This window comes from Parapusillimonas sp. JC17 (assembly GCF_052180245.1).
Taxonomy (GTDB): domain Bacteria; phylum Pseudomonadota; class Gammaproteobacteria; order Burkholderiales; family Burkholderiaceae_B; genus Parapusillimonas.
Genome location: NZ_CP197474.1, coordinates 1,917,575 through 1,974,187 on the forward strand (window position 1 = coordinate 1,917,575; position 56,613 = coordinate 1,974,187).

The window sequence follows — 56,613 nt, forward strand, 5'->3', positions numbered from 1 at the left end:
GGCCCAAGGCAAGATGCTGGAGCCCATCGTCGGCCACGATGATGTCGACATTCGGAAAGTCGCGCCGCAACCGTCTTGCCGCTTCGGTCCGGTCCGGATGCACGCTGACGGGAACGCCGGCCGTTCGCGCGATCAGGGCGGGCTCGTCGCCGAATTGGCCGGCATCGAGATCGCCTTGGCCCGTCCTGGCTCGATCGCCGACCTTGACGCCGTATCCGCGGCTGACGACGCCCGGGTGCCAGCCTTTGGACTGCAAGGCCCGGAGAAGAGCAATCACGACGGGTGTCTTGCCCGTGCCTCCCACATAGATGTTCCCGACGACGACGACGGGAATACGGCAGTGGTGGACGAGCGCGGGCTTGTGTTCGAATTGCGAGCGCTTGCGCGCGACCGCCGCGGCGGCGATCCAGGACAACGGCAGCAGAAGCGTGCTGAGCCATCCCTTCTTGCGCCAGGCCGAATGCAGTCCGCGAACCAGCGCGGCAGGCGCTTTCATTGCGGGCTGCGGGTCGCGAAATTGACTCGCGAAATTCCCGCTTGCCGGGCGGCCTCCATGACCCGAAGCACGGATTCATGGGTGCTGTGCGCGTCTGCATTGATGATCAGGACCGCGTCGGGCCTGTCGTGCGCGGCGGTGGCGAGCGCCTGCGCGATGTCGCCCGCCGTGGTGCCGGGCAGAAGCTGCCCGTCCAGAGCGTACAAGCCTTCCTGGCTGATGGCGATGTTCAGCGCTTCGGATTCCACGGGTGCGTCCGCTCGGGCCTCCGGCAGGGACACCTTCATTTGCTGGAAGCGAGTGAAAGAAGTCGTGGCGGCCAGGAAGATCAGGATCACCAGCAGCACATCGATGAGCGGGATCAGATTGATCTCCAGATCGTCATCCGATCGGCGCTGGCGGAAATTCATTCGGCCTCCCGGCTGATCAGCCGGTTCAGCGAGCTGGCTTCGCGTTCCATCATATGCAGGAAGTGGTCTACCCGGGAGCGGAAATACCGGTGAAGGATCAAGGCGGGAATGGCGATGATGATCCCGAATCCGGTGTTGTAGAGGGCAATGGATATGCCTCGGGCGAGCTGGGCGGGGTCGCCGCCGGCGGGCGTGTACGAGGCAAAGATCTCGATCATGCCGACGACGGTGCCGAACAGGCCCATGAGCGGCGCGACGACCGCGACGGTGCCCAGCGCCGGCAGGTGGCGGTTCAGTCTGTGGGCCACATCCTTGCCCGCATCCTCGACCGCCGCCAGCCGGTAATGGCGGCTTTCATGCCGATTGATCAGGACCTCGGCCAGGATGCGGCCCAGCGGCGAATTGCCGGCCAGCCGGATGACGGCTTCCGGGTTGTCGTTCTTCTGGCGCAGCAGTTCAAGAACCTGTCCTGGAAGCCGCGACGGGAATATTTTGCTTGCACGCAAGGAAAGAAAACGCTCGATGATGAGCGCAAGCCCGATGACGGAGGTCGCGATGAGCAGCCAGATGGGCCACCCGGCGGCATGGATGATTTCAAGCAAGATGGTCTCCACTCGGGGTAAAGTGTGGTCCGGCAAACCGGCATTTTACAATCGAGTGCGCAGCATGGGGCTCTTCAATGGCACTTGGCCGAAAAGCGGCATCGGGTGGGCCATTTGGCGGAACGCCTGCTGGAAAGTATTGAGAAGCATTGCTTACGCAGATCGCGCCATCCGGCAACGGCGTGGAATGTCGGATTCGGCAGCGCCTACGCCGGAAAGGCATGTCTGATCCGGAAATTGGCATCGAAAACGGCTTGTTTGCTGGCTTTGCGGAGGGTATCCACAAAAACTGTGGATAATTCTGTGCACAAGTTGCCGGACAGGCGCGATTTACTAGCTCTCGAGGTTCGTTGGTCAATTTGCGATCAATTGCTGTATTTTTGAAAAATCTATTTAAATCAAATAGTTATGATCTTGAATTAAAGCGAAATTTGAGCTGACCGCCAAATCGGATTGATATTTCGCCGATTTGACAAATCAAAATTCTCTGTGGACAGCACAGAAGAAAACTAGGAGTTTCGATGAGTTTCTTGGAGGCGACAGCCGCGTCCGACGCGGTTCTGACGGTCAGCCAGCTGAATCGGCAGGTCGGAGAATTGCTGCAAGGGCATTTTTCCCGCATCTGGGTGCGCGGAGAGATTTCGAACTTCACGCAAGCCGCGTCGGGCCATTGGTATTTTTCCATCAAGGATGAAAGGGCGAGCGTCAAGGCGGTGATGTTCCGCGGGCGTTGCCAAGCGGTGGGATTCGTGCCGAAGCCCGGCGAAAAATTCGAGTTCCGTGCGGCAGTAACGCTCTACGAGCCTCGTGGAGACTACCAATTACAGGTCGAGAGCATGCGCCGCGCGGGACGCGGCGACCTGCACGAGGCTTTTCTCGCGCTCAAGGAGAAGCTGGCACAGGAGGGGCTGTTCGACCCTGCGCGCAAGCGGCCCATTCCGTCCATGCCGGCCACCATCGGCGTGGTGACGTCTCTGGCGGCGGCTGCTTTGCGCGATGTGCTGACGGCCATGGCGCGGCGCGCGCCGCATGTAAGGGTCATCGTGTATCCGGCGCCCGTGCAAGGGCTCGATGCCGCCAGCAAGCTGAACGCCGCCCTGAATCTGGCCATCGAGCGGGCCGAGACAGATGTCCTGCTGCTGGTGCGCGGCGGGGGAAGCCTGGAGGATCTCTGGAGCTTCAACGACGAGGCGCTGGCCCGCAGCGTCGCGGCCAGTCCCATCCCGGTCATCAGCGGGGTCGGCCACGAGACGGACTTCACCATTGCCGATTTTGTGGCGGATCTGCGTGCGCCGACGCCAACTGCGGCCGCCGAACTCTGCTGCCATAGCCGCGAAGCCTGCATGCGCGCCGTCCGCGTTGCCTATGCCTCGCTTTGCACCCAGCAGCAACGGCTGCACGAGCGCGCATCCCTGCGGCTGGACCGGGCGGCTGCCTTGCTGGTGTCGCCACAGCAACGGCTGAGCCAGCAGGCGCTTCGCCTGCAGGGCTTGAACCAGCGGCTTTCCCGCGCGGCGGCGCAGGCTTCGGCTCGCCATGTCGCCAGGCTGGATGCGGTCCGTGCCCGGCTGGCGCGTGCCCAGCCGCGGCCACAGGGCTTGCGCGCCGAGCTCGACTACCGCCGCCAGGCATTGGCGGATGCGGCGCGGCGGCTGCTCGAACACCGCCGCCAGCGGCTGCTGGCGCTGGCCCAGACGCTCGAGGCGCTGGGCCCTCGCAGTATTCTGGACCGCGGCTATGCCATCGTCCGGAAAGAGAACGGGGAGATCGTGAAAAATGCGTTAGACTTGAGTGTTGGCGAGCAGCTCGGTGTGGAGCTTGGCCGCGGCAGCGTGCGCGTAGACGTCGTTCAGGTGCATGGCTTGCTGTAGAGCGCTGCCACGGCGGCACCTTGGGCGTGCTTGCTTTATTGGCATTCTGACTGGTTTTTTATGAAGGAAATCGACCATGGCTTTTACGCTTCCCCCTCTTCCCTACGCGCTTGATGCCCTTGCCCCCACCATTTCCAAGGAAACCCTGGAATTCCACCATGGCAAGCACCATCAGGCTTACGTCACGAACCTGAATAACCTGATTGCCGGCACCGAATTCGAAAACGCCAGCCTCGAAGACATCATCAAGAAGTCCTCCGGCGGCGTATTCAACAATGCAGCGCAGGTCTGGAACCACACCTTCTACTGGAACAGCATGTCGCCCAACGGCGGTGGCGAACCCACCGGCGCGCTGCTGGAAGGCATCAAGTCCAAGTGGGGCAGTGTCGAAGGCTTCAAGGACGCATTCAACAAGTCCGCCGCCGGCAACTTTGGCTCGGGCTGGACCTGGCTGGTCAAGAAGTCCGACGGCTCGCTGGATATCGTCAACACCAGCAACGCCGCCACGCCCCTGACCACCTCCGACGCTCCGCTGCTCACCTGTGATGTCTGGGAACACGCGTACTATATCGACTACCGTAACGCGCGTCCCAAGTACCTGGAAAGCTTCTGGAATCTGGTCAACTGGGAATTCGCAGCGTCGAACCTGGGCTAAGCTTCCGGCATTGGGGTCAGACCCCGTACGGGGTCTGACCCCCTTCCCATGCCGGGGTCAGACCCTATAGGGTCTGATCCCTTCTTGTGTGTGACCCGTTCCGGCGTGGGGGTCAGATCCCCTCCGTGGTCTGGCCCAGCAACACCTGCATCAAGTGACCACGGCGCGGACGAAAACCGGTTTTTTTCGTTGATCGATCAACGAATGCGCTAAGATCGGTCCATTCAGCGGACGGCGCGCCTTCCAAGGCGCAACCGCCGCGACCGGGTTTATTTTTGCTATTGCAGGCTAACAGATGACGACTCAAGCTTTTATTTGCGACGGCGTGCGCACGCCTTTCGGCCGTTACGGCGGCTCACTGGCCTCGGTCCGGGCTGACGACCTGGCCGCTGCTCCCATCAAGGCGCTGATGCAGCGCAATCCCGATATCGACTGGAAGCTCCTGGACGACACGCTGTTCGGCTGCGCCAACCAGGCCGGCGAGGACAACCGCAACGTCGCCCACATGGCAACCTTGCTGGCCGGCATGCCGGTCGAGGTCGCCGGCGCTACGATTAACCGGCTCTGCGGTTCAGGTCTCGATGCCGTCGGCTCGGCGGCGCGGGCGATCCGCGCAGGCGATGCGCATTTCATGTTGGCGGGCGGCGTTGAAAGCATGAGCCGCGCCCCCTTTGTGATGGGCAAGGCCGAGTCCGCATTTTCACGCAGCGCCGCCATTTTCGACACCACCATCGGCTGGCGCTTCGTCAACAAGCTCATGAAGGCGCAGTACGGTGTGGATTCCATGCCGGAAACCGCAGAGAACGTGGCCGACCAGTTCAAGGTCAGCCGCGAGGACCAGGACGCATTCGCCCTGGCCAGCCAAGCCAAGACCGCAGCGGCGCAGAAGGCCGGCGTCTTCGATGCCGAAATCACGCCTGTTCACATTCCCCAGCGCAAGGGCGATCCATTGGTGGTCGATACGGATGAGCATCCACGCGAAACCACGCTCGAAGCGCTGGCCAAGCTCAAGCCCATCGTACGTCCCGACGGCACCATCACCGCAGGCAACGCATCCGGCGTCAACGACGGCGCCTGCGCAATGCTGGTGGCGTCCGAGGCCGCTGCACGCGACCATGGCCTGACGCCCCGCGCGCGCATCGTTGCCATGGCGACGGCCGGCGTCGAGCCACGCATCATGGGCATCGGGCCCGCGCCTGCGACGCAAAAGGCGCTGGCACTGGCCGGGCTGTCGCTGGACCAGATCGATGTCATCGAGCTGAACGAAGCCTTCGCGGCCCAGGGCCTGGCCGTCATGCGGCTGCTGGGTATCGCCGACAACGATCCGCGTGTCAATCCGAACGGCGGCGCCATTTCGCTCGGCCATCCATTGGGCGCCAGCGGTGCGCGCCTTGCGCTGACGGCGGTCAATCAGCTGCATCGCAGCGGTGGCCGCTATGCCTTGTGCACCATGTGCATTGGCGTGGGTCAGGGTATTGCGGTAGTGCTCGAGCGCGTCTGACGCGTTCCCGGCGGGCGGCGCAGCCGCCGGCACGGGCCAGCCGGTCGCCGCGCTGCCATCAGGGCAGCGGCCCAACCCGTGCGCCGGGCCCGATCCCGTTTTTCTTGAACCAGCCTTGCTCCATTTCCAGCGCATACCGGAAGGGCGCGACGGGGCAGTGACTGGTCTCGTCGAAAGGACGCATGTCCGCCAGATTGAGAATAGTGCCGTTGCCGTCGATGAAGGCGATCGACAGGGGCAGAGGCGTATTCTTCATCCAGAAGCAGGTCGCCGTTGGCGCGTCGAATACGAACAGCATGCCGTGATCGGGCATGAGCGACTGCCGGCCCATCAGCCCCCGCGAACGGCTTGCATCGTTGGCGGCGACTTCGGCATGTACTTTGTGCGAGCCCACGCGCAGTTCGGTGGTGGGCAGCAGCATTCCTTGTGCGGCTGCGCCGCCCGCCATCAGGCAGGCGCCCAGCGCAAGGGCGAAAAGCCCAAAAAAAACAGGGCTTGTCAGCCCCGTAGATCGATACAATTTATACATTGTTATTGATACTGAATGCTTGCCTTTCACAATGGTGTATCAGGCGGCGGTAATATTGAGTGCTTGCTTGCCCTTGGGTCCCTGTGCGATCTCGAAGGCGACTTTCTGACCTTCTTTCAGGGTCTTGAAGCCGTTCATTTGGATAGAAGAAAAATGTGCGAAAAGGTCTTCGCCCCCATTATCGGGGGTAATGAATCCGAAACCTTTCGCATCATTGAACCATTTGACGGTTCCGGTCAGCTTTTGCGTATCCCCAGGCGTGGAGGTTGCGGTTGAATCAGACATGCGGACTGCCTCTCGACTATAGTGTTAAATTGAAACTCGACTACAAAGGGGTTACCTTTAGCCTTTAGATTCTGGCATGCAACGGACTTCCAGGCACTCAGAATAATACGATGATGCGCAATTTACCCTAACATAGTCAACTATGGAAACCACTAGTATTTCACATGGCTACTCAAATCGAAAACCAACGCGATACGGTTCTTGATCGCCAGTCTTCCAAGCTCGCGCCTCCACCGTTTTACCAGGTGGTGCTTTTGAACGACGACTACACGCCCATGGAGTTCGTTGTCGCAGTATTGCAGCGTATTTTTGGTAAAAACGAAGAAGAAGCCTCCCGCATCATGCTGAAGGTGCACCACGAAGGGCGAGGAGTCTGTGGTGTGTACCCGCGGGACATCGCCGCAACCCGGGTCGAAATGGTGCGTCAGATGGCCCTCGCGCGGCAGCATCCGCTGCAGTGCGTCATGGAACCCGCGCCCGACGCCTGAGCAGCGCCCCGATGGCCGGTGCAGACGCCGCGCAACGCCGTCCGAGTCCATGTATAGTAAGGGTTATGTTGTTTTAAATTAATGTTGATACGCAAGGTCGATTTAGTCATAGAATAGGATTTATCGAATTGTTTGTCCGCTCCGATAAGTAATGGAGGAAGCGTGATCTCCGAAGAACTTGAAGTCAGCCTGCACATGGCTTTTGTCGAAGCCCGCAGTGCGCGACACGAATTTATTACGGTAGAGCACTTGTTGCTCTCCCTGCTGGACAACGCCGCCGCGGCGGAAGTGCTGCGCGCCTGCTCCGCCAATATCGAAACCTTGCGCCAGGAACTGCGTAAATTCATCAATGAAAACACGCCGATCTTCCCCGGCGAGGACGAGGTCGACACGCAGCCCACGCTGGGCTTCCAGCGGGTGATACAGCGCGCCATCATGCACGTGTCGTCTGGAAATTCCAACAAGAACACGGTCACCGGCGCCAACGTGCTGGTCGCTATGTACGGCGAAAAGGATTCCCACGCGGTGTATTTCCTGCAGCAGCAGGGGGTCACGCGTCTGGACGTAGTCAATTATTTGTCGCACGGTATCACCAAGGCGGCCGAAGAACCGCCCGTCGAAGCCCCCAAGGCGCAGGCTGCCGACACCGACAGCAAATCCGACCAGCAGAAGTCGCCGCTCGAACTCTACGCCACCTTCCTCAATGCCGAAGCCCGCAGCGGGCGGATCGATCCGCTCATCGGGCGCGAGCATGAAGTCGAGCGCGTCATCCAGGTGCTTTGCCGGCGGCGCAAGAACAATCCATTGCTGGTGGGCGAAGCCGGCGTGGGCAAGACGGCCATCGCCGAAGGCCTGGCCTGGCGCATCACCAAAGGCGATGTCCCCGACATCCTGGCCGATGCCGAAGTCTATGCGCTCGACATGGGCGCCTTGCTGGCCGGCACCAAGTATCGCGGCGACTTCGAACAACGCCTCAAAGGGGTGCTCAAGAACCTGAAGGACAACCGCAATGCGGTGCTTTTCATCGATGAAATCCACACGTTGATCGGTGCCGGCTCGGCCTCCGGCGGCACGTTGGACGCCTCCAACCTGCTCAAGCCGGCCTTGTCCTCGGGGCAGCTCAAATGCCTGGGCGCCACCACGTACAACGAATACCGCGGCATCTTCGAAAAAGACCACGCCTTGTCGCGCCGCTTCCAGAAAATCGACGTCGCCGAACCCACGGTTCCGCAAACCATCGAAATCCTGCGCGGCCTGAAGGGGCACTTCGAAGCCCACCATGGGGTGCGTTATTCGGCTGCCGCCATCACGGCCGCCGCCGAGCTCTCCGCACGCCACATCAACGATCGCTTCCTGCCCGACAAGGCCATCGACGTCATCGACGAAGCCGGCGCGGCGCAGCGCCTGCTGCCCAAATCGCGCCAGAAGAAACTGATCGGCAAGGCCGAGATCCAAGCCACGGTGGCCAAGATCGCGCGTATTCCGCCGCAAAGCGTTTCCACGGATGACCGCAACAAGCTCGCCACCCTCGAGCGCGACCTCAAGACCGTGGTGTTTGGCCAGGACAAGGCCATCGAAGCCCTGGCCGCGGCCATCAAGATGTCGCGCTCCGGCCTGGGCAAACCCGACAAGCCCATCGGCTCCTTCCTGTTTTCCGGTCCCACTGGCGTGGGCAAGACCGAAGTCGCGCGCCAACTGGCCTTCGTGCTCGGTATCGAGCTCCTGCGCTTCGACATGTCGGAATACATGGAACGCCACACGGTGTCGCGACTCATCGGCGCGCCGCCCGGCTATGTCGGCTTCGACCAGGGCGGATTGCTTACCGAGGCCATCAGCAAGCAGCCGCATTGCGTCCTGCTTCTTGATGAAATCGAAAAAGCGCATCCCGACGTTTTCAATATCCTGCTTCAAGTCATGGATCACGGCACGCTCACCGACAACAACGGGCGTAAATCCGATTTCCGCAACGTGATCATCGTCATGACCACCAACGCGGGGGCCGAAACCCTCAATCGAAGCACCATCGGGTTCGCTGCGCCCGCGCGCACGGGCGACGAAATGGCCGACATCAAGCGCATGTTCACGCCTGAATTCCGCAATCGGCTCGACGCCATCATCGGCTTTACGCCGCTGTCGCATGAAGTCATCATGCGAGTGGTCGACAAGTTCCTCATGCAACTCGAAGACCAGCTCCATGAAAAACGCGTCGAAGTCGTCTTCACCGATGCGCTCAGGCTGCATCTGGGCAAAGAAGGCTTCGATCCGGCCATGGGCGCGCGTCCCATGCAGCGCCTCATCCAGGACACGATACGCCGCGCCCTGGCCGACGAGCTGCTGTTCGGACGCCTGGTGGATGGCGGGCATGTGGAAGTCGATGTCGACGAAGACGGCAAGGTGACATTGGTGTTCTCCGACAAGACAGGCAAGTCGGGCGGGCAGAAGCAGTCGTCGCCGTCGCATCCCGAACCCGAGCTCGTTGACTAATCCGCTGGTTGCATGCAGGCATTGCGGAACGCTGCATGAGCGCGTTCCCATCGAAAGAGGCGCAATGGCCTGCTGCAATCTATGCGGCTACGTGCTGTATCGCCAAAGCTATTTCACGCTGGACGGCTGGCTTAGCCTGGTGCTGACCACGCTGGTGGTGTTCGGCATCGCCAATTATTTTCCTATCGTCACCCTGAACGTTCAGGCCATGTCGGTGCATGCGACCCTGCCGCATGCATTGTTTCTGACTTGGCAATACGGCCACTACACCCTGGCGATCATGACGGGCATGTTTGCCTTCTGGCTGCCGCTGTCGCAGATTCTTTGCTGCCTTTGGGCCTTGATGGTCGTCCGTTCGGGACGGCTGCCTGCCGATTTCCCATACGGAATGCGCCTGCTCAGCTTCGCCGAGCCCTGGAGCATGGTGCCGGTGCTCATGCTGGCCATATTCGTTGCCTTGGTGAAGTTCGCAGGCTTTGCAACAATCAATCCCGGCCCGGCGATGCTGGCGTTCGGCGTGCTGACCTTGCTGCTGACGGCATTGAGCCGCCTGTCGGCTTTGCGCTTATGGCGGCATGCGGAAGACGCCGGCCTGGCGCCCTATACCACAGCGGAAGAACTCTCCGACGCGCCCCATGCCAGCTGCCTGACCTGCGGCATGGTGCAGCCCCTTCCCGCCAGCGACGAAGGCGTAGCCTGCGTGCGCTGCCGGTCGATCACGCACTTGCGCAAGCCCAGGCCTTTTTCGCGCGTATGGGCTCTGATCATTGCGGCATGGGTGGCCTATGTGCCCGCCAACGTGCTGCCCGTCATGCGGATCAAGACGGCCATCAGCGATACCGAGCACACGATATTGGGCGGGGTGATCGAGCTATGGCGCCTGGGTTCGCCGGACCTTGCCGTCATCGTCTTCATCGCGAGCGTGGTCGTCCCCATGACCAAGCTGATTGCCCTGATGGCGCTCATGCTGCAGAATCGGTGGCGCGGCCACCGGGCCCAGCGCCAGCGCACACGCCTGTATGAACTGGTCGAGTTCATCGGGCAATGGTCCATGCTGGATGTGTTCGTGGTGATCCTGATGACCTCGATGGCGAATTTTCCCGGCATCTCGCAAGTTATGGCGGGGCCCGCCGCGGTCAGCTTCGGGCTAGTGGTCATCATGACCATGCTGGCGGCGATGAGCTATGATCCGCGCCGGGGATGGGACGCAAGAAACCTGGGGTCAGACCCCATGCGGGGTCTGACCCCACAGGCTCAACACAACGCGGGGTCGGACCCCGTACGGGGTCCGACCCCTTCTTCAGCGCAACAGAGAAAGGCATGACCGAAGCCCAAGATCCACAGGCACCCAGCTCGCCGGCGAAAGTCCTGGCACCTACTGTGCATCCGCGCCGGGAAACCAGGATTTCCTGGATCTGGCTGGTGCCGCTGGTCGCCGCGTTGGTGGGTGTATCCCTGCTGGCCCGCAGTTGGCTCGCAATCGGGCCCACCATCACGATCAGTTTCGAAACCGCCGAGGGCCTCGAAGTCGGGCAGACGAAAGTGCGCTACAAGGATGTCGCCATCGGCACCGTGACGGGCATACGGGTGGCGAAGGATCGCAGCAAGGTGCTGGTCACGGCCGAGCTCGTGCGCGACGGCTCGGAATTCATCACGCGCGAGAACACCAGCTTCTGGGTGGTCAGGCCGCGGTTGGGGCTGAGCGGGGTCTCGGGCCTGGGCACCCTGGTTTCCGGCGCATATATTGCCGTGGATGCCGCGGAGTCTCCCGTCAAGAACGGTTCGACGCCGGTATATGAATTCGTCGGCCTGGAAAAACCGCCCGAGGTGACCAGTGGGCGGCCCGGAACACGCTACACCTTGCATGCCGACGACCTCGGGTCTCTCGAGATCGGTTCTCCGGTCTATTACCGGCGCATCCAGGTGGGCCGCATCATCGGCTACGACCTGGACGAATCCGGCAGATCGGTGAACATACATGTCTTCGTCGATGCGCCCAACGATAAATTCGTCACCAGCGACACGCGTTTCTGGAATGCGAGCGGAATCAACCTGTCACTGGACGCCGATGGCTTCAATGTGCAGACGGGTTCGCTGGTTTCAATGATCGCGGGCGGAGTCGCGTTCGCTTCCGCGAACGAAGCGAATACCCGGCCGGCGCCGGCGGGAAGCGACTTCAAGCTGGCGACCTCCCGGGCGGAGGCGCTGGCCGATCCCGACGGTCCGCCGTTCCATATCGAGTTCCACTTCCAGCAGTCGGTGCGCGGATTGAAGGTCGGCGCACCCGTGGACTTCCGTGGCCTGGAACTGGGCAAGGTCATCGATGTGGATCTGGAGTTCAACGAGGAAACCAAGCGCTTCTATGCGCTGGTGAAGGCGGAGCTCTATCCCTTGCGATTCGGCGCGGTGTACGACAACCTGATGGCGGAGCCGGGCGCCGAACAGTACCGCGGCGGCGCCCTGCTTGGGCCGCTGGTCGAGCACGGCCTGCGTGCGCAGATACGCCCGGCCAATATCCTTACCGGGCAGCAATACGTTGCGCTGGATTTCTTCCGGGATGCGGAGAAGGTGGAGTTCGACGCGCAGAAGGCCCCGCTGGTGTTGCCCACCATCGCCGGCAGCTTCGATCGGCTGCAACAGCAGATCAGCAGCATCGTCAGCAAGATCGATGCGGTTCCGTTCGACGAAATCGCCACTGACCTCCGCAGCAGCTTGAACGCGGTGACCAAGCTGCTTCAGCGCCTGGAAGGTGAACTCACGCCTCAGGCCACCGCTACGCTCAAGGCGGCCAGAAAGTCGCTCGGCGAGGTGGAGAAGCTGCTGTCCGAGAACTCACCCATGACGGGCAATGTCGAGCGCACATTGCGCGAATTGAACAATGCGGCCAAGTCCTTGCGTTCACTGGCCGATTATCTGCAGTCCCATCCGTCGTCCGTGATTCGCGGCAAGGGGCCCAATGCCATTACGGTGGTTCCTTAGGATCCAACCCAAGAAGGGAGAAATCTTCATGCGTGGTGCGAAGTTCTTGCTGATTCCTGCCCTGGCCGCCGTGCTCGCGGCCTGCGCCAGTACGCCGGCCAGCCATTACTACACCCTGATGCCGGCGGCCAAGCGCGGGGCCGCGCCGGAATCGGCCGCCGCCGGCGCGCCTGGCTATGTCATCAGCGTGCAGCCGGTCGGCGTGCCGGAACAGCTGGACCGGCTGCAAATCGTCATTACCGATCCGGCGTCGACCCAGGTCGCCATCCTGAACAGCTACCTGTGGGCTTCGCCCTTGTCTGAAGAGCTGCGCAATGCGCTGTCGGACGATTTGACGGAGCGGCTCGGCGCAATCGATGTGGCGGGGGCCGCGGGCAACGCGCCCGCCTGGCGGGTCGCCTTGACCTTGCAGCGGTTCGAGTCCGTTTATGGGCAGTACGCGTTGCAGGATGCAACATGGCAATTGACGCCCGTGAATCTGGAAGGCAAGCGCAAGACCGTCTGCCGGGCTTCGGCCCGGGTGGAGGTGCAGCAGGAAGGCGTGTCGGCGCTGGTTGCGGCCCATCAAGAGGCATTGCGGCGCGTTGGCGCCGCGATCGCCGGACAACTGCAGGGCGGCCGTCAAGCGGTGGCCGTCGAAGGCGTGGATCTGAAAGGCTGTTCGGTCCTGTAATCTGCTTCGGCGCCCATGGGGCGAAAGGGTTACGAGGGTTATTCAGAGTTCCGGCGCCGGCCCGGTGGTTGTACCTTTGTTCCTGGATTGCGGTCTCGATGTCCATTCCAGGAGAACATTATGCAGTCGATCAAAGGATACAAACTCTTGACGGCAAGCGCCGCCCTCATGGCGGGGCTGGCGTGCGCGGGCGCGCACGCCGCCGACGCCGCCGTCGTCAAGCTTGGTTTCGCGGCGCCCCTGACCGGGCCGCAGGCGCACTACGGCGAAGACATGAAGAACGGATTGACGCTGGCCCTCGAAGAGGCCAATCAACAGGCCATCGAACTGGACGGCAAGACCGTCCGTTTCGAACTCGTTACGCGCGACGACCAGGCGGATCCCCGGACAGCGGTGCAGGTCGCCCAGCAGATCGTGGACGAAGGCGTGCAAGGCGTGCTTGGGCATTTCAATTCGGGCACGACGATTCCCGCCTCCAGCGTGTATCACGATGCCGGGCTGCCCCAGATCGCCATGGCGACCTCGCCGCAGTATACGGAGCAGGGCTACGACACCACCTTCCGCATGATGACCAGCGACACCCAGCAAGGCGCCGCCGCAGGAGAGTTCGTCGTCAAGGATCTGGGTGCGAAAAACGTGGCGCTCATCGATGACCGCACCGCCTATGGGCAGGGCCTGGCCGATCAGGTCGCCAAGGCGGTCGAAGCACACGGCGGCAAGATCGTCGCGCGCGAATATACGACCGACAAGGCCAATGACTTCGCCGCCATTCTCACGAACATCAAGAACGTCAAACCCGATGCGATCTTTTTCGGGGGACTCGACGCGCAATCGGGCCCGATGCGCCGCCAGATGGTGACGCTGGGCATGCAGGCGCCTCTGGTGTCGGGTGAAATGACTCGCAGCGAAACCTTTCTGAAGCTGGCGGGCCCGGCGGCAAATGGCACCTATGCTTCGCTGGCCGGCGTGCCACTGGCGCAGATGGCGGCGGGCGAGCGCTTCCAGGAGGCCTACAAGACGCGGTTCAAGACGGATCCCGGCGTCTATGCGCCCTACGCCTACGATGGGGCCTGGAGCATGATCATCGCCATGAAGGAGGCGGGCTCCGCCAAGCCCGAAGCCTATCTGCCCAAGCTCGCCGCTCTGAAACGCGCGGGCGCCACCAGCCAGGAAATCGCCTACGACGACAAGGGCGACCTGAAAGAGATCTCGGTGACGATCTACGAGGTCAAGGATGGAAAGTGGGAAATGGTCAAAACCATGGTCAGCAAGGCCCCAAGCGGCTCTTGACCCCAGGATGGGTAGCCGGGCATGGATATTCTCCTGCAGCAACTGATCAACGGCGTCACCGTGGGCAGTGTCTACGCCCTGGTGGCGCTCGGGTACACCGTGGTCTATGGCATCATCGGCCTGATCAATTTTGCGCACGGCGACGTGGTCATGGTCGGCGCCATGGCGGCGACCACGGTGGCGGTCGCATTGGTCGGCGCCGATCCGGGCGGGGCGTCCGCCTGGGTCGCCGTCTTGGGCGCCTTGCTGCTGGCCATCCCCCTGTGCATGGCGCTGGGATGGACCGCCGAGCGCTTCGCCTACCGGCCCCTGAGGCGGGCGCCGCGGCTTGCGGCCCTGATCACCGCGATCGGGGTGTCGATCGTCATACAGAATATCGCCATGATGGTCTGGGGTCGCAATTACCTGAGTTTTCCGCACATCATTGAACCAAGGCTTTATCAGATCGGCGGGGCGCGCATCAGTCTGCTGCAGATCCTGATCATCATTTCAGCCGCCGCCATCATGGCAGGCCTGCTGCTGATCGTGCATCGGACCAGGCTCGGGACGGCCATGCGCGCGACCGCACAGAATCGCGAAGTGGCCGGCCTGATGGGCGTCAATATCAATGTCGTGATTTCGGCCGCCTTCGTGATCGGATCCGCACTGGCGGCGGTGGCGGGCGTCATGGTCACGACCTACTATGGCGTGGCCCAATACACCATGGGTTTCCTGCTGGGGCTGAAGGCCTTTACCGCGGCGGTCCTGGGCGGGATCGGCAACCTGGGCGGAGCCATGCTGGGCGGGCTGCTCCTGGGCATCATCGAGTCGCTTGGCGCAGGCTACATCGGCGCGCTGACCAACGGCGTTTTCGGCAGCAACTATCAAGACGTCTTTTCATTCATCGTGCTGATAGTCGTCCTCGTGTTCCGGCCTTCGGGCCTGCTTGGCGAGCGTGTCGGAGACCGCGCATGACGGGCGCCGCGGCCGGCCGGCGCGTGCAACCCCCCGCAAAGGTCTGGCTTGGGGCCGCCTTGTTCGCGCTGATACTGGCGGTGCTGCCGTTCGTGCTGGGCATGGCAGGCCAGGGCTGGGTACGCACGCTCAATTTTGCCTTGCTGTATGTAATGCTGGCGCTTGGCTTGAACATCGTCGTGGGCTTTGCGGGCCTGCTCGATCTCGGATACATCGCCTTCTATGCGGTCGGCGCCTATGCATGGGCGTTGCTGGCCTCGCCGCATTTCGGCCTGCATCTGCCTTTCTGGCTCGTCCTGCCCGCAGGGGTGCTGCTGGCGGCAATCGCCGGTGCGCTGCTGGGCGCGCCCACCCTGAAGCTGCGCGGCGACTATCTGGCCATCGTCACCTTGGGCTTCGGGGAAATCGTCCGCATATTCATCAACAATCTCGATGCACCCGTCAACATCACGAACGGTCCTCAGGGCATCAATCGCATCGATACGTTCAAGGTGGGAAGCTTTGCCTTCGGGCGAACACAAGAGCTCTTCGGCATACGCATCACCGGCCCCGAAAAATACTATTACCTGCTGCTTCTCCTGACGGTGCTCATCGTCGTCATGTGCGTGCGTCTTCAAAACTCCCGCATAGGCCGTGCCTGGGAAGCCGTGCGCGAAGACGAAGTCGCGGCCAAGGCCATGGGAATCAACACGCACAACGTCAAGCTCCTGGCCTTTGCCATGGGTGCAAGCTTCGGCGGGGTGGCCGGTGCGCTGTTCGCCTCCATGCAAGGCTTTGTCAGTCCTGAAAGCTTCAGCCTGACGGAGTCGATCCTGGTCCTTTGCATGGTGGTGCTGGGCGGCATGGGCCACATACCGGGCGCCATACTGGGCGCGCTGATCCTGTCCGTCTTTCCCGAGATGCTTCGGGCGCTGGTCATTCCGTTGCAGCAAGCCTTGTTCGGCGGCGTGGTCCTCGATCCCGACGGCATACGGATGCTGATGTTCGGTTTTGCGCTCATCCTCATCATGATCTTCCGGCCCGCCGGCCTCTGGCCTTCGGCCGTCCGGCGCCGCGAGCTCAATACGCGCAAGGGGGGCCAGGCATGAGCTATGCCGCGGTGAATGAATATGCGCGCTCGATGCCGGAGCTCCTGCTGGTGGCGAACAAGCTCAACAAGCGATTCGGGGGCTTGCAGGCTTTGTCCGATGTCAGCTTCTCCATCTGCAAAGGGGATATCTACGGTCTGATCGGCCCCAACGGTGCGGGGAAGACGACGCTTTTCAATTGCCTGACGAGCCTGTATGCGCCCGAGTCCGGCAACTGCAACTTCATGGGCCACCAACTGACGCGCCTGCAGCCCCATGAAATCGCCAAGGTCGGGCTGGCCCGCACCTTCCAGAACATCCGGCTGTTTGCGAGCCTGAGCGTCATCGAGAACGTGATGATAGGGCGTCACGTACGCAGCCGGGCCGGGGTGTTCGGCGCGATCACCCGCAACCGGGCGACCCGCGAGGAAGAGGCCGCGATCGAACGCAGGGCGCTTCAACTGCTGGATTATGTCGGTATCGCGGATCGCGCCAACGATGTCGCGGGTGCCTTGCCGTACGGAGACCAGCGACGTCTCGAGATTGCCCGGGCGCTGGCCACCGATCCGGTGCTGCTGGCCCTGGACGAGCCCGCGGCGGGGATGAACGCGTCCGAGACGCTGGGCCTGCGGCGCCTGATCGAGAAAATCCGTGATGACGGCGTGACGGTATTGTTGATCGAGCACGATATGAAGCTGGTGATGGGGCTATGCAACCGGGTCCTGGTGCTCGATTACGGCAAAGTGCTGGCGGAGGGCAGGCCGTCGGAAATTCAGCGCAACCCCAAAGTCATCGAGGCCTATCTGGGCGTGGGTGCGGCCGCAGCCTCCGGCGAAAACCCTGATGCGGCGATCACGCCGTCAGGACCCGGACCGAAGAGCGCGCCATGAGCGGCAGCCCGGGCCCTTTGCTCAAGCTACGTGGGCTGGAGGTTGCCTACGGCGGCATTCGCGCGCTGCGGGGCGTGGACCTGCAGGTCGAGCATGGAGAACTGGTCTGCCTGATCGGCGCAAACGGCGCCGGCAAAAGTACCACGCTGCGCGCGATATGCGGGCTCGTGCCCATTGCGGCGGGTGACGTTTTCTACGATGGCCAACGGGTTTCCGGCAGGCCTTCGTACCAGCTGGTCAGGCAGGGTCTGGTGATGGTTCCCGAGGGACGCGGCATCTTCGGCCGGCTGACCATAGAAGAGAACCTGTCGATGGGCGGCTATGCGCGTCGTGATACGGTCGGGATGCGGCAGGACATGGATGCCGTCTTCCAGTTGTTCCCCAGGCTGGCGGAGCGGCGGCGACAGGCGGCCGGCACGCTCTCGGGCGGCGAACAACAGATGCTGGCCATGGGTCGCGCGATGGTGTCCCGTCCGCGCCTGCTTCTGCTGGATGAGCCGTCCATGGGGCTGGCGCCACTGATGGTCGACCGCATTTTCGAGGTCATACGCAGGATTTCATCGGAAGGCGTCACCATTCTGCTGATCGAGCAGAATGCCCGGCTGGCCCTGGAAACCAGCTCCAGGGGCTACGTGATGGAATCAGGAAGCCTGGTCCTGGAAGGGTTGTCAAGCCGGCTGTTGAACGACCCCAAGGTCCGTGAGGCGTATCTGGGCGAAGAGATGTAGGGGTCAGACCCGAAGAGACGCAGGGGTCAGACCCTATAGGGTCTGACCCCCCACATGCTTCGGGGTCAGACCCCGCATGGGGTCTGACCCCTTGCTCGTCCCCTAGCCGCGCCCGGTGCTTCCGAATCCGCCGGCGCCCCGGTCGCTGCTTTCGAATTCATCCACGATGTCGAATTCGATTTGCTGCACGGGAACGACCACCAGCTGCGCCAGGCGCTCCATGGGTTCCAGGACGAAGTCCTGCTGGCCGCGGTTCCAGGCCGATACCATGAGCGGCCCTTGATAGTCCGAATCGATCAGCCCCACCAGGTTGCCCAGCACGATGCCGTGCTTGTGTCCCAGCCCGGAGCGGGGCAGGATGACGGCGGCATAGGCGGGATCGGCGATGTGTATCGCCAGCCCGGTGGGAACCAGCTCGGTGGCCCCTGGCTTTAGGGTGATGGGCTGGTCGATGCAGGCGCGCAGATCCAGTCCCGCCGACCCGCTGGTGGCATAGGCGGGCAGATAGTCGTTCATTCTGGGGTCCAGGATCTTCAGGCCGATTTTTCTCATGTGGGAATCAGATGGTGATTGTTGGATTGGATGGGCGTGGCGAGGGCAGGCGGCGGGCGATCTGCTCGATCAGCCGGCGCGCGGCGACGAGCTTGTCCGCGGGTGCCATAGACTGGCTGCCTGTTTCGTCGAACAGCATGAGCTCGGTATCGTCGGCGTTCATGGCCCGCTGGGCAAGATTGCCCACCAGCAAGGGCACGCCTTTGCGCCGGCGCTTGGCTTGCCCGTGCTCTTCCAGGTTTTCGGTTTCGGCGGCGAAACCGACGCACCAGGGACCTGACGGCAGGGACGCCACCTCGGCAAGGATATCCGGGTTGGGTTCGAACTCCAGGCTGGGCGCCTGGCCGTCGGGGCGTTTCTTGAGCTTGCTGTCGCTGGCGTTTGCGACACGCCAGTCGGCGACCGCCGCAACGGAGATGAATACGTCGCTGTGGCCGGCGTTGGCCATGACGGCGGCATGCATGTCGAGCGCGCTTTCCACCTCGATGCGCCGCACGCCATACGGGGCCGCGAGGGCGGTCGGGCCGGAGATCAGGATCACGTCCGCCCCCGCTTCACGGGCGGCTCGCGCGATGGCATAGCCCATCTTGCCGGAAGAGCGATTGGTGATCACACGCACCGGATCGATCTTTTCGGACGTGGGGCCAGCTGTGATCAGCACGCGGCGTCCCGCCAGGAGCTTGGGCTGAAAGAAGGCGATGAGCTCCGACAGCAGTTCGTGGGGCTCCAGCATGCGCCCGCTGCCGACTTCGCCGCAGGCCTGGTCGCCTTCGGCGGGCCCCAGCACGATGGCGCCGTCGGCCCGCAACTGCGCAACGTTGCGCTGTGTGGCAGGGTGCAGCCACATCTCGCGGTTCATGGCGGGCGCGATCAGGAGGGGGCACCCGCCCTTGGCCACGCACAGGGTCGACAGCAAGTCGTCGGCCATGCCGTGGGCCAGCTTGGCGATGAAATCGGTGCTTGCCGGTGCAATGACGATGGCGTCGGCGCCACGGCTCAGGTTGATGTGCGCCATGTTGTTGGGCATGCGCGCATCCCAGGCATCCTGGAAAACAGGGCGACCTGACAACGCCTGCATGGTCACCGCGGTGATGAAGTGCGTCGCGGCTTCGGTCATGACCACGTCGAAGGTGGCGCCTTCGTCCTGCGCGCGACGCAGGAATTCGGCCACCTTGTAGCAGGCGATACCGCCTGTCAGGCCGAGCACTATACGCTTGTTTTCAAGATCGAGCATGAGGGGGTCCGCCTTTTCAGCCTTGCGGCGACGAATCGGGTTGCTTCCTGCCACGACGCATGCGCAGGATCTCGTCCAGTATCAGCAGCGCGGCACCGCAACTGATGGCTACGTCGGCGACATTGAAGGCGGGGAAGAACCAGGATTCCCAATAAAACAGCAGGAAATCGATCACGTGCCCGTGTTGCACACGATCGATCAGGTTGCCGATCGCGCCGCCCAGTATGCAGGCAAGCGAGGCGCAAAAAAGTTTCTGCTCTGGGTTCTTGCGCAGAAGATAAAGGATCAGTCCCGTGGCGGCCAGAGCAATGGCCGTGAACAGCCACCTCTGCCAGCCATGGCCGTCGGCCAGAAAGCTGAATGCCGCGCCGGGGTTGTACAGCAGCGTGAAGTCGAAGAAGGGCAGCACGGCCCTACGTTCCCCGTATTGCAGCAGACTGTCGAAATGGACTTTGGTCTGCTGGTCGACGATGATGATGGCCGCTGCCGCCAGCAGCCATCCCCAGAAGCCGGCGCGCCGCCCGCTGGACGAAGGCCGGGGGATTTGCGCGCCCTCAGGCATAGTGCCGAAGCTCGCCGCTGCCGAACAGGTTGTCCACGCAGCGCCCGCATATGGTGGGATGCTGCGCGTCGCGTCCGACGTCTGCGCGATGATGCCAGCAGCGTTCGCACTTGGGCTGCTGGGTGGCGGAGACTTCGATGCGCAACTCGCCTTCGCTTTGGTGCACGGTGGCACGCGATACGATCAGGACGAAGCGCAAATCGTCTTCAAGGCTGGCCAGCAGCTCGTGATCGGCAGCGCCCGCATGGATATCGACCTCGGCCGCCAGCGACGAGCCGATCTCGCCGGTGCTGCGCACTTCTTCGATCCGCCGCATGGCTTCCGCGCGGATCTCGCGCAGCCGTGCCCATTTTTGTGTCAGGGCGTCCGGGGCGTCTTGAGTGGGCAGGGTGTGATAGAGCTCGGTAAAGATCGTGGCGATATGGCTGCGGCCGGGATGCAGGTCCTTCCAGGCCTCTTCGGCCGTGAACGACAGGACGGGAGCCAGCAGCTTGAGCAGAGTCTGCGTGATGTGGTACACGGCGGTTTGAGCGGAGCGGCGCGCGATGCTGGTCTTGCCCGCGGTGTAGAGCCGGTCTTTCAGGACGTCCAGATAGAAGGCGCCGAGGTCTTCGGAGCAGAAAATCTGAAGCCGGGAAATGGCCGGGTGGAATTCATAGCGTTCATAACCGGCTTGCACTTCAGCCTGCATGGCCGCTGTCATGGCCAGCGCATAGCGGTCGATCTCGAACATTTGCCCCAAGGGAACGGCATCATGCTCGTGATTGAAATCGCTGAGGTTGCCCAGCAGGAATTTCAAGGTATTGCGGATGCGGCGATAGCCTTCCACCACGCGCTTGAGGATTTCGTCGGAAATCGAGAGTTCGCCCGAATAGTCGGTCGAGGCCGTCCAGAGCCGGAGGATCTCGGCGCCCAGGGTATCGGAGACTTTTTGCGGCGCGACCACATTCCCGACGGACTTGCTCATTTTGCGGCCTTGCCCGTCGACGACGAAGCCGTGGGTCAGCAGCGCTTTGTACGGAGGACGCCCATACAGCATGCAGCCGGTGAGCAGCGAGGAGTGGAACCAGCCGCGGTGCTGGTCAGAGCCTTCCAGATACAGGTCGGCCGGCCACGCGAGCTCGTCGGCATGTGAGCCATTGACCGCGTGGTCCTGGCCGCCCAGCACAGTTGCATGCGTGGTGCCTGAATCGAACCAGACGTCCAGCGTGTCGCGGTTTTTTTCGTATTGGTCTGCCTCGGCGCCGAGCAGCTCCGCCGGATCGAGCGACTGCCAGGCTTCGATGCCTTCTTTTTCGATGCGCTGCGCGACCTGCTCCATGAGCTCGGGCGTGCGTGGGTGCAGTTCACCGGTTTCCTTGTGCACGAAGAAGGCCATGGGGACACCCCACTGCCGCTGGCGCGACAAGGTCCAGTCCGGGCGGTTGGCGATCATGGCGTGCAGGCGCGCGCGCCCCCAGGCGGGGTAGAACGCAGTGTCTTCCACGCCCTTGAGCGCGGTTTCGCGCAGGGTCGCGCCGGATTCAGGCTGGCGGTCCATGCCGGCGAACCACTGGCTGGTCGCCCGGTAGATGACCGGCGTCTTGTGGCGCCAGCAGTGCATGTAGCTGTGGGTGAGCGGCGCTGTATGCAGCAGCGCGCCGACGTCGCGCAAGGCATCGACGATTGCCGGATTCGCTTTCCAGATCATCAGGCCGCCAAAGAGAGGCAGGCTGTCGGCGTAATGGCCGTCGCCTTTGACGGGATTGATGATTTCGTCGTCCGTCAGGCCATGCGATTTGCAGGACAAAAAGTCTTCCACGCCGTAGGCCGGCGCGGAATGCACCACGCCAGTGCCGCTATCGAGCGTGACATAGTCGCCGGGATACGCGGGTGCCGTGCGCCGATAGCCTTCGTGCGCATCCCAGAGCGGGTGACGGAACCGAAGGCCCGCGAGTGCGCTGCCCTTGGCCGTCGCGATCACGGAACCACTGAGCTGCCATTCCTGCAGACAGGCTTCGACGCGATCCTGCGCCAGCAACAGCAGCGGGCCGGTGGCGCGCTCGGTGTCGAGCCTGACCAGCGCGTAGTCGAATTCGGGGTGAATATTGAGAGCCTGGTTGGCGGGCAGTGTCCAGGGCGTGGTGGTCCAGATGACGATGGCGCCGTCTTCAGCGGACGGCAGGCCGAAAGCCTGCGCCACCTTGGCGGCGTCGTCGAACTTGAAAGCCACGTATACCGACGGGTCCTTGCGGTCGGCGTACTCGACTTCCGCTTCGGCCAGCGCGGAGCCGCAGTCGAAACACCAGTTCACGGGCTTGAGGCCGCGGAAGACGTATCCCTTCTGCATGATGCGCGACAGCGCCCGGAGCTCATCGGCCTCGTTGCTGAAGTTCATGGTCAGATAGGGGTGTTCCCAATCGCCCAGCACGCCCAGGCGCTTGAAGTCCTTGCGCTGGCGGTCAATCTGTTCATAGGCATAGGCGCGCGCCTTGGCCTGCACCTCGGCGACAGGCAAGTGCTTGCCGTACTTCTTTTCGATCTGGATCTCGATGGGCATGCCATGGCAGTCCCATCCGGGTACGTAAACCGCGTCGAAGCCCGCCATGTTGCGGCTCTTGACGATGATGTCCTTCAGGATCTTGTTGACGGCGTGGCCGATGTGGATGTCGCCGTTCGCATACGGCGGCCCGTCATGGAGAATGAACTTGGGACGCCCCTTGCTGGCTTCGCGAATGGCGGCATAGACCTTGTTTTTTTCCCAATCGGCGATCCATCCGGGCTCGCGCTTGGCCAGGTCGCCTCGCATGGGGAAAGGGGTGTCGGGCAAGTTCAGGGTGTTTCTATAGTCCATGGAAGGCGAAATGGTCGCGAGCGCTTTGCGCATCGTGTTCGATGGCAGCGATCATAGTGGGAAGGTCGGGGAATTTTTCTTCGTCCCGCAGGTATTCAAGGAATTCAACACACGTGAGTTTACCGTATGCATCCACCTTGCGGTCCAGGAGGTGGACCTCCAGGAGCAGCCTGCCGCCGCTGCTTACCGTGGGCCGCACGCCCAGGCTTGCCACGCCGGCCATGGCCTCGGCTCCAAGACCGTGGGCTCTGACGACGTATACGCCCGAACGCAGGGCGCATTGCGGCGGTACGCGCACGTTCAGGGTGGGAAACCCTATGCTTCGGCCCAGCTTCTGGCCGTGGACGACATGCCCGCTGATGCGGTACGCATGCCCGAGCAGGTGGCGGGCGCGCTCCAGGTTGCCTACAGCCAGAGCAGTGCGCAACTCGGAACTGGAGATGCGATGGCCGTGTTCGTCGGACACGTCGGCGATGGTTTCGACTTCGAATCCGTAGTGGCGGCCGGCGCGCCGCAGCAGGTCGATGTCGCCGCTGCGCTTGTGACCGTATCGGAAATCTTCGCCCACCAGCAGCCAGCGCGTATTCAGTCCGTTCACCAGCAGCTTTTCGATGAAGTCCTCGGCCGACATGTCGGCCAGGCGATGGTCGAAGCGCTGGAGCGCGATCTGTTCGATGCCATGCCGGGCAAGCGTGGCGAGCTTGTCGCGCAAGCTGTTGATCTGGGTGGGTATGAGTTCCGGGCGCTGGCCCCGTCGCGCGAAGAAAGCGCGGGGATGAGGGTCGAAGGTCATGACGGCGGACGTCAGGCCGCGATCGAGCGCCGTTTGGCGCACCCGCGCAAGTATGGCCTGGTGCCCGCGGTGGACGCCGTCGAAATTACCGATGGTTACCGCGCTTGGACGCTGGCTGTCGTGGCGCGGCAGGGTGCGGTAGATGGTAGAAGAGTTTTTCACACCCGAGAGTTTACAATTTTGTATTGCTTCACTCAGGAATTATAGTCTTGAACCCCAAATTTCCTACGGGATGCCGCATCGTCGTCCTGATTTCCGGCCGTGGGTCGAACATGCGGACCATCGTCGAAACCGTCCGGGAGCGCGCGCTGCCGGCCGAAGTCTGCGCCGTCATTTCCAACAAGCCGGACGCCGCCGGCCTGGCCTGGGCAAGCGAGCAGGGGGTGGCGACGCAAGTCGTCTCGCATCGCGACTATGCCAGCCGCGATGAATTCGACGCCGCGCTCGCCGCGGCCATCGATGCCCACGAGCCGCATTATGTATTGCTTGCCGGTTTCATGCGCGTGCTTACCCCGGCCTTCGTCGAGCGGTACAATGGTCGGCTCATCAATATACATCCCTCATTGCTGCCGGCCTTTCCGGGTTTGCACACGCACCAGCAGGCGCTGGCCATGGGTGTGCAATGGCATGGCTGCACCATCCATTTCGTGACGCCCGTGCTCGACTACGGCCCCGTGATCGCGCAAGGCGTGGTGCCGGTGCTGGCGGGCGACACGCCTGAACATTTGGCTGCGCGCGTGCTGGGTGTAGAGCACCGCATGTACGCCGACGTGGTGGGCTGGCTGGCCGAGGGGCGGGTGGTGCTGGACGCCATGCAGCGCGTACGTGTCCATGGCATTCCCAGCCGTTCGTTCGTGCTGACGCCCACGGGTGTCGAATCTTCAGAAGGTCGTTATGAATAATACAGAGAAACCGCGCCGCGGCCGGGAACGAAACGCCGCCACGGGACGCGGCAAGCCGCGGCAAGGCAAGCCGCCGGCGCGCCCGGCGGCCGATCGCTCCGCCCCTCCCGCGCCGGGCGGGCGTCCTTTCGTGCTGGCGGCCGTCCGCATCGAACAAGTCCGCGCCGTCCTTGGCGAAGTCCTTCAATGGGAATTTCCGGCGGACGCCGTGCTGTCGCGCTGGTTGAAGGCGCATCCCAAGCTGGGCATGCGCGACCGCGGGGAAGTCGCAGAGGCGGTCTTCGATGTGCTGCGCAACCTCCGGCGCTATCGGCAGTTCGCTGAAAGCGGCACGGGTCCCGCCGCCCGGCGCCTGGCCATATTGGGTCTGTCCGGCGTCATGGACCACGCCGTCCTGGAAGCGGGGCTGGAAGAGCATGAGCGGCATTGGCTGGCACATGTGCGTGCGCTCGACCTTCGTGGCCTGAGCCGCGCGGTGCGGGACAGCATGCCGGACTGGCTGGACGAGAAGCTGTCATCCCTGGAGGACGCCGATGCGCTGATTCAGGCGCTGAACCAGCCGGCGCCGCTCGACCTGCGCGTGAATCCCATGCGTGTCGAGCGTGCCGACATGATCAAGCAACTGCGCAGCGGCCCGGCCTTGCGCCACGACCCTCGGCCTACGCCTTATTCGCCTTGGGGCATACGCATGCAGGGCCGCCCCCCGGTCAACCGCTGGCCCATGTTCGAGAACGGCGAGATCGAGGTTCAGGATGAAGGCAGCCAGATTCTGGCCGCGCTGGTCGCGCCGCGGCGCAGCGAAATGATCATCGACTATTGTGCGGGAGCGGGCGGCAAGACACTGCTGATCGGCGCGCTCATGCGCTCCACCGGCCGGCTTTACGCCTTCGATGTGTCCGCCGCCCGGCTGGCGCGGGCCAAGCCGCGCTTCGCGCGCAGCGGGCTGTCCAATATTGTGCCGGTCGTGATCGACCCAGAAAACGACCAGCGGGTGAAACGGTTGCGGGGCAAGGCGCATCGGGTGCTCGTCGACGCGCCCTGCAGCGGTCTGGGAACGCTGCGGCGCAATCCCGATCTGAAATGGCGGCAGCATCCCGAATCGCTTGCGGCGCTGAAGGAGACCCAGGCGAAGATACTGTCGCAGGCTTCGCGCTGCGTGGCGCCGGGAGGCAGGCTGATCTACGCGACCTGCAGCATCCTTCCCGAAGAGAACGAGGACCAGGTTAAAGCGTTTTTGACGGAAAATCCCGACTTTACGCTGCTGGATGCCTGCAAAATCGCAGCAGATCGTTGCGAAAATCTAACACTGGAAGGGCCTTTTTTGAACATGCGGCCCGACCGCCACGGCACGGACGGCTTTTTTGCCGCAGTGATGGAGCGCTCCAAGCCCGCAAAGCCCGAAAATTGATGCAAATCAATTGATGCATCTTAAAACTAAATTGAAATTCTGCTGTCATATCAAGGCCAAGTGGGCTAAACTTTTTGTTGTTCTAACATGAGGCCTTATAAGGGTTTATGGATCAAATTCTCAATTTCCTGTCGGGTGGCTTCCTGCAGCTTTCGTGGTGGAAAGTCGTCCTGGTCACGCTGGTGCTGACGCACATCACCATTTTAGGGGTGACCATCTTCCTGCATCGCAGCCAAACCCACCGGGGACTGGATCTTCACCCCGCCGTCATGCACTTCTTCCGCCTTTGGCTGTGGCTGACAACCGGCATGGTCACGAAGGAATGGGTGGCCATACACCGCAAGCACCACGCATTTGTTGAACGCGACGGCGATCCGCACTCGCCCATGGTGTACGGCATCGGCAAGGTGTTTTTCCGTGGGGCCGAACTCTATCGCGATGAGGCCGCCAACGCTGAAACCATCAAGCGTTTCGGCCACGGCACGCCCGACGACTGGCTCGAGCGCAACGTGTATTCCAAGCACAGCGTGCTGGGCATCATGATCATGCTGGTCATCGACCTGGCGCTCTTCGGCGTCCTGGGCCTGACCGTCTGGGCCGTGCAGATGGCATGGATTCCCTTCTGGGCAGCCGGCGTCGTCAACGGCCTGGGCCATTACATCGGCTATCGCAACTACGCCAGTCCCGACACCAGCACCAACGTGATGCCCATCGGCCTCATCATCGGCGGCGAAGAATTCCACAACAACCACCATGCGCACGGCACCTCGGCCAAGTTTTCCACAAAATGGTGGGAATTCGACATCGGCTGGTTCTATATCTGCATACTGCGTTTCTTCCGACTGGCCACGGTGCGCCGCGTCGCGCCCAAGCTCAAGCTCGATCCGGCCAAGAATGCGGTCGACCTGGACACCCTGCAAGGCGTGATCACGCATCGCTACGAAATCCTTGCGCGCTATACCGACCTGGTCAAGAAAGCGGCGGCCGACGAACTCAACAAGCTGAAGCCGACTCGCAAGCAGGGTAATCCCAATTGCGGCTGGACCATGCTGAAGCGTGCTCGCAAGCTCATTGTCAGCCGTACCGACGACACCAAGCTCGAGCCCGCGCAGCGCGCCGAGCTCGACAACGCGCTCGCCCAAAGCCAGTCCCTGTCCACGCTCGTGCAAATGCGCCGTGAACTCGTACGGCTCTGGGAAAGCTCCAGCGCCAGCAGCGAACAGCTTCTGGCCGACCTGCAGGCATGGTGCCAGCGGGCGCAACAAAGCGGCATTGAAGGGCTCGAGCAGTTTGCTTATCGTCTGCGCCGCTACGCGGCATGATGCTGGATAAACTCAATCCCCAGCAACAAGCCGCCGTCACCCTCCCTCCCGCACATGCCCTGGTCCTGGCCGGGGCGGGTAGCGGCAAGACCCGGGTCCTCACGACCCGCATGGCCTGGCTGATACAAACCAGCCAGGCCAGCCCCTACGGCCTGATGGCGGTCACCTTCACCAACAAATCGGCGCGCGAGATGCTCACGCGCCTTTCGGCGTTGCTGCCCATCAATACACGCGGCTTGTGGGTGGGTACTTTCCATGGCCTGTGCAATCGCTTGCTTCGGGCGCATCATCGAGACGCCGGACTGTCGCAGACCTTCCAGATCCTCGATAGCGCGGATCAATTGGCGGCAATCAAGCGGCTGTTGAAGGCGGCGGGCATCGACGACGATAAATTCCCGCCCCGTGATGTCCAGCGCTTCATCAACGGCGCCAAGGAAGAGGGGCAGCGGCCTGGCGACCTGGAAGCCTGGGATCCACATCGCAAGCGCTTGATTGAAATCTACGTGCTTTATCAAGAGCAGTGCGAGCGCGAAGGCGTCGTGGATTTTGCCGAGCTTCTGTTGCGTGCCTACGAGCTGCTGCAACGCAACGCTCCGATACGCGAGCATTACCAACGCCGTTTCCGCCACATCCTGGTGGACGAGTTCCAGGATACCAATACCCTGCAGTATAGGTGGCTGACCTTGCTGGCGGCGGACGGCGCGGCGGTATTCGCGGTGGGCGATGACGATCAGTCCATCTACGCCTTCCGAGGTGCGAACGTGGGGAATATGTCGGATTTCGAGCGCGACTATGCCCGCGGCAATGTCATCCGCCTGGAGCAGAACTACCGCTCCTACGGCCATATCCTGGATTCGGCCAACGCCCTCATCGCACACAACAGCGCGCGCCTGGGCAAGAATCTATGGACGGAGCAGGGCGAGGGCGAGCCGGTCCGGGTGGTGGAGCAGCCGTCCGACCTGCTCGAAGCCCAATGGATCATCGATGAAATCAAGGCGCTGATCAATGACGGCAGGCTGCGCAGCCAGATTGCCGTGCTCTATCGCAGCAACGCGCAGTCCCGCATCATCGAGCATGCTCTGTTTTCGGCGGCCGTGCCATACAAGGTCTATGGGGGCTTGCGCTTCTTCGAGCGCCAGGAAGTCAAGCATGCGCTGGCTTATCTGCGCCTTATGGACAATCCTCATGACGACACCTCGTGGCTGCGGGTCGTGAACTTTCCCGCTCGCGGCATCGGGGCGCGCACGCTCGAGCAGCTTGCCGATCTCGCGCGACAGCAGAATTCCAGCTTGTTCCGCGCCGTTCCCACGATGCCCGGCAAGGGCGGAACCAATCTTGCCAAGTTTGCGGGGCTGATCGAACAGATGGCCCACGAGGCACAGGTGCTTTCGCTGCCCGAGCTGATCGAGCATGTCATACACCATAGCGGCCTCATGGCGCACTATCAGCAGGATCGCGAGGGCGCAGACCGCATCGAGAACCTGCAGGAATTGATCAATGCGGCGGCGGCTTTCGTGGCGGAGGAAAACTTCGAAGGGCTGCCGGCGGGACGCATTCCCGACGACGCGCTCCAGGCTCAATCCCTAGCGGATCCCGATGCGCAGGGAAGCGTGGCGGCCATGTCTCCGCTCGCCGCCTTCCTGACGCACGCCTCGCTGGAAGCGGGCGACAACCAGGCACAGGCCGGGCAGGATGCCGTCCAGCTGATGACGGTGCATGCCGCCAAGGGGCTGGAGTTCGACGCAGTATTCATCACCGGTGTGGAAGAGGGACTCTTCCCGCACGAGAACAGCTTGCTCGAAGCCGCCGGGCTCGAAGAAGAGCGCCGCCTGATGTATGTGGCCATCACCCGTGCGCGCGAGCGCCTGTACCTTACCCTGGCGCAGAGCCGGATGCTGCATGGACAGACGCGCTATGCCTTGCGCTCCCGCTTCCTGGACGAAATCCCGGAAGAGCACCTGAAGTGGCTGACACCGCGCGAAGCGGCCCACGTGGCCCGCCAGGACAGCTGGAGCGGCGCCTTCCGCCGCGGCAGATCCTACGGCGCTTCGGATGGCGAAAGCATCGCTCCCAGGGCGCCCCGCAGCTTCAGCAGCGGCGTCACCGTGGGCGACAGGCAGTTCCGCATCGGTACGGGCGTGCGCCATGCGAAGTTCGGAGACGGCACAGTGATCGCGCTAAGCGGCTCAGGGCAGGACGCCCAGGCCCAGATCCAGTTTCGTGAGGTCGGCACCAAGACGCTGGCTCTGGGTGTGGCCAAGCTGGAGATTCTTTAAGGGCGGGGTCAGACCCCACGTGGGGTCTGACCCCAAGCTGAGGATAATCTTCGGTAGGGGTTTGGGGTCAGACCCCGAGTTCGGGATGATCTTCGGTAGCGGTTTGGGGTCAGACCCCGTACGGGGTCTGACCCCTTTGAATATCCCTTTCATTACCAAATATGACGTAGAATCTTCACGCCGCATCACACCATAGGTCAATTGCATGCAGAAGCCTATCGCTCCGTCACTTTGCGAACCATGTCACAGAATCAATAGTTCCCCGCATCAGAATATGAGGCATCAAGGCGTTCGCCAGGCGGCGTCCAACGATGGTGCACAGGAGCGCCAGTACCGATGTGTCACCTGTAACGCCATATGGATCGAGCCCATCGACAAATGGGGCGTCAGTGGTGGATTCAGGCTGTTGCCGAATATCGGCTGAGATCGAAAGAGAAGGGGTCAGACCCCATACGGGGTCTGACCCCAATCAAGCTCCGCAGGGTCAGACCCTGCATGGGGTCTGACCCTCTGTCAAGCGCTGCAGGGTCAGACCCTGCATGGGTCTGACCTCAGTCAAGTGCCACAGGGTCAGACCCCGTATGGGGTCTGACCCTGACCCTTGCTGATCAAGCCAAAGTTTCCAGCTCTTCCTGCAGGCTCAGCCATTTTTCTTCCAGCTGCGCGTGCTTTTTGCTCAGATCTCCGTGCTCTTCGAGCGCCTTCAGTCTTTCGTCGCGGCGTTCGTCGGCATAGAAGCCGGGATCGGCGATGAGGGCGTCGAGGGCGGCCAAACGATTGCCCGCCTTTTCCATATCGGCCTCGACTTTCTTGAGTTGCGTCTCCAAGGGCTTGCGCAGCGCCGATAGGCGTTGGCGATTTTCCGCTTCCTGCCGTCTTTGAGCCTTGCGGTCCACGGCCTGGGCGTCGGTCGAGGACTGCTGTTCCTGGCGGGCCTCGCTGCGTGCATTGGCGTTGCGCTCGGCTAGCCAGTCCCGATAGTCTTCCAGGTCGCCGTCGAACTCGGTGACCTTTCCGTCCGCGACGATCCAGAAGTCGTCCACCGTGGTGCGCAGCAAATGGCGGTCGTGGGAAACGAGCAGCACGCTGCCGGGGAATTCGGCCAGCGCGGTGGCCAGGGCTTCGCGCGTATCCACATCCAGGTGATTGCTCGGCTCGTCCAGCAGCAGCAGATTGGGCTTGCGCCATACGATCAGGGACAGGGCCAGGCGCGCCTTTTCACCGCCCGACATGGGCTCGATCCTGCTGTTCACGGTATCGCCGCTGAAGCCGAAGCCGCCCAGGTAGTTTCGCAGCTCTTGCTCGCGGGTTTCAGGCGCCAGCCGGGCCAGGTGCTGGAGCGGAGTGGAGTCGGGGTCGAGCATGTCCAGCTGGTGCTGCGCGAAGTAGCCAATGACCAGGCCCTTGGAGGCGCGGCGCTCGCCGGCGAGTGTCGGCAGCTCTTCGGCCAGCGTCTTCACCAGTGTGCTCTTGCCCGCGCCGTTCACGCCCAGCACGCCGATGCGAGCGCCGCCGCGCACCATCAGGCGCACATCTCGCAGGACCGTCTTTCCGCCGTCGTCCGACGACGGGTAGCCGGTGGAAACATCATCGAGCACGAGCAAGGGATCCGGCATGCTGACGGGCTCGGGGATGCGGATGTCGATGCCGGCCTCCGCATGCAAGGGCGCAAGGGTTTCCATGCGTGCCAGCGCCTTGACGCGGCTTTGCGCCTGCTTGGCCTTGGTGGCCTTCGCCTTGAAGCGATCGATGAAGCTTTGCAGCCGCGCGGCTTCGCGTGTCTGCCTGTCCCAGGCGATCTGGGTCTGGCGCAGGCGTTCGGCGCGCTGGCTTAGGAAGTCTTCGTAGCCGCCACGGTAGCGAACCAGCTTGGCGTGGTCGAAGTGCAGGATGACCTTCGCGACGGCGTCCAGGAACTCGGTGTCGTGCGAAATCAGCATGACGGTGCCCTGGTAGGCCGCCAGCCAGCGCTCGAGCCAGAGCATGGCATCCAGGTCCAGGTGGTTGGTCGGCTCGTCCAGCAGCAGCAGCTCGGACGGCGCCATGAGCGCCCGCGCCAGAGCGAGCCGCATCTGCCAGCCCCCTGAAAAGCTCTTCACGGGGCTCATCCATTCATCCGGCGCGAAGCCCAGGCCGGCAAGCAGCTGCTCGGCCCGGGAGGGTGCGCTCCAGGCATCCGCCTCGACCAAAGCGGATTCCAGTTCGGCGATGCGATGCCCGTTGCTGTCGGGCGTGGCGGCCCGTTCGGCCTGCAGGGCTCGCAACTGCGTGTCGCCATCGATGACGAACTCGCGCGCGGGCATGCTGCTGTCGCTGATTTCCTGTTCCACGCTGGCGATGCGCCAGGAGGCCGGAATCTGCAAACTGCCGGCGTCGGCATCCAGCCGGCCCTGGAGCAAAGCGAACAGCGTCGATTTTCCGGCGCCGTTCTTTCCCACGATGCCCACCCGCTCTCCCGGGTTCACCACGAAATCCGTATTGTCCAGCAGCACTTTGGTGCCGCGGCGCAGAGTCAAACCGGTAGCGCGTATCACGGGGCCAACTGTTCCCTGGTCAACAAGAGGATCTGATCTTCGGTGTTCTCGGTGCTCAGCCAGATGGGGTCCAGATCCGGGAACGCCGCCATGAAATTCTGATATTCGTTGCCGATTTCAAGAACGAAGATGCCGTCCGGCGCGAGAAAGTCGGGTACCTGGCCCAGCAGGCGGCGGACCAGGTCCATGCCGTCTTCCCCGCCCGCCAGGGCGAGCTCGGGTTCGTGAAGATATTCGCGCGGCAGGCTCGCCATCGACTGGCGGTTGACGTAGGGCGGATTGCAGAGAATCAGCTGGTACTCGCAGTGCGGCAGCTGGTCCAGCAGGTCGCTGCAATAAGTGCTGACGCGTCCGTCCAGCTTGTAGTCGTCGATGTTCCGGTTCGCCACTTCCAGTGCGTCGGGCGAGATGTCAACGGCATCGACCTGCGCATTCGGGAAAGCCAGCGCGGCCAGTATCGCCAGGCAGCCCGAGCCGGTGCAGATATCCAGCGCATAGTCGATGTCGTCGGGATTGCTGATCCAGGGACTGAGGCCATTGGCCAGAAGCTCGGATATGGGCGAGCGGGGAATGATCACACGCTCGTCGACCACGAAACGATGGCCCTGCAGCCAGGCTTCGCCGGTCAGGTAGGCGGCGGGCTTGCGCTCGTGGATGCGGCGCTCGATGAGATCGAGGAACGCAGCGCGCTCTTCGGGAACGACGCGTGCGTCGAGAAAGGGATCGAGCTGGTCCAGCGGGAGGTTCAGCGTATGCAGCAGCAGATAGGCCGCCTCGTCCCAGGCATTGTCGCTGCCGTGCCCGAAAACGAGGCCCGAGGCGTTGAACCGGCTAACGGCATAGCGCAGCAGGTCTCGCAGGGTGAATAGTTCGTGGCGGGCGGATGCGTGCATTCGGTTTTCCTATGCGTTGCCGGGGAGCAGCAGGTTCTCCAGTGTCCGGCGATAAATATTCTTCAGCGGTTCAAGCGTATCCAGCCGTATGTGCTCATTGACTTGATGGATACTGGCGTTGATGGGACCGAACTCTACCACTTGCGGGCAGATCTTGGCGATGAAGCGCCCGTCGGATGTGCCCCCGGTGGTGGAAAGCTCGGTGGCGACACCCGTCTCTGTCAGGATGGCCTGGCTGATGGCTGCGCTCAGTTCCCCCACGGGTGTGAGGAACGGCTCCCCGCCCAACGTCCAGCCCAGATCATAGTCCAGTTGATGCGATGCGAGTATGTTCGCGACGCGCTGCTTGAGCGAGTCCGGCGTGCTGGCCGTCGAAAAGCGGAAGTTGAAATCCAGGACGGCCGTGCCCGGAACGACGTTGGTCGCGCCTGTTCCCGAGTGCAGGTTGGATACCTGGAACGTGGTGGGCGGGAAGTATTCGTTTCCCTCGTCCCAGGATTCGCCCGTGAGATCGACCAGGGCGGGCGCGAGCAGATGTATGGGGTTGCGGGCAAGCTGCGGGTAGGCCACGTGTCCCTGCTTGCCTTTGATGGTGAGCCGTCCCGACAGCGATCCGCGGCGGCCGTTCTTCACCGTGTCGCCCAGCGCGTTCACCGAGGTCGGTTCGCCCACGATGCAGTAGTCCGGACGCTCGCCGCGTGCCGCAAGCCGTTCGCAGACCTTGACGGTGCCGTTGACGGACGGCCCTTCTTCGTCGGAAGTGATCAGCAGCGCGATCGAGCCGGCGTGGCCAGGATGGGCGGCGACGAATTCCTCGGCGGCCACCACGAAGGCGGCGATGGAGCTTTTCATGTCGGCCGCCCCACGGCCGTACAGATTGCCCGCGCGCTCGGTGGGTGAGAAAGGGTCGCTGGTCCACTGGTCCAAGGGCCCCGTGGGCACCACGTCAGTATGGCCCGCGAACACCAGCAGCGGACCGTCGTTGCCGCGCCTGGCCCATAGATTGATCACGTCGCCGTAAACGAGATGCTCGCATTTGAAGCCGGCAGGAATCAGGCGCGATGCCAGCAACTGCTGGCATCCGTAGTCCTCCGGCGTGACGGACGGTCTGGAAATGAGGTCGCGGGTCAGCGACAGGACGGCGGATTCCGGCATCAGGCCCTCAGCAAATCGTTGATGCTTGTCTTGGAGCGGGTTTGCGCGTCCACGCGCTTCACGATGACGGCGCAGGCAAGGCTGTGCGAGCCGTCCTCGGCCGGCAGCGAGCCCGGCACGACCACCGAGCCGGACGGCACGCGGCCATAGGTGATCCGGCCCGTCGCGCGGTCATAGATGCGTGTGCTCTGGGAAATGAAGACGCCCATCGCGAGTACGGAGTTTTCTTCCACGATGACGCCTTCCACGACCTCGGAGCGCGCACCGATGAAGCAGTTGTCCTCGATGATGGTGGGATTGGCTTGCAGGGGTTCGAGTACGCCGCCTATGCCCACGCCGCCGGACAGGTGCACGTTCTTGCCGATCTGCGCGCAGGAACCGACCGTCGCCCAGGTATCGATCATGGCGCCTTCATCCACATAGGCGCCGACGTTCACGTAGGAAGGCATCAGCACCACATTGCGGGCGATGTAGCTGCCGCGGCGGGCGACCGCCGGCGGCACGACGCGGAAGCCGCCTTGGGCGAAATCCTGGGCGTCGTAGGATTCGAACTTGGTGGAAACCTTGTCATAGAAGCGCATCGGGCCGTTGCCCATCACACGATTGTCTTCCAGCCGGAAGGAAAGCAGAACCGCTTTCTTGATCCATTGATGGACTTGCCATTCGGAACCGATTTTTTCGGCGACACGCAAATGGCCGGCGTCGAGCCCGGCCAGGGTTTCCTGGATCGCGTCGCGCAAGGGCGCGTATTCGGACGAGGGAGAGATTTCGGCGCGGATGTCCCAGGCGCTTTCAACGATGCTTTGCAGTTCTTTGGTCATAGGCGTAATACTTCGTGGTGATGCGAGACGGGGATGTCCTCCCGGTAGTCTCGCCACTGTGATCCGGGGAACGGAAGCAGGCGAGCGCTATTCCGACGCGCGTTGTCGTACGAAGCCGGCAATCCGGTCAGCGGCCTCGATGCAGTCTTCCAATGGTGCGACCAAGGCGATGCGGATCCGGCTGGCGCCAGGGTTCACCCCGTGCGCTTCCCGGGCAAGATAGCTGCCCGGCAGCACGGTGACGCCGGTCTCGCGGTACAGATCACGGGTGAACTGGGCGTCATCGTAGGGCGTGCCGGCCCAAAGGTAGAACGAGGCATCCGGCCAGCTCGCACCCAGAACGGGTTCCAGTATGGGGACCACGGCTTCGAATTTCTGGCGGTAGAGGCGGCGGTTCTCGACCACGTGCGCCTCATCACGCCAGGCCGCGATGCTGGCGGCGGACACGACGGGGCTGATGGCGCTGCCATGGTAGGTGCGGTACAGCAGGAAGGCGCGGATGAGTTCCGCATCGCCCGCGACGAAGCCCGAACGCAGGCCCGGTACGTTGGAGCGCTTGGACAGGCTCGAAAAACTGATCAGTCGACGATAATCGTGGCGTCCAAGCAGGGCGGCAGCCTGCAGGCTGCCCAGGGGCTTGTCCCGCTCGTTGAAATAGATCTCTGAATAGCATTCGTCGGCGGCGATGGCGAAGCCATGCCGGTCAGACAGGTCGAACAGGGTTTTCCAGTCTTCCAGCTTGAGCACGCTGCCGGAGGGATTGGCGGGCGAGCAGATGAATAGCAATTGTGTCTTTTGCCAGACCGCGTCGTCCACCGATCGCCAGTCATAGCCGAAGTTCAGTTCAGGCTGGGCGTTGATGAAATACGGCTGTGCGCCGGCAAGCAGGGCCGCGCCTTCGTAGATTTGGTAAAAGGGATTGGGGCATACGACATAGGCCCCGGCATCCGGGTCGACGACGGTCTGGGCGAAGGCGAAAAGCGCCTCGCGCGAGCCCAGGGCCGGCAGCACCTGGGTTTCCGGGTCGGGCCGCGCAATGCCGTAGCGGTTTGAGATCCAGTCGGCAATGGCACCGCGCAAGGCGGCGTCGCCCTTCGTTGGCGGATAGACGGCCAGGCCGCCCATGGCGTCCTGCATGGCTTGCGCAATGAAGCCCGGCGTCTCGTGCTTGGGCTCGCCGATCGACATGTTGATGGGTTTGAGCGAGGCTGCGGGGGAGCCGGCCTGCGCCAGCAGGTTTCTGAGCTTTTCGAAGGGGTAGGGATGGAGCGCGCCGAGTTGGGGATTCATGTTTTTGTACCGAGGGTGGATGGCCAGCATTGCGCCCGCCCATACGGAAAAAACAAGTGTTTGGAGCGAAGGTGAACTTCACATCCGCGCGAGTTCTGCGTTTGCGAACGAACGGATAATTTTACAGAAAACGATGCACTTGCGCTACGGGGTCAGACCCCGTGTGGGGTCTGACCCCGGCCCTTAGCTCGTTTTGTTGGGGGTCAGACCCTATAGGGTCTGACCCCTTGCCATGCGTTTCGAGAGGTCGGACCCCGTACGGGGTCCGACCCCATGGACCAGCCCGATCATCCCAGCAGTTCGCTCCAATTCCGGAAAGCGAAATGCTGCGACATGCTTTTGAGCGCTTGATCGCCGTACCCCGATTGATGCAGGACGAAGCGGACGCCGGCCTGGCGTGCGCAGTCGGCGTCCACGGATGTGTCTCCGAAGTACAGGCATTGGTCCGGCCGCAGCCCCAGCATGCGTATCGTTTCAAGCAGCGGTATGGGCGAGGGCTTGGCCGCCGACCAGGTGTCGGCGCCGCTGATGAAGTTGAAGTGCGTGTCGATGCTGACCTTGCGGGTGGCCGTGAGCGCGCTGGCATGAAGCTTGTTCGTGCAGATCGCCATGGGTAGCGATGCGTCGCGGCAGGCGTTCAGCACGTCTTGCGCTCCGGCGTAGAGCCGGGTGTTGCGATGGCCCATGGCGGCATAGTTTTCGACATAGCGTGCCCGCAAGGGCGTGAGGTCGGTGGGCATCGTCCAGCCCATGTCGGACGCGATGGAGCGCATGATGCCTTCGCCTGTGCCATGCAGGTCGCTGGGGAAGTAGTCGTCGGGAAGCAGCCCCAGGCCAGCCTGATGAAACGTCAGGCGCATGCCGTGCAGGATGTCCGCGGCGCTGTCGATGAGTGTGCCGTCCAGGTCGAACACCAGGCCGCGCACGTCGTTTTCCATGAGTATTGGATGCAGGTTGATCGCTTGTTCCATTGCTTCACGCACGTTTCAAAAGTCCTTCAGGGGTGGCGGCATAGCCGGTCAGGGTGCGCTCCATGTAGCGCATGCGCCACGACAGCATTTTCTGGGCATACCTTAGCATGACCGGCTGATAGGCGGGATCGCCGGCCAGGTTGCTCAATTGGGCCGGATCGGCATTCAGGTCGAAGAACAGGGGTGGGGCATTGGTGAAGTGGACATACTTGTAGTCGTGGTCCTGGATGACCGCCAGGGAACTGTCGTCCAGGCCCGTGCCCATGTGCTCTTCGGGCAGGGGATAGGGATCGGCCCCCGTGGGGGACTTGCCCCCAAAGAACAGGTTCCGGAAGTCGAACTCGTAATGCACTTCCGTGCGCCATCCCTCTGGTGTCTTGCCCTGCGGCAGGAAGGGCAGCAGCGATGCGCCGTCGCAGTTGCGTGGAACCGGCAGGCCCATCCATTCCAGGATGGTGGGCATGGTGTCGATGGTTTCCGTGAAGTCGCGCACGATCATGCCCCGGCTGCCGTCAGCCTCCGGGCGGGGATCGCGGATAATCATGGGGATGTGGTAGCTTTGATCGAAGTAGCCGATCTTGCCGAGCATATAGTGGTCGCCGAGCTGCTCGGCATGGTCGCTGGTGAAGATGATGAGGGTATCGTCCCATTGCCCGGTCTGCTTCAGGAAATCGAAGACGCGGCCCAGCTGGGCATCGACCTCGCTCATCAGGCCATAGTAGGTTGCACGCATCTGCTTGACTTCATCGATCGACATGCTGCTGGCCAAGCCCCGGCCATGCCGGAAGAACTTTTCGCGGCCGACCGTTTGCACGTAATAGTCCAGCAAAGGATGCTGGGCGGCTTCCTCCTCGGCACTGTCTGCGCGCACGGGGGGCGGGCTGTCCTTGGGGTCGTACATGGCATTCCAGGGCTCGGGCGCGATGAACGGAGGATGAGGCCGGTAATAGCCCAGGTGCAGAAACCATGGCTTGTGCCGCGCGCCGTGCAGATACTCCAGTGCCTTTTCCGTGAAGAACGACGAGTCGGAGTATTCCGCGGGCACGACGGAGGGGCTGGCCGCCGCGCCGATCTCGTCGGGTGCGGCATCGCGCGGCAGCCACATGTCCTCCGGCGTGGCAGGCATGCCCGACCAGTTGCGCGAGGCCCAGGCGAAGTAGGATTCCATTTTCAGGCCCCACGACCCCACCAGCTTCCAGCCGTCCATTTCGCCGCCCAGCACGCGGAAGCGGGGATCCTTATGGTCGGTGTAGCGCGGGTCCGGCGTGGTCGTGGTATAGCCGACCAGGGCGGGCTCATAGCCGCCTTTTCGCGATTCCCAGGCGATATTGGTATGGCGCGCATCGAGGGGAATGGTGTTCTGCGCCGCCCGGTGGTTCATCATGTACATGCCGGTCAGCAGGCTGGCCCGGCCGGGTCCGCAGGGCACCGCCTGCGTGTAGTGATGGGCGAAGGTCACGCCTTCGTCCGCCAGGCCTGACACGTTGGGCAGCTGTATATGATGGCCCAGCATGGGCAGGGTATCGCCGCGCCACTGATCGACAACGATCAACAGCACATTCTTCTTGGACTTCATGATGCTTCCTTGATTCACTGGCTTAACTGACAGACGGGTCGAGACGGTCGCGCAGCCAGTCTCCGACCAGGCTCATTGAAAAGGTGGTTATGACGATGACGAAGCTGGGGCACAGCAGTATCCAGGGAGCCGATTGCAGGTATTCGCGGCCGTATCCCACCATGTTGCCCAGGCTGGCCATGGGAGGCTGCACGCCAAGCCCAAGGAAAGACAGCCCGGACTCCAGGAGCACGACGCCTGGAAAAGTCACCGTGATGTTGACGATGATGGTGCTTGCGATGTTGGGCAGCACATGCCGGCCGTATACGCGCCCGGCGGATGCGCCCAGCTCGTGCGCTGCCGCGGCATAGCCCTGCTCGTTCGCGGTGATGGTAAGGCTGCGTGCGACGCGGGCGGCCCTTTCCCAGCCGTAGAATCCCATCAAGGCGATGAACAGCGGCAGGGAGTTGCCGAAGAAGGCGAGCACCGCCAGCGCGATGATCATGAAGGGCATCGACGCCTGGAAATCGATCAGCACCAGAACCAGGTTTTCGACCCACCCCCGGAAATGCGCAGCCAGCATGCCCAGCAGCACGCCCAGGACGGTGGAGATGGCCGTCGAGGCGAAGGCGATCAATAGACTGATCTGGATGGCCGAGATGACGCGCGACAGGACGTCGCGGCCCAGCTCGTCGGTGCCCAGCACGTGGCTCCACGTGCCGCCGAAGAAGACGGGCGGCTGGAGGCGGGCGCGCAGGTCGATCTGGCTGAATCCGTAAGGCATGAGCCATTGCGCCAGCAAGGCGACGACCACCATGGCCAGCAGCCAGGCCAAGCCCAGCAGCACCAGCGGCGGCCAGGACTTGAGGAAGGCTTGCCTATTGCTGCGCGATCGCTGTAGCGGAGATGCCGTTCGTCGGTTGGGGTCAGACCCCGTACGGGGTCCGACCCCTTTATGTTGGATGGCGGGGTCAGACCCCGAATGGGGTCTGACCCCTTGAACGATACTCATGCCTGTGCTCCGCGATGGCCCGCCCGCAAGCGGGGATCCAGAATGACGTAGAGTGCGTCGACGACCAGATTGGCGACGACCATGCAAGCGGCGACGACCAGCAGGATGGCCTGCACCACCGACAAGTCGCGGCTGGCGACGGACGTCACCAGCAGGCGTCCTTCGCCCGGCCAGGAGAAGACGCTCTCCACCACGACTGCGCCCGCGATCAGGCCGCCCACCATCATTCCGATCAGCGTAACGGTGGGAATGGCGGCATTGGGCAGCGCATGGTGGAACACCACCTGCCGCCAGCTCAGCCCCTTGGAAAGGGCCGCACGGATATACGGCTGGCCCATTACTTCCACCATCGCCGAGCGGGTAAAGCGCGCCAGCACCGCGGCACCGCCCAGCGACAGGGTCAGGATGGGCAGCAATGCATGCTGGATGCTGCCATAGCCGCCCGTCGGCAGCCAGCCCAGGCTCACGGAGAACATCATGACCAGCAGCAGGGCCAGGACGAAGCTCGGGCAGGTGTGTCCCGCAATGGAAAAGCCCATGAGAAACCGGTCGATGCGCGAGTTGTGATGCAAGGCGGCGTACACGCCGGCCGGCACGCCGATCAGCAACTGCAGGATCAGCGCAGGAACCGTGATGGCCAGCGTGGCCGGAATGCGTTCCAGCACGGTCTGCATGGCGGGCGCGCCGTCTTTCATGGAGACGCCGAAGTTGCCCTGGATGAGGTTGACGAGATAGCCGACATACTGCTGCCAGAGCGGAGCATCGAGCCCCCAGGCTTTGCGGAAGGCTTCGATGGCCTCGGGCGGCGCATCGGGCGACATGATGATCAGGGCGGGGTCGCCCGACATGCGCAGGATCACGAAGGCGAAGCTCAGCACCAGGAATAGCGTGATGAGCAGTCTTCCTATGCGTACGGAAAAATAATGGAACATGGTTTCAGGTATTGGGTGATAGACGCAGGCAAGCCGCCTTGCGGCCTCCGCTCAAGGTCTGCAGCGGCGGCACCAGCTCGCGGCAGCTGGCGGTCGCTTGCGGACAGCGCGGATGGAAGGCGCAGCCCGAAGGCATGTCGATGGGATTGGGCGGATCGCCCTCCAGCAAAATGCGCTTGTGGCCTTTGCCCCGGGCCAGGCTGGGAATGGCCGAGACCAGCGCCTGGGTATAGGGATGCGCCGGATTGGCGAACAAGTCTTGAGGCTTGCCCTGTTCGACGATGCGGCCCAGGTACATGACGGCCACTTCATCGCAGATCTGCCGGACGACCTTCAGGTCGTGGCTGATGAACAGCATGCCCAGGTCATGCTGCTGTTGCAGGTCCTGCAGCAGATTGATGACTTGAGCCTGGATGGATACGTCCAGCGCGGAGATGGGTTCGTCGCAGACGAGCAGCCTGGGCTGCAGAATGAGTGCGCGAGCCAGGACCACGCGCTGCCGTTGCCCGCCAGAAAGCTCATGCGGGTAGCGGTTCCAGAGCGCCTGGTTCAGGCCGACTTCGTTCAGCATGCCGCGTGCGCGATCCTTGCGCTCCGCTGTCTTCCCCACGGAGAAGACATCCAGCGGCTCGACAACCTGGGACAGCACCGGCAGGCGCTTGTCGAGCACGCTCAGGGGATCCTGGTACACCATCTGCATGTGCCTGCGCATCTCGCGCCAGCGTGCGTTGCGGCGCCCGGACAGTGGTTCGCCGTCAAAGCGGATCTGTCCGGCGGTGGCGGGTGTGAGGCCCAGGCTGAGCCGGGCGGTGGTCGACTTGCCGCAGCCGGATTCGCCCACCAGGCCCAGCGTCTTGCCCGCCTGGATGGCAAAGGATACGTCGCTGACCGCCTTCAGGGTCAGGGATCGCGCGAACAGGTTGCGCTGCGGCCGCACGCGGTAGTGGCGCGCCAGCGAGCTGACTTCCAGCAGGGGCGCGCTCATGGATGCTCTCCCCAGCAGGCGGTCAGGTGATCGTTCCGGATGGCGACGAGAGGAGGAAGCTCCCGTTCGCAACGCTCGGAGCGATGAGGGCAGCGGGGAGAGAAGCCACAGCCCGCCGGCATGGCCATCGGAGATGGCACGGACCCGGGGATGGCCTCGAGACGCTTTATGGGTCCCTCAAGGTCCGGGAGCGCGCCGATCAGTCCTCGCGTATAAGGATGCTGCGCCTGCTCGAACAGAGTTGCCGAGGGCGCTTTCTCCACGACGCGCCCCGCATACATGACCATGACGCGGTCGCACACCTGCGCGATGACGCCGAGATCATGGGAAATGAGCACCAGGCCCATTCCGGTGTCACGCTGCAGCTCCTGCAGCAGGTCCAGGATCTGCGCCTGGATGGTCACGTCCAGGGCGGTCGTCGGTTCGTCGGCCACCAGCAATTCGGGCTGACCCGCGAGAGCCATGGCGATCATGACCCGCTGGTTCATGCCTCCCGACAGCTCATGGGGCCAGGCCCGCATGCGTTGCGCGGCGCTGGGGATGCGGACGCGATCCAGCAGGCGGACGGATTCGGCGCGCGCCGCTTCGCCTTTCAGGCCGTGATGCAGCGTGACCGCTTCCATCAATTGCTTGCCTATGGTCTTGACCGGATTCAGGCTTGAGGATGGATCCTGGAAAATCATCGCGATGCGCCGGCCGCGTATGCGCGTCATGGCGTGCTGCGATAGTCCGGCAATGTCTTCGCCGTTCAGCAGGATCTTGCCGGCGATGCGTCCGCGCCGGCCCAGCAGTTGCATGACGGCCATCCATGTGACGCTTTTTCCGCAACCGGATTCGCCGACCACGCCCAGCGTCTCCCCGCGCCGCAGGTCCATATCGACGCCATGCAGCACGGGAACCAGATGCGTGCCGTTGTCGAAGGCCACCTTGAGCCCACGTATGCTCAGCAGCGGCCGCTCATCTTGCCGCAATGCCGCGGCAGGTGCGCTCAAATGCCGGCTGGCCGTACGAGGCGGCTGCCAGCCGTCTTGCGCGACGAACGGGGTGAGGGTGGCTTCCATCAAGCTTTAACCTGCACGGTGTTGCCTTTGCGGAAGTCCATGTAGAAGGTCGGAGACCATTTCCACTGTATGTCCTTGCGCTTGGCGTAGAACGCGGCGGTCTGGTGGACCACCATGTAGGCGGGATCCTCGTATTCGGCGATCTCCAGCATGCGGGCGAAGCTGAGCTTGCGCTCTGCGGGATCCGTTGAATTCTCCAGGACCGACGACAAGCGGTTGAACTCTTCATTGGTCCATTCGCCTTTCTGCTGTTGCTGGCCATTGGGACCATGCTGCTGCACCAGCGAGCTGACCGGGTCGTTGAAGCCCGCGGAGTTCGACCAGTCGCGGATGCCGCGGGGACTGGACGGGTCATAGATCTGGGACCAGTTCTCCACCATCTGTATCACCACGTTCAGGCCTACGGCGCGCCACATCTCGGTCATGATCTGAGCCTTCTGAACCTGGCCCGTGTAGTAGTTGTTCAGTACACGGTAGGGAATGGTCTCGCCCTTGTAGCCGGCCTCCTTGAGCAGTTGCTTCGCCTTTTCGGGATCGTAGGCCGGCGCATTGTGCTCGGCGATCAGCATGGGGCCGTAGAACTCGAACTGCAAGCCTTTGGGTACCACCGTGCGGCCGTCCCACATCATGTCGACGATGGTCTGCCGGTCGATGGCGTGCGACATGGCCAGGCGTACGCGCGGGTCCTTCAGTGCGGGATGCTGTTTGTCGAAGCAGGTGATCTGGTGATTGATGATCGGCCCGCCCACGAACTCCAGCTTGCCCGACGCTTCCACGGTCTTGACCTGATCAGTGGGAATATCGGTGGCGAAGTCATACTCGCCGGCCAGCATGCCGTTGATGCGCGATGCCAGCTCGGGAACGTCGAAGAAATGCACTTCGTCCAGCTCCGGCGGTCCGCCCCAATACTGCTCATGCCGTTCGAGTATCAAGTACTGGTCTTTCTTGTATTCTTTGACCTTGTAGGGTCCGGTGCCCGCGGGCGCTGCCGCCCAGGCCTGCCAGTCGCCGGCTTCCTGATAGTGGCGCTTGCTGATCACGTCGCAGCCCATGCGGGTCAGGCGGCCTTCCAGGGTCGGGTCGGGAATGGCATTCACGAAATGGACCGTGTATTTGTCGATGACCTTGACCTCTTCCAGCGACGGCCACAACCGCCTGCCGACAGCGGCGACTTCCGGCGGGCACTGGGTGCCGCGGGCTTTGCCGGCATCGCTGGAGTCGGTGCGTATGGTCTTGGCGCCGTCGCCGCGGTTGGGCTGGGTGTCGCCGAACATGACTTCGGGCCCGAAACTGAAGGCAAGGTCCTCGGCCGTCATTTCATCGCCATTGTGAAAGATCACGCCCCGCCGCAGCTTGACTTCCAGCACGCGGTCGTTGACTCGCTTCCACGATTCGGCCAGGCCGGGTTGCGGGCTGAGGTCGCCCAGCACGTCGGTGGCAATGACGGGTTCGAGTATGGAGGGCAGAATGCGGCGGCCGACGTTGCTCTGCTCGCGCAGGGTCGCCAATGTGCCGTTGTTGCTGAGCGCCGAAGCAGCGATGCGGCATATCCGCTTCCCGCCGGCGCTCCTGCCGGCTTGGGCCCAGGCGGGAGAGACGAGGGAGGTAGTGAGCAGGCTGGCCGTCAGGCCCAGCATTTCGCGGCGGCTTAGCTTCATTGTTTGCTTCCTGGATTGCGCCGCGAGGGCGGCGCCGGTTTGAAGAAGCAGCCAGTCTAGATAAGCTCTGTGTCGATCCGGTTACGTTGAGATGACGATTGGATGACGTGGCTTCAGGCTATGTTCAATGACGCGCACAAGCGCATCAGTTCATCATGGAACCTGCGCGCGGCGGTTTCGGCGTTCCATGGCGACCACGGTGTTTCGCCGTAGCGCTGCGCAAGCGGGTCGTGGTCGCTGACCGCTGCGTCGATGCCCAGAACCTCGGCGACTTCCCGGCGGCTCCATCCGACGCAGTGCACGGCTTCGCTGGCGGCCGCCTTGCGGTCTGCCGCTTTATGCAAACGGTAATCATCGGCGGACCATTCCGGCAAGCGATAGCGTCGCATGATCGCCGACATGAGCCGGTTGGCGACTTCCTGAAACGGCGCGCCCAGCGCTGCTTTCAACGGAGAGATGCAATCGAAGCCCAGAAAGCCCTCTTCGGCGTCGTGCAGCAGTTCAAGAAGCTCATCGGCGGCGCCAAGGCGGCGCGGTCCGGCCTGACGGCGCAACTCCAGCACCAGCAAGGAGTGCTGGGCGACCGACAAGGGTAGCGGCCAGCATGACTCGCCGCCCCAGCGATAGGTGCGCGACAGGCGTATTGAAAGGTCTTGGTGCTCCCAGGCGCTGGGGTCGGGGTCGATGAGGTCCAGGTGCCGGCCGGATGGCAGGCGCATCCAGGCGCGCAGCTTTGTCGACGCCGGAATGTTTCCGGGCGGCAGACGGGTGGCGTCGGATGTGCTTGAGCTCACTGTCGCGGTTCCAGTCCTGCTTAATGCCGGCCGTTTCCGCAAGGCCGCCGATAACGGGCGGTATCGGACGCCAAGGCTGAAAAGTCCGTCAATGAAATAGAGTGTGGTGCGAACGGAGAGACTCGAACTCTCACACCTCTCGGCGCCAGAACCTAAATCTGGTGCGTCTACCAATTCCGCCACGTTCGCAAAGGGAAGCCAGCAATTATAGCTTTTTTTCATCCGTGCGCAATCGGTTTGATTGGATGGGGTCAGACCCGCGGGTCTGACCCCATTCCAAGTTCTCTGCCCCGGGGTCAGACCCACGGGTCTGACCCCATCGAGGACACAGACCAGACCCCGGACCGGCTCCAACCCCCGGCAATTTCATCGACTCGCCGAGTTTCCGGTAAAATGTCCTGTTCATTTCTTCAATTACTCATTTATATAGGTCCCTAATGCAGCCCGAGGTTGAAATTTTGTCCGGCCTGGAGCGCCGAGTTGATTTGGTCGTTTCGATCGCCGACATAGAAAAAGAAGTCCAGGCGCAACTCAAGCGCGTCGCTCGTACGGCCAAGGTCCAGGGTTTCCGCCCGGGCAAAGCCCCGCTTTCGCTGATCGAACGCAGCCACGGGCCAGGCATACGCTACGACGTCATCAATAGCGAAGTCGGCCGTTCGCTGGACAAGGTCATCGACGAAGCGAAGCTGCGGGTGGCGGGCACGCCCTCGCTCGAGCCCAAGGACGAAGGCGTGGAAGAGGGCACCATGGCCTTCAGCGCCACGTTCGAGGTCTATCCCGAGGTCGAAATTCCTGATTTGTCGTCATTGGAAGTCAAGCGCGCCAACGTGCAGGTGGGCGATGCCGAAGTCCAGCGCACCATCGACATCCTGCGCAAGCAGCGTGCGGTTTACGAGCCGCGCGAAGGCCGCGAAGCCCAGGACGACGATCGCGTCACGCTCGACTTTGTCGGCACGATAGACGGCGTGGCTTTCGAAGGCGGCACGGCCGAGAAGTTCCCCTTCGTGCTGGGCCAGGGCCGCATGCTGCCCGAGTTCGAAACCGCGGTCCGCGGCATGAAGGCCGGCGAAACCAAGACCTTCCCGCTGCAGTTCCCCGAGGAATACGGCAGCAAGGAAGTTGCCGGCAAACAGGCCGAATTCAAGATCACCGTGACCGAAGTCGCCGAAGCCGTATTGCCGGAAGTCGACACCGAGTTCGCCAAGTCCCTGGGACAGCCCGAGGGTGATGTTGAAAAGCTGGTGGCCGATGTGCGCGCCAACATCGAGCGCGAGGTCAAGGCCCGTGCGCAAGCCCGCACCAAGGGCAGCGTCATGGACGCCCTGGTCTCCGTCTGCGGTTTCGACGTGCCCAAGGCGCTGGTCGAAAGCGATGCGCAAAGCCGTGTGGCCGCCGCGCGCGAAGAGCTCAAGCAGCGCGGCGTGCCCAACGCGGACTCCATGCCGATTCCGGCAGATGCCTTTTCGGCCGAGTCCGAGCGCCGCGTGCGCCTGGGCCTGCTGGTGTCCGAACTGGTGCGCAACGCCGACCTCCAGGCCAAGCCGGAGCAGGTTCGCGCCCGCATCGAGGAATTCGCCCAGAACTACGAGCAGCCTGCGCAGGTCATAGCGTATTATCTGTCTGACCGCCAGCGCCGCGCTGAAATCGAGGCCATCGTCCTCGAGGACAACGTGGTCGATCACATCTTGGCGAATGCCAAGGTCACAGACGAAGACGTCGCTTTCGACGAACTGATGGGGACTAACTAAATGTCGCGATTTACCGATTTTTACGCATCAATGTATGGTGGTGACTCGGTGACCCCAACGGGGTTGGGCTACGTGCCCATCGTGATAGAGCAGTCCGGCCGCGGCGAGCGGTCCTATGATATCTACTCCCGCTTGCTGCGGGAGCGCGTGATCTTCTTTGTCGGGCCGGTCAATGACCAATCGGCCAACCTGGTGGTGGCGCAGCTGCTGTTCCTGGAATCCGAAAACCCCGACAAGGACATCTCGCTGTACATCAACTCGCCCGGCGGGTCGGTGTACGCAGGCATGGCCATTTATGACACCATGCAATTCGTCAAGCCCGACGTGTCCACGCTGTGCACGGGTCTGGCGGCAAGCATGGGCGCATTTCTGCTGGCCGCCGGCGCCAAGGGCAAGCGCTATACCTTGCCCAACTCCCGCATCATGATTCATCAGCCGTCGGGCGGTGCGCAGGGGCAGGCGTCCGACATCCAGATCCAGGCGCGCGAGATCCTCAGTCTGCGCGAACGGCTCAACAACATTCTGGCCCAGAACACCGGGCAGCCTGTCGAGCGCATCGCCGTAGACACCGAGCGTGATAATTTCATGTCGGCGGAAGATGCGTTATCGTATGGTTTGGTGGACAAAGTACTGGTCTCTCGCGCTGACGAAGCCTAAAGGCCAGCCGGTCGGCGCGCGGGCGTTCCGCGTGCCGGTTACAACCGACAGGCAATGCCCCTGTCGACTGAACTGAACGAAGATTTATATGCCCGAGAAAAAAGGATCGGCGGACGATAAGGTCTTGCGGTGTTCTTTCTGCAACAAGACCCAGCATGAAGTGAAGAAGCTCATTGCGGGTCCATCGGTTTTCATTTGCGACGAGTGCATCGACCTGTGCAACGACATCATTACCGAAGAAGGCCAGGAAGCGGCGCGCGACGCCATACGCAACGAACTGCCCACACCGCGGGAAATCAAGGAATTCCTTGACGGCTACGTGATCGGGCAGGACATACCCAAGCGCAATCTGGCGGTGGCGGTATACAACCACTACAAGCGCATCCGTTACGGCGAGGTCAAGGGCAGCGACGTCGAGCTCTCCAAGAGCAACATTCTGCTGATCGGGCCTACCGGCTCGGGCAAGACGCTGCTGGCGCAGACGCTTGCCCGCATGCTGGACGTGCCTTTCGTGATGGCGGACGCCACCACCCTGACGGAAGCCGGCTATGTCGGCGAAGACGTCGAGAACATCGTCCAGAAGCTGCTCCAGAACTGCAACTACGATGTCGAGAAGGCCCAGCGCGCCATCATCTACATCGACGAAATCGACAAGATTTCGCGCAAGGCGGACAACCCGTCCATCACGCGGGACGTATCCGGCGAGGGCGTTCAGCAGGCCTTGCTCAAGCTCATCGAGGGCACGGTCGCATCGGTGCCTCCGCAGGGCGGGCGCAAGCATCCCAACCAGGACTTCGTCCAGGTCGATACGACCAATATCCTGTTCATCGTTGGCGGTGCCTTCGACGGGCTTGAAAAAATCATTCGCGACCGCACCGAAAGATCCGGCATCGGCTTCTCGGCGTCCGTGCGGGCCAAGACCGAACGCGGCGTGGGCGAGCTTTTCGCCGAGGTCGAGCCCGAGGACCTCATCAAGTTCGGTCTCATCCCCGAGCTCGTCGGGCGCCTGCCGGTGGTCGCAACGCTCGAGGAACTGCAGGAAGACACCCTGATCCGCATTCTTACAGAACCCAAGAATTCGCTGATCAAGCAGTTCCAGAAACTGTTCGAGATGGAAGAGGTCGAGCTCGAGGTGCGGCCCGCCGCGCTCGCGGCCATCGCCAAGCGCGCCATCAAGCGCCGCACCGGCGCGCGGGGCTTGCGTTCCATCGTGGAACAGGCCTTGCTGGAGACGATGTATGAACTTCCTTCCAAGAAGGACGTCAAAAGTGTAATACTCGACGAAAATGCCGTCACTGGTTCCGGCAAGCCTATGCTCATTTATCAGGATGGCGCGGAAGAAGGAGCCAAGGGTCGGGACGACGCCCAGAAGAAACTGAAGGGTGCAGCAGCGTAGGGACTTGAAAACGTGGGGAAAGCCGCCACATACACCTACAGGTAGTACTGAAAAAGGGAGGCCCTGGCTTCCCTTTTGCATCTTGAGGTAAATTTTAAGGAAATTACTATGTCTGCGAGCCAGATTCTTTCTTCGGAACCCACGGACTTGCCGCTGTTGCCTCTGCGCGACGTCGTGGTATTTCCACACATGGTGATTCCTCTGTTTGTTGGTCGTCCGCGCTCCATCAAGGCGCTTGAGCTCGCCATGGAGGCGGGCAACAGCATCATGCTGGTAGCACAGAAATCCGCAGGCAAAGACGATCCCGCCCCGGAAGACCTGTACGACATCGGTTGTGCAGCGAATATCCTGCAGATGCTGAAATTGCCCGATGGCACGGTCAAAGTGCTGGTCGAGGGCATACAGCGCGCGCGCATCCAGCAAGTGACCGATGCCGACACGCACTTCATGGCGGTCGTCGTTCCCGTCGCGCCCGATGAAGGCGAAAGCGCCGAATCCGAAGCGCTGCGCCGCGCCGTGGTTGCGCAGTTCGAGCAGTACGTCAAGCTCAACAAGAAGATCCCGCAAGAGATCCTCACTTCACTCACCGGCATCGATGACGCCGGCCGGCTGGCCGACACCATCGCCGCACACCTGCCGCTCAAGCTGGAACAGAAGCAGCAAATGCTGCAAGTCATCGGCACATCGGAGCGCCTCGAAAGCCTCCTGGCGCAGCTCGAGTCCGAAATCGACATTCTCCAGGTCGAAAAGCGGATCCGTGGGCGCGTCAAGAAGCAGATGGAGAAAAGCCAGCGCGACTACTATCTGAACGAGCAGGTCAAAGCCATTCAGAAGGAACTCGGCGAAGGCGAAGAAGGCGCGGATATCGAAGAGCTCGAGAAGAAGATCGCCGCAGCCCAACTGCCCAAGGAAGCGCAGAAGAAGGTCGAGGCCGAACTCAAGAAGCTCAAGCTCATGTCGCCCATGTCGGCCGAAGCCACCGTGGTGCGCAACTACATCGATACGCTCATCGGCCTGCCGTGGCGTAAAAAGAGCCGCATCAACAATTCGATCTCGAACGCCGAGAACGTGCTGGATGCCGACCACTACGGTCTCGAGAAGGTCAAGGAGCGCATTGTCGAGTACCTGGCCGTCCAGCAGCGCGTCGACAAGCTCAAGGCGCCCATACTGTGCCTGGTGGGGCCTCCCGGTGTCGGCAAGACCTCGCTGGGCCAATCCATTGCGCGGGCCACGAACCGCAAGTTCGTGCGCATGGCGCTGGGTGGCGTGCGTGACGAAGCCGAGATCCGCGGCCACCGCCGTACCTACATCGGTTCCATGCCGGGCAAGATCCTGCAGAACATGACCAAGGTCGGCGTGCGCAATCCGCTCTTCCTGCTCGATGAAATCGACAAAATGGGCGCGGACTTCCGCGGGGACCCGTCATCGGCGCTGCTCGAGGTGCTGGATCCTGAACAGAACCACACCTTCCAGGACCACTACATCGAAGTCGATTTCGATCTGTCCGACGTCATGTTCGTGGCAACCAGCAATACGCTGAACATTCCGCCGGCGCTGCTGGATCGCATGGAGGTCATCCGGCTGTCCGGCTATACGGAAGATGAGAAGGTCCATATTGCCTTCGATCACCTGCTGCCCAAGCTCATGAAGAACAACGGCGTGCAGGAAGGCGAACTGGTCGTCGAAGAGTCCGCGATCCGCGATATCGTGCGCTACTACACCCGTGAAGCCGGCGTGCGGGCGCTCGAGCGCGAAATCAGCAAGATCTGCCGCAAGGTGGTCAAGCAGCTTCTGGCCAAGAATCCCGCCGCGAAGAAGGGTGGCGCCAAAGCCTCCGCTGCCCAGCCGCTCGAAAGCGTGACGGTCACATCCGAGAACCTCGCTGATTTCCTTGGCGTGCGCCGCTACAGCTTCGGCATGGCGGAAAAGGAAAACAAGGTGGGTCAGGTCACAGGCCTGGCCTGGACCGAGGTCGGCGGCGATCTGCTTACCATCGAAGTGGCCGACATGCCGGGCAAGGGCGTGGTGACGCGCACTGGAATGCTGGGCGATGTCATGAAGGAATCGGTGGAAGCCGCGCGCACCGTGGTGCGGGCGCGCGCCCAGAAGTGGGGCATTCCGAATACGGCTTTTGAAAAGCGCGATCTGCATGTCCACTTCCCCGAAGGCGCAACGCCCAAAGACGGTCCCTCCGCGGGTATCGCCATCACGACGGCCATGGTTTCCGCGCTTACGGGCATACCTGTGCGGGCCGATGTCGCCATGACCGGCGAGATCACGCTGCGCGGCGAAGTCCTTGCCATCGGCGGCCTCAAAGAGAAGCTGCTGGCGGCGCATCGCGGCGGTATCCGCGTTGTGATGATCCCCGAGGAAAACGTGAAGGACCTGGCCGAGATCCCTGACAACGTCAAGAACCACCTGGAGATCATCCCGGTAAGGTGGATCGACCGCGTGCTCGAGGTTGCGCTGCAGGATATGCCTACGCCCCTGTCGGACGAGGAAGTCGCCCGATTGGCGGCTGAAGCGGTCGCCAGCGCCAAGCCCGGTGAGGAAACGTCCAGCGGCCTGATCAAGCACTGATCGGTCGGTCTGGCGGCCCCGTGTTGGGGTCAGACCCCGTACGGGGCCTGACCCCATTTCTTTTTCCAGGGGACAGACCCCGTACGGGGTCTGTCCCCCCCCTTTGCGACCCCATTCGGGGTCTGTCCACCCTTGCGGCCCACCCATATGGCTCGTTAGAGCTATTCACACCACCGGCACGGGTGCCTACACTGCGAACCATGGTTTCACTTCAGGAGGATAAAACCATGGAACGCATTTACGACACCTACGCGGCGCTGCAGAAAGTTCTGGCTCTGGATGCGAGTCTCCTGCCCAGCCTGCATGTCATGGTCGACAAAGAACAAGTCGTGGATCTGCTGGCCAACAGCGCGCAGGAACATGGCATCGTGGTGGGGCGCGAAGACATTGCCCAATGCATAGGCGAAGCGCTGGCCGAAGAGGCTTTGCAATAGCGGGAGAAGTATCGAAGAAGCCATCGCAGCGGCATGGCGCAGCGGTGGCTGGATGAACACAGAGGTATGGCTGTAAGGCGGAGAAACGGGCCGGGGCTGGCGAGCAGCCCGGCCTGTTTCAATGCAGTGGGGTGGCGCGGATGAGCCCGACGGCAATCCCTTCGAGCGAGAAGTCGTCTTGCGCTGTGACGACGATGGGATTGAAGTCCGGGTTTTCGGGCAGCAGCTGGATTTGGCTGCCGGCGCGCATGAAGCGTTTGACGGTGACGTCGTCGCCCAGGCGTGCGACGACGATCTGCCCGTTGCGGGCGTCGGGCGTTTTGCGGACCGCCAGCAAGTCGCCGTCGAGGATGCCGGCATCGCGCATGCTTAGGCCGCGCACGCGCAACAGGTAGTCGGGCGTTTGCGTGAACAACGAGGGTTCGATGCCGACTTCGCGTTCGACGTGTTCGGCCGCCAGGATGGGGCTGCCTGCCGCGACGCGGCCCACCAAGGGCACGAACAGCTGCGATACGGAATTGACGAAAGATGCCGGTACGCCTGCGCCGCCGGCTTCCGCCCGCGTGCTTGCGGGCGTATCCAGCAGGCGTATGCCCCGGGATGCGCCGGCTGTGAGTTCTATGGTGCCTTTTCGGGCGAGCGCCCTGAGGTGGTCTTCAGCCGCATTGGCTGACTTGAACCCCAGTGCGCGGGCGATTTCGGCGCGGGTGGGGGGAAAGCCGGTCCGCGCGATTTCGCTGCGTATGAGTTCAAGGATTTGTTGCTGACGCGCGGTGAGCTTGACGGACATGGCAATCCAGACTGTGTTTTTATACAGTCTGGATTGTGCAGCACTTTGCTTGAAAGATCAAGCAAGAACCTTGGCGATGGACTGAGCGACGTATTCGATGTTGCGGCTGTTGAGCGCTGCCACGCAGATGCGGCCGCTGGCCACGGCATAGACGCCGTGTTCGTCGCGCAGGCGATCGACTTGTTCCGACGTAAGGCCGGAATACGAGAACATGCCGCGCTGCTGCAGGACGAAATCGAAATTCTGCTTGACGCCTTGCGCCTTCAGCTTTTCGACCAGTTGCACGCGCATGTTGCGGATGCGTTCGCGCATCGTCGCCAGTTCGTCGACCCACAGTGCGAAGAGTTCGGGCGTGTTCAGCACCATGGAGACGACCGTGCCGCCGTGCGTGGGCGGATTGGAGTAGTTGGTGCGGATGACGCGCTTCAGCTGGCTGAGCACCCGGCCGCTTTCTTCTTTGCTGGAGGTGATGAGCGTCAGCGCGCCGACGCGTTCGCCGTACAGCGAGAAGGATTTGGAGAACGACGAGCTGATGAACATGGTCATGTCGCGCTCGGCGAACATGCGCACTACGGCCGCGTCTTGCTCCAGGCCTTCGCCAAAGCCCTGGTAGGCGATGTCGAGGAAGGGAACCAGATTGCGCGCCTTGATGACGTCGGCGATCTGTGTCCATTGCTCGAAGCTGGGGTCGACGCCGGTGGGGTTGTGGCAGCAGGCATGCAGGATGACGATGGTGTCTTCCGGCATGGTCTGGAAAGCGGCCAGCATGGCGTCGAAATCCAGGCCATGCGTGCCGGCGTCATAATAGGGATAGGTATCGACGGTGAACCCGGCGCGCTCGAAGAGGGCGCGATGATTTTCCCAGCTTGGGTTGCTGATGGCGACCTTGGAATCCGGCAATATCTGCTTGAGGAAGTCGGCCCCGATCTTCAGGGCGCCTGTGCCGCCCAGCGCCTGCGCGGTAAGGACGCGGCCGGCGGCCACGAGGGGCGAGTTCTCGCCCAGCAGCAGGGTTTGCGCGCCCTTGTTGTAGCCGGGAATGCCTTCGATGGGCAGATAGCCGCGGGCGGCATGAGCTTCGATCCGGGCCTGTTCGGCCTTGCTGACCGCCTGCAGCAGAGGGATACGCCCTTCGTCGTCGTAATACACGCCAACGCCAAGATTGACCTTGCCCGGGCGGGTGTCGGCGTTATATTGTTCGTTCAGGCCAAGAATGGGGTCGCGCGGAGCGAGTTCGACGGATTCGAAGAGTGAGTTCATTTTGTGGGAAAAGAGGTGGGTAGAGAACTGGAAACAATAGTGTGATAATAAGGGGTTTACCCTGACGGTGTCTAGTATGAGCAGCGAAGTATGAACAGCAACGCGCGTGGATTCATCGAGTTTCCCGACAGCCCCTTCCAGCTTTATCAGCCTTACCCGCCGGCCGGCGACCAGCCGGCGGCCATCGATGCGCTTGTCGAAGGCATCGGCGACGGCCTCATGTACCAGACGCTGCTGGGGGTGACGGGCTCGGGCAAGACCTACACCATGGCCAATGTCATTGCCCGCACGGGCCGCCCGGCCATCGTGCTGGCGCCGAACAAGACGCTGGCCGCCCAGCTGTACGCGGAGATGCGCGAATTCTTTCCGCGCAATGCCGTCGAATACTTCGTTTCCTACTATGACTACTACCAGCCGGAAGCCTATGTGGCCGCGCGCGACCTGTTCATAGAAAAGGATTCCTCGATCAACGAGCACATCGAGCAGATGCGCCTTTCCGCCACCAAGAGCCTGCTCGAGCGACGGGATACGATCATCGTCGGCACGGTTTCCTGTATTTACGGCATCGGCAATCCCGGCGACTACCACGCCATGGTGCTCACGCTGCGCGCCGGCGATCGCATCGCGCGCCAGGAATTGCTCGGGCGCCTGGTGGCCATGCAGTACGAACGCAACGACGTCGAGTTCACGCGTGGCCATTTCAGGGCGCGCGGAGAGGTCGTCGACGTGTTTCCCGCCGAGCATGCCGAACTGGCGCTGCGAATCACGATGTTCGACGACGAGATCGAAACCCTTGAAATGTTCGACCCGCTGACCGGCAAGATCAAGCAGAAAGTACCGCGCTTCACGGTCTTCCCCAGCTCTCATTATGTGACGCCTCGCGAAACCGTCTTGCGGGCCGTCGATACCATCAAGGAAGAGTTGCGCGATCGAGCCGCCTTCCTGGTTGCGGAGGGCAAGCTGGTCGAGGCACAGCGGCTGGAGCAGCGCACAAGATTCGATTTGGAAATGTTGCAGGAACTGGGCTTTTGCAAGGGCATCGAGAACTACTCGCGGCATCTGTCCGGCGCGGCTCCCGGCGAGCCGCCGCCGACCCTGATCGATTACCTGCCGGCCGACGCCCTGATGTTCATCGACGAAAGCCACGTCACCATGGGTCAGCTCAGCGCCATGTACCGTGGCGATCGCTCGCGCAAGTCCACGCTGGTGCAGTTTGGTTTCCGGCTGCCTTCGGCCATGGACAACCGTCCGCTCAAGCTGGAGGAGTTCGAGCACCGCATGCGTCAATGCGTATTCGTGTCCGCGACGCCCGCGGCCTACGAGAAAGAGCACTCCGACAATGTGGTGGAGCAGGTCGTCCGGCCCACGGGGCTGGTCGACCCCGAAGTGGAGGTCCGGCCCGCCTTGACCCAGGTCGACGACCTGCTCGGCGAGATCAAGAAACGGATCGCGGTACAGGAGCGCGTGCTGGTGACCACGCTGACCAAGCGCATGGCCGAGGACCTAACCGATTACCTGAGCGAAAACGGCTTGAAGGTGCGTTACCTGCATTCCGATATCGATACGGTCGAGCGGGTGGAGATCATCCGCGATCTGCGCCTGGGCGTGTTCGACGTGCTGGTGGGCATCAACCTGCTGCGCGAAGGGCTCGATATTCCCGAAGTGTCGCTGGTGGCGATTCTGGATGCGGACAAGGAAGGCTTCCTGCGCTCCGAACGCAGCCTGATCCAGACCATCGGGCGTGCGGCGCGCAATCTCAATGGCCGCGCCATTCTGTATGCCGATCGCATTACCGATTCGATGCAGCGGGCCATGGGCGAAACGGAGCGGCGCCGCAACAAGCAGCTGGCATTCAATCAGCAGCACGGGATCACGGCGCGTGGCGTCAGCAAGGCGGTGCGCGAGATGATAGACGGTGTCATGGCGACGCCCGAGGCACCCTCGATGGTGGACGACGTGCCGGCAGAGATTCTGCGTGACGACAAGCTGCTGGCCAAGGAAATACGGCGCCTGGAGAAGCGCATGATGGATCACGCCAAGAACCTGGAGTTCGAGCAGGCGGCTGCCGCGCGCGATGCGCTGAATCGTCTGAAGGAAAAAGCCTTGCTGAGCTGATACGCATGGGCGCCGATATGCATGGGTTGTTGGAAAACACCAACAGTGCGCCGATTTAACCGGCTTGTCACCCGGCGATGCTAGTCGGCGGCTATTGAAGTATTGCTTTCGATAAGACTAGGGTTTACCATTAGGAATTAACGCTTCAGCCTGCGCCGAAACATTATGTTGCGCTGCATGAAGCCAGG

General features: G+C 62.5%; 49 protein-coding genes and 1 tRNA gene (1 of these 50 running past the window's edge). 24 read left to right on the forward strand and 26 right to left on the reverse strand.

Annotation, left to right across the window (positions count from 1 at the left end):
- The 3 genes in view from lpxK to ACSBPU_RS09320 are tightly spaced (each overlapping or abutting the next) and all read right to left on the reverse strand, a layout consistent with a single transcriptional unit that may run on beyond the window.
- Positions 1 to 496, reverse strand: partial view of a tetraacyldisaccharide 4'-kinase gene (gene lpxK, locus ACSBPU_RS09310; protein WP_442597501.1) — the beginning only. 587 nt of this gene lie to the left of the window's left edge; 496 of the gene's 1,083 nt are visible here — the first part of the coding sequence; its start codon is at positions 494 to 496; the stop codon falls past the left edge of the window.
- Positions 493 to 906, reverse strand: a complete 414-nt coding sequence (locus ACSBPU_RS09315; protein WP_442597503.1) for an ExbD/TolR family protein — start codon at positions 904 to 906, stop codon at positions 493 to 495. Before ACSBPU_RS09315 ends, lpxK begins: the two co-directional genes overlap by 4 nt.
- A complete protein-coding gene (locus ACSBPU_RS09320) occupies positions 903 to 1,508 on the reverse strand; it encodes a MotA/TolQ/ExbB proton channel family protein (protein WP_180070696.1) in 606 nt (201 codons plus the stop codon). Before ACSBPU_RS09320 ends, ACSBPU_RS09315 begins: the two co-directional genes overlap by 4 nt.
- Before the next feature lie 521 nt (positions 1,509 to 2,029).
- Between ACSBPU_RS09320 and xseA the strand changes: the two genes are divergently transcribed.
- The 3 genes from xseA to pcaF all read left to right on the forward strand — a co-directional run bounded on the left by xseA (position 2,030) and on the right by pcaF (position 5,535).
- Complete coding sequence (xseA, locus tag ACSBPU_RS09325; protein WP_442597506.1) at positions 2,030 to 3,379, forward strand: exodeoxyribonuclease VII large subunit; 1,350 nt, start codon at positions 2,030 to 2,032, stop codon at positions 3,377 to 3,379.
- A 76-nt stretch (positions 3,380 to 3,455) separates the two neighbouring features.
- The gene (gene sodB / locus ACSBPU_RS09330) at positions 3,456 to 4,034 is read left to right on the forward strand and encodes a superoxide dismutase [Fe] (protein ID WP_442597508.1); all 579 of its coding nucleotides are present in this window, start codon (positions 3,456 to 3,458) and stop codon (positions 4,032 to 4,034) included.
- Between the two features lie 295 nt (positions 4,035 to 4,329).
- Positions 4,330 to 5,535, forward strand: a complete 1,206-nt coding sequence (gene pcaF / locus ACSBPU_RS09335) for a 3-oxoadipyl-CoA thiolase (protein WP_442597510.1) — start codon at positions 4,330 to 4,332, stop codon at positions 5,533 to 5,535.
- 58 nt (positions 5,536 to 5,593) lie between these two features.
- Here pcaF and ACSBPU_RS09340 read toward each other — a convergent pair whose 3' ends face one another.
- Both ACSBPU_RS09340 and ACSBPU_RS09345 read right to left on the reverse strand, forming a co-directional pair.
- Complete coding sequence (locus ACSBPU_RS09340; RefSeq protein ID WP_442597512.1) at positions 5,594 to 6,064, reverse strand: DUF192 domain-containing protein; 471 nt, start codon at positions 6,062 to 6,064, stop codon at positions 5,594 to 5,596.
- Between the two features lie 39 nt (positions 6,065 to 6,103).
- Entirely contained in the window at positions 6,104 to 6,349 is a 246-nt protein-coding gene (locus ACSBPU_RS09345) for a cold-shock protein (protein WP_165028941.1), read from the reverse strand.
- A gap of 164 nt (positions 6,350 to 6,513) precedes the next feature.
- Here ACSBPU_RS09345 and clpS point away from each other — a divergent pair, with 164 nt between their 5' ends.
- From clpS to ACSBPU_RS09395, 10 genes are all read left to right on the forward strand, one after another.
- Positions 6,514 to 6,837, forward strand: coding sequence for an ATP-dependent Clp protease adapter ClpS (clpS, locus tag ACSBPU_RS09350; RefSeq protein ID WP_442597514.1), 324 nt, complete (start codon positions 6,514 to 6,516; stop codon positions 6,835 to 6,837).
- 162 nt (positions 6,838 to 6,999) lie between these two features.
- Entirely contained in the window at positions 7,000 to 9,321 is a 2,322-nt protein-coding gene (gene clpA / locus ACSBPU_RS09355) for an ATP-dependent Clp protease ATP-binding subunit ClpA (protein WP_442597516.1), read from the forward strand.
- Positions 9,314 to 10,645: a paraquat-inducible protein A gene (locus ACSBPU_RS09360; RefSeq protein WP_442597518.1), complete on the forward strand. Its 1,332-nt coding sequence runs from the start codon at positions 9,314 to 9,316 to the stop codon at positions 10,643 to 10,645. The genes clpA and ACSBPU_RS09360 overlap by 8 nt, the downstream gene beginning before the upstream one ends.
- Positions 10,642 to 12,300 carry a PqiB family protein gene (locus tag ACSBPU_RS09365; RefSeq protein WP_442597520.1) on the forward strand — a complete coding sequence of 553 codons (1,659 nt, stop codon included), beginning with the start codon at positions 10,642 to 10,644 and terminating at the stop codon, positions 12,298 to 12,300. Before ACSBPU_RS09360 ends, ACSBPU_RS09365 begins: the two co-directional genes overlap by 4 nt.
- 28 nt (positions 12,301 to 12,328) lie before the next feature.
- Entirely contained in the window at positions 12,329 to 12,973 is a 645-nt protein-coding gene (locus ACSBPU_RS09370; protein WP_442597522.1) for a PqiC family protein, read from the forward strand.
- 120 nt (positions 12,974 to 13,093) lie between these two features.
- Positions 13,094 to 14,263 carry a branched-chain amino acid ABC transporter substrate-binding protein gene (locus ACSBPU_RS09375; RefSeq protein ID WP_442597524.1) on the forward strand — a complete coding sequence of 390 codons (1,170 nt, stop codon included), beginning with the start codon at positions 13,094 to 13,096 and terminating at the stop codon, positions 14,261 to 14,263.
- Positions 14,264 to 14,284: 21 nt separating this feature from the next.
- Positions 14,285 to 15,217: a branched-chain amino acid ABC transporter permease gene (locus tag ACSBPU_RS09380; protein WP_442597526.1), complete on the forward strand. Its 933-nt coding sequence runs from the start codon at positions 14,285 to 14,287 to the stop codon at positions 15,215 to 15,217.
- A complete protein-coding gene (locus tag ACSBPU_RS09385; RefSeq protein ID WP_442597528.1) occupies positions 15,214 to 16,305 on the forward strand; it encodes an ABC transporter permease subunit in 1,092 nt (363 codons plus the stop codon). The genes ACSBPU_RS09380 and ACSBPU_RS09385 overlap by 4 nt, the downstream gene beginning before the upstream one ends.
- On the forward strand, positions 16,302 to 17,174 hold the full coding sequence (locus ACSBPU_RS09390) for an ABC transporter ATP-binding protein (RefSeq protein ID WP_442597530.1): 873 nt from the start codon (positions 16,302 to 16,304) through the stop codon (positions 17,172 to 17,174). Before ACSBPU_RS09385 ends, ACSBPU_RS09390 begins: the two co-directional genes overlap by 4 nt.
- Positions 17,171 to 17,902, forward strand: coding sequence for an ABC transporter ATP-binding protein (locus ACSBPU_RS09395; protein WP_442597532.1), 732 nt, complete (start codon positions 17,171 to 17,173; stop codon positions 17,900 to 17,902). Before ACSBPU_RS09390 ends, ACSBPU_RS09395 begins: the two co-directional genes overlap by 4 nt.
- Positions 17,903 to 18,004: 102 nt before the next feature.
- Here the strand turns inward: ACSBPU_RS09395 and dut are convergent, their stop codons facing one another.
- From dut to ACSBPU_RS09420, 5 genes are read right to left on the reverse strand one after another with little or no spacing between them, the layout of a single operon-like run.
- Entirely contained in the window at positions 18,005 to 18,454 is a 450-nt protein-coding gene (gene dut, locus ACSBPU_RS09400; RefSeq protein WP_180070669.1) for a dUTP diphosphatase, read from the reverse strand.
- Between the two features lie 7 nt (positions 18,455 to 18,461).
- Positions 18,462 to 19,688 carry a bifunctional phosphopantothenoylcysteine decarboxylase/phosphopantothenate--cysteine ligase CoaBC gene (gene coaBC / locus ACSBPU_RS09405; protein WP_442597534.1) on the reverse strand — a complete coding sequence of 409 codons (1,227 nt, stop codon included), beginning with the start codon at positions 19,686 to 19,688 and terminating at the stop codon, positions 18,462 to 18,464.
- A 16-nt stretch (positions 19,689 to 19,704) separates the two neighbouring features.
- Complete coding sequence (lspA, locus tag ACSBPU_RS09410; RefSeq protein WP_442597536.1) at positions 19,705 to 20,250, reverse strand: signal peptidase II; 546 nt, start codon at positions 20,248 to 20,250, stop codon at positions 19,705 to 19,707.
- A complete protein-coding gene (gene ileS, locus ACSBPU_RS09415) occupies positions 20,243 to 23,083 on the reverse strand; it encodes an isoleucine--tRNA ligase (RefSeq protein WP_442598285.1) in 2,841 nt (946 codons plus the stop codon). Before ileS ends, lspA begins: the two co-directional genes overlap by 8 nt.
- On the reverse strand, positions 23,073 to 24,038 hold the full coding sequence (locus ACSBPU_RS09420; RefSeq protein WP_442597538.1) for a bifunctional riboflavin kinase/FAD synthetase: 966 nt from the start codon (positions 24,036 to 24,038) through the stop codon (positions 23,073 to 23,075). Before ACSBPU_RS09420 ends, ileS begins: the two co-directional genes overlap by 11 nt.
- Before the next feature lie 110 nt (positions 24,039 to 24,148).
- Between ACSBPU_RS09420 and purN the strand changes: the two genes are divergently transcribed.
- The 5 genes from purN to ACSBPU_RS09445 all read left to right on the forward strand — a co-directional run bounded on the left by purN (position 24,149) and on the right by ACSBPU_RS09445 (position 30,208).
- On the forward strand, positions 24,149 to 24,778 hold the full coding sequence (purN, locus tag ACSBPU_RS09425) for a phosphoribosylglycinamide formyltransferase (RefSeq protein ID WP_442598287.1): 630 nt from the start codon (positions 24,149 to 24,151) through the stop codon (positions 24,776 to 24,778).
- Complete coding sequence (locus tag ACSBPU_RS09430) at positions 24,771 to 26,186, forward strand: RsmB/NOP family class I SAM-dependent RNA methyltransferase (RefSeq protein WP_442597540.1); 1,416 nt, start codon at positions 24,771 to 24,773, stop codon at positions 26,184 to 26,186. The genes purN and ACSBPU_RS09430 overlap by 8 nt, the downstream gene beginning before the upstream one ends.
- Before the next feature lie 107 nt (positions 26,187 to 26,293).
- Positions 26,294 to 27,508: a DesA family fatty acid desaturase gene (locus ACSBPU_RS09435; protein WP_442597542.1), complete on the forward strand. Its 1,215-nt coding sequence runs from the start codon at positions 26,294 to 26,296 to the stop codon at positions 27,506 to 27,508.
- Complete coding sequence (locus ACSBPU_RS09440) at positions 27,505 to 29,784, forward strand: UvrD-helicase domain-containing protein (RefSeq protein WP_442597544.1); 2,280 nt, start codon at positions 27,505 to 27,507, stop codon at positions 29,782 to 29,784. The genes ACSBPU_RS09435 and ACSBPU_RS09440 overlap by 4 nt, the downstream gene beginning before the upstream one ends.
- Positions 29,785 to 30,058: 274 nt before the next feature.
- Complete coding sequence (locus tag ACSBPU_RS09445; protein WP_442597546.1) at positions 30,059 to 30,208, forward strand: hypothetical protein; 150 nt, start codon at positions 30,059 to 30,061, stop codon at positions 30,206 to 30,208.
- Between the two features lie 184 nt (positions 30,209 to 30,392).
- Here the strand turns inward: ACSBPU_RS09445 and ACSBPU_RS09450 are convergent, their stop codons facing one another.
- The 14 genes from ACSBPU_RS09450 to ACSBPU_RS09515 all read right to left on the reverse strand — a co-directional run bounded on the left by ACSBPU_RS09450 (position 30,393) and on the right by ACSBPU_RS09515 (position 45,634).
- Positions 30,393 to 32,318, reverse strand: coding sequence for an ABC-F family ATP-binding cassette domain-containing protein (locus ACSBPU_RS09450; protein WP_442597548.1), 1,926 nt, complete (start codon positions 32,316 to 32,318; stop codon positions 30,393 to 30,395).
- Positions 32,315 to 33,211: a 50S ribosomal protein L3 N(5)-glutamine methyltransferase gene (gene prmB, locus ACSBPU_RS09455; protein ID WP_442597550.1), complete on the reverse strand. Its 897-nt coding sequence runs from the start codon at positions 33,209 to 33,211 to the stop codon at positions 32,315 to 32,317. Before prmB ends, ACSBPU_RS09450 begins: the two co-directional genes overlap by 4 nt.
- A gap of 9 nt (positions 33,212 to 33,220) precedes the next feature.
- Positions 33,221 to 34,366: a succinyl-diaminopimelate desuccinylase gene (dapE, locus tag ACSBPU_RS09460; RefSeq protein ID WP_442597552.1), complete on the reverse strand. Its 1,146-nt coding sequence runs from the start codon at positions 34,364 to 34,366 to the stop codon at positions 33,221 to 33,223.
- Positions 34,366 to 35,187, reverse strand: coding sequence for a 2,3,4,5-tetrahydropyridine-2,6-dicarboxylate N-succinyltransferase (gene dapD / locus ACSBPU_RS09465; RefSeq protein WP_180070646.1), 822 nt, complete (start codon positions 35,185 to 35,187; stop codon positions 34,366 to 34,368). Before dapD ends, dapE begins: the two co-directional genes overlap by 1 nt.
- 87 nt (positions 35,188 to 35,274) lie before the next feature.
- Positions 35,275 to 36,477 carry a succinyldiaminopimelate transaminase gene (gene dapC, locus ACSBPU_RS09470; RefSeq protein ID WP_442597554.1) on the reverse strand — a complete coding sequence of 401 codons (1,203 nt, stop codon included), beginning with the start codon at positions 36,475 to 36,477 and terminating at the stop codon, positions 35,275 to 35,277.
- A 287-nt stretch (positions 36,478 to 36,764) separates the two neighbouring features.
- Complete coding sequence (locus ACSBPU_RS09475; RefSeq protein WP_442597556.1) at positions 36,765 to 37,460, reverse strand: HAD family hydrolase; 696 nt, start codon at positions 37,458 to 37,460, stop codon at positions 36,765 to 36,767.
- The gene (locus ACSBPU_RS09480) at positions 37,453 to 39,024 is read right to left on the reverse strand and encodes an alkaline phosphatase family protein (RefSeq protein WP_442597558.1); all 1,572 of its coding nucleotides are present in this window, start codon (positions 39,022 to 39,024) and stop codon (positions 37,453 to 37,455) included. The genes ACSBPU_RS09475 and ACSBPU_RS09480 overlap by 8 nt, the downstream gene beginning before the upstream one ends.
- A 22-nt stretch (positions 39,025 to 39,046) precedes the next feature.
- A complete protein-coding gene (locus tag ACSBPU_RS09485; RefSeq protein WP_442597560.1) occupies positions 39,047 to 40,015 on the reverse strand; it encodes an ABC transporter permease in 969 nt (322 codons plus the stop codon).
- Positions 40,012 to 40,947, reverse strand: a complete 936-nt coding sequence (locus tag ACSBPU_RS09490; RefSeq protein WP_442597562.1) for an ABC transporter permease — start codon at positions 40,945 to 40,947, stop codon at positions 40,012 to 40,014. Before ACSBPU_RS09490 ends, ACSBPU_RS09485 begins: the two co-directional genes overlap by 4 nt.
- 4 nt (positions 40,948 to 40,951) lie before the next feature.
- Entirely contained in the window at positions 40,952 to 41,932 is a 981-nt protein-coding gene (locus ACSBPU_RS09495) for an ABC transporter ATP-binding protein (protein ID WP_442597564.1), read from the reverse strand.
- On the reverse strand, positions 41,929 to 42,993 hold the full coding sequence (locus ACSBPU_RS09500; protein ID WP_442597566.1) for an ABC transporter ATP-binding protein: 1,065 nt from the start codon (positions 42,991 to 42,993) through the stop codon (positions 41,929 to 41,931). The genes ACSBPU_RS09495 and ACSBPU_RS09500 overlap by 4 nt, the downstream gene beginning before the upstream one ends.
- A complete protein-coding gene (locus tag ACSBPU_RS09505; RefSeq protein WP_442597568.1) occupies positions 42,993 to 44,651 on the reverse strand; it encodes an ABC transporter substrate-binding protein in 1,659 nt (552 codons plus the stop codon). The genes ACSBPU_RS09500 and ACSBPU_RS09505 overlap by 1 nt, the downstream gene beginning before the upstream one ends.
- Before the next feature lie 113 nt (positions 44,652 to 44,764).
- Entirely contained in the window at positions 44,765 to 45,370 is a 606-nt protein-coding gene (locus ACSBPU_RS09510; protein ID WP_442598289.1) for a phosphohydrolase, read from the reverse strand.
- A gap of 179 nt (positions 45,371 to 45,549) precedes the next feature.
- Positions 45,550 to 45,634 (reverse strand) — tRNA-Leu (locus tag ACSBPU_RS09515).
- Positions 45,635 to 45,882: 248 nt separating this feature from the next.
- Between ACSBPU_RS09515 and tig the strand changes: the two genes are divergently transcribed.
- The 5 genes from tig (at position 45,883) to ACSBPU_RS09540 (ending at position 52,260) form a co-directional block, all read left to right on the forward strand.
- On the forward strand, positions 45,883 to 47,193 hold the full coding sequence (gene tig, locus ACSBPU_RS09520) for a trigger factor (protein ID WP_442597570.1): 1,311 nt from the start codon (positions 45,883 to 45,885) through the stop codon (positions 47,191 to 47,193).
- A complete protein-coding gene (clpP, locus tag ACSBPU_RS09525) occupies positions 47,194 to 47,850 on the forward strand; it encodes an ATP-dependent Clp endopeptidase proteolytic subunit ClpP (protein ID WP_180070629.1) in 657 nt (218 codons plus the stop codon). It abuts the gene before it with no gap.
- Between the two features lie 88 nt (positions 47,851 to 47,938).
- Positions 47,939 to 49,246 (forward strand): ATP-dependent Clp protease ATP-binding subunit ClpX, encoded by a 1,308-nt coding sequence (gene clpX, locus ACSBPU_RS09530; RefSeq protein ID WP_442597572.1) that lies wholly within the window; start codon positions 47,939 to 47,941, stop codon positions 49,244 to 49,246.
- A gap of 108 nt (positions 49,247 to 49,354) precedes the next feature.
- Positions 49,355 to 51,826: an endopeptidase La gene (gene lon / locus ACSBPU_RS09535; RefSeq protein ID WP_442597574.1), complete on the forward strand. Its 2,472-nt coding sequence runs from the start codon at positions 49,355 to 49,357 to the stop codon at positions 51,824 to 51,826.
- A 227-nt stretch (positions 51,827 to 52,053) separates the two neighbouring features.
- Positions 52,054 to 52,260, forward strand: coding sequence for a hypothetical protein (locus ACSBPU_RS09540; RefSeq protein ID WP_442597576.1), 207 nt, complete (start codon positions 52,054 to 52,056; stop codon positions 52,258 to 52,260).
- Between the two features lie 118 nt (positions 52,261 to 52,378).
- On the opposite strand, the gene lexA is transcribed toward ACSBPU_RS09540, so the two are convergent.
- Both lexA and ACSBPU_RS09550 read right to left on the reverse strand, forming a co-directional pair.
- Positions 52,379 to 53,050 carry a transcriptional repressor LexA gene (gene lexA, locus ACSBPU_RS09545; protein ID WP_442597578.1) on the reverse strand — a complete coding sequence of 224 codons (672 nt, stop codon included), beginning with the start codon at positions 53,048 to 53,050 and terminating at the stop codon, positions 52,379 to 52,381.
- 57 nt (positions 53,051 to 53,107) lie between these two features.
- Complete coding sequence (locus tag ACSBPU_RS09550; RefSeq protein WP_442597580.1) at positions 53,108 to 54,310, reverse strand: amino acid aminotransferase; 1,203 nt, start codon at positions 54,308 to 54,310, stop codon at positions 53,108 to 53,110.
- 90 nt (positions 54,311 to 54,400) lie between these two features.
- On the opposite strand from ACSBPU_RS09550, the gene uvrB reads away from it, so the two are divergent.
- Complete coding sequence (gene uvrB / locus ACSBPU_RS09555) at positions 54,401 to 56,425, forward strand: excinuclease ABC subunit UvrB (protein ID WP_442597582.1); 2,025 nt, start codon at positions 54,401 to 54,403, stop codon at positions 56,423 to 56,425.
- The last annotated feature ends 188 nt before the right edge of the window (positions 56,426 to 56,613 follow it).

What these genes read in the sequence shown, in the direction of transcription:
- ACSBPU_RS09315 (WP_442597503.1), bottom strand. Translation starts at nt 906, where the DNA reads ATGAATTTCCGCCAGCGCCGATCGGATGACGATCTGGAGATCAATCTG.
- xseA (WP_442597506.1), top strand. Translation starts at nt 2,030, where the DNA reads ATGAGTTTCTTGGAGGCGACAGCCGCGTCCGACGCGGTTCTGACGGTC.
- sodB (WP_442597508.1), top strand. Translation starts at nt 3,456, where the DNA reads ATGGCTTTTACGCTTCCCCCTCTTCCCTACGCGCTTGATGCCCTTGCC.
- pcaF (WP_442597510.1), top strand. Translation starts at nt 4,330, where the DNA reads ATGACGACTCAAGCTTTTATTTGCGACGGCGTGCGCACGCCTTTCGGC.
- ACSBPU_RS09340 (WP_442597512.1), bottom strand. Translation starts at nt 6,064, where the DNA reads ATGTATAAATTGTATCGATCTACGGGGCTGACAAGCCCTGTTTTTTTT.
- ACSBPU_RS09345 (WP_165028941.1), bottom strand. Translation starts at nt 6,349, where the DNA reads ATGTCTGATTCAACCGCAACCTCCACGCCTGGGGATACGCAAAAGCTG.
- clpS (WP_442597514.1), top strand. Translation starts at nt 6,514, where the DNA reads ATGGCTACTCAAATCGAAAACCAACGCGATACGGTTCTTGATCGCCAG.
- ACSBPU_RS09365 (WP_442597520.1), top strand. Translation starts at nt 10,642, where the DNA reads ATGACCGAAGCCCAAGATCCACAGGCACCCAGCTCGCCGGCGAAAGTC.
- ACSBPU_RS09370 (WP_442597522.1), top strand. Translation starts at nt 12,329, where the DNA reads ATGCGTGGTGCGAAGTTCTTGCTGATTCCTGCCCTGGCCGCCGTGCTC.
- ACSBPU_RS09375 (WP_442597524.1), top strand. Translation starts at nt 13,094, where the DNA reads ATGCAGTCGATCAAAGGATACAAACTCTTGACGGCAAGCGCCGCCCTC.
- ACSBPU_RS09380 (WP_442597526.1), top strand. Translation starts at nt 14,285, where the DNA reads ATGGATATTCTCCTGCAGCAACTGATCAACGGCGTCACCGTGGGCAGT.
- ACSBPU_RS09385 (WP_442597528.1), top strand. Translation starts at nt 15,214, where the DNA reads ATGACGGGCGCCGCGGCCGGCCGGCGCGTGCAACCCCCCGCAAAGGTC.
- ACSBPU_RS09390 (WP_442597530.1), top strand. Translation starts at nt 16,302, where the DNA reads ATGAGCTATGCCGCGGTGAATGAATATGCGCGCTCGATGCCGGAGCTC.
- ACSBPU_RS09395 (WP_442597532.1), top strand. Translation starts at nt 17,171, where the DNA reads ATGAGCGGCAGCCCGGGCCCTTTGCTCAAGCTACGTGGGCTGGAGGTT.
- dut (WP_180070669.1), bottom strand. Translation starts at nt 18,454, where the DNA reads ATGAGAAAAATCGGCCTGAAGATCCTGGACCCCAGAATGAACGACTAT.
- coaBC (WP_442597534.1), bottom strand. Translation starts at nt 19,688, where the DNA reads ATGCTCGATCTTGAAAACAAGCGTATAGTGCTCGGCCTGACAGGCGGT.
- lspA (WP_442597536.1), bottom strand. Translation starts at nt 20,250, where the DNA reads ATGCCTGAGGGCGCGCAAATCCCCCGGCCTTCGTCCAGCGGGCGGCGC.
- ileS (WP_442598285.1), bottom strand. Translation starts at nt 23,083, where the DNA reads ATGGACTATAGAAACACCCTGAACTTGCCCGACACCCCTTTCCCCATG.
- purN (WP_442598287.1), top strand. Translation starts at nt 24,149, where the DNA reads ATGCGGACCATCGTCGAAACCGTCCGGGAGCGCGCGCTGCCGGCCGAA.
- ACSBPU_RS09430 (WP_442597540.1), top strand. Translation starts at nt 24,771, where the DNA reads ATGAATAATACAGAGAAACCGCGCCGCGGCCGGGAACGAAACGCCGCC.
- ACSBPU_RS09435 (WP_442597542.1), top strand. Translation starts at nt 26,294, where the DNA reads ATGGATCAAATTCTCAATTTCCTGTCGGGTGGCTTCCTGCAGCTTTCG.
- ACSBPU_RS09440 (WP_442597544.1), top strand. Translation starts at nt 27,505, where the DNA reads ATGATGCTGGATAAACTCAATCCCCAGCAACAAGCCGCCGTCACCCTC.
- ACSBPU_RS09445 (WP_442597546.1), top strand. Translation starts at nt 30,059, where the DNA reads ATGAGGCATCAAGGCGTTCGCCAGGCGGCGTCCAACGATGGTGCACAG.
- prmB (WP_442597550.1), bottom strand. Translation starts at nt 33,211, where the DNA reads ATGCACGCATCCGCCCGCCACGAACTATTCACCCTGCGAGACCTGCTG.
- dapE (WP_442597552.1), bottom strand. Translation starts at nt 34,366, where the DNA reads ATGCCGGAATCCGCCGTCCTGTCGCTGACCCGCGACCTCATTTCCAGA.
- dapD (WP_180070646.1), bottom strand. Translation starts at nt 35,187, where the DNA reads ATGACCAAAGAACTGCAAAGCATCGTTGAAAGCGCCTGGGACATCCGC.
- dapC (WP_442597554.1), bottom strand. Translation starts at nt 36,477, where the DNA reads ATGAATCCCCAACTCGGCGCGCTCCATCCCTACCCCTTCGAAAAGCTC.
- ACSBPU_RS09480 (WP_442597558.1), bottom strand. Translation starts at nt 39,024, where the DNA reads ATGAAGTCCAAGAAGAATGTGCTGTTGATCGTTGTCGATCAGTGGCGC.
- ACSBPU_RS09485 (WP_442597560.1), bottom strand. Translation starts at nt 40,015, where the DNA reads ATGAGTATCGTTCAAGGGGTCAGACCCCATTCGGGGTCTGACCCCGCC.
- ACSBPU_RS09490 (WP_442597562.1), bottom strand. Translation starts at nt 40,947, where the DNA reads ATGTTCCATTATTTTTCCGTACGCATAGGAAGACTGCTCATCACGCTA.
- ACSBPU_RS09495 (WP_442597564.1), bottom strand. Translation starts at nt 41,932, where the DNA reads ATGAGCGCGCCCCTGCTGGAAGTCAGCTCGCTGGCGCGCCACTACCGC.
- ACSBPU_RS09500 (WP_442597566.1), bottom strand. Translation starts at nt 42,993, where the DNA reads ATGGAAGCCACCCTCACCCCGTTCGTCGCGCAAGACGGCTGGCAGCCG.
- ACSBPU_RS09505 (WP_442597568.1), bottom strand. Translation starts at nt 44,651, where the DNA reads ATGAAGCTAAGCCGCCGCGAAATGCTGGGCCTGACGGCCAGCCTGCTC.
- ACSBPU_RS09510 (WP_442598289.1), bottom strand. Translation starts at nt 45,370, where the DNA reads ATGCGCCTGCCATCCGGCCGGCACCTGGACCTCATCGACCCCGACCCC.
- tig (WP_442597570.1), top strand. Translation starts at nt 45,883, where the DNA reads ATGCAGCCCGAGGTTGAAATTTTGTCCGGCCTGGAGCGCCGAGTTGAT.
- clpP (WP_180070629.1), top strand. Translation starts at nt 47,194, where the DNA reads ATGTCGCGATTTACCGATTTTTACGCATCAATGTATGGTGGTGACTCG.
- clpX (WP_442597572.1), top strand. Translation starts at nt 47,939, where the DNA reads ATGCCCGAGAAAAAAGGATCGGCGGACGATAAGGTCTTGCGGTGTTCT.
- lon (WP_442597574.1), top strand. Translation starts at nt 49,355, where the DNA reads ATGTCTGCGAGCCAGATTCTTTCTTCGGAACCCACGGACTTGCCGCTG.
- ACSBPU_RS09540 (WP_442597576.1), top strand. Translation starts at nt 52,054, where the DNA reads ATGGAACGCATTTACGACACCTACGCGGCGCTGCAGAAAGTTCTGGCT.
- lexA (WP_442597578.1), bottom strand. Translation starts at nt 53,050, where the DNA reads ATGTCCGTCAAGCTCACCGCGCGTCAGCAACAAATCCTTGAACTCATA.
- ACSBPU_RS09550 (WP_442597580.1), bottom strand. Translation starts at nt 54,310, where the DNA reads ATGAACTCACTCTTCGAATCCGTCGAACTCGCTCCGCGCGACCCCATT.
- uvrB (WP_442597582.1), top strand. Translation starts at nt 54,401, where the DNA reads ATGAACAGCAACGCGCGTGGATTCATCGAGTTTCCCGACAGCCCCTTC.